At 33.8% G+C, this 49869-nt stretch carries 45 protein-coding genes and 1 riboswitch; of the genes, 8 read left to right on the top strand and 37 right to left on the bottom strand.

Going from position 1 to position 49869, the window contains the following annotated elements; all coding sequences use genetic code 11:
* Window positions 1-143 precede the first annotated feature (143 nt).
* The 16 genes from BCR26_RS07965 to BCR26_RS08040 all read right to left on the bottom strand — a co-directional run bounded on the left by BCR26_RS07965 (window position 144) and on the right by BCR26_RS08040 (window position 16533).
* Complete coding sequence (locus tag BCR26_RS07965; RefSeq protein WP_069698455.1) at window positions 144-1583, bottom strand: APC family permease; 1440 nt, start codon at window positions 1581-1583, stop codon at window positions 144-146.
* Window positions 1584-1981: 398 nt separating this feature from the next.
* Complete coding sequence (locus BCR26_RS07970) at window positions 1982-3637, bottom strand: hypothetical protein (protein WP_084387065.1); 1656 nt, start codon at window positions 3635-3637, stop codon at window positions 1982-1984.
* 3 nt (window positions 3638-3640) lie between these two features.
* The gene (locus BCR26_RS07975; RefSeq protein WP_069698456.1) at window positions 3641-4372 is read right to left on the bottom strand and encodes an ABC transporter ATP-binding protein; all 732 of its coding nucleotides are present in this window, start codon (window positions 4370-4372) and stop codon (window positions 3641-3643) included.
* Between the two features lie 176 nt (window positions 4373-4548).
* Complete coding sequence (locus BCR26_RS07980) at window positions 4549-4965, bottom strand: GFA family protein (protein WP_069698457.1); 417 nt, start codon at window positions 4963-4965, stop codon at window positions 4549-4551.
* On the bottom strand, window positions 4962-5588 hold the full coding sequence (thiE, locus tag BCR26_RS07985; protein WP_069698458.1) for a thiamine phosphate synthase: 627 nt from the start codon (window positions 5586-5588) through the stop codon (window positions 4962-4964). Before thiE ends, BCR26_RS07980 begins: the two co-directional genes overlap by 4 nt.
* A 4-nt stretch (window positions 5589-5592) precedes the next feature.
* Window positions 5593-6414: a bifunctional hydroxymethylpyrimidine kinase/phosphomethylpyrimidine kinase gene (gene thiD / locus BCR26_RS07990; RefSeq protein WP_069698459.1), complete on the bottom strand. Its 822-nt coding sequence runs from the start codon at window positions 6412-6414 to the stop codon at window positions 5593-5595.
* Window positions 6415-7248, bottom strand: a complete 834-nt coding sequence (thiM, locus tag BCR26_RS07995) for a hydroxyethylthiazole kinase (RefSeq protein WP_069698460.1) — start codon at window positions 7246-7248, stop codon at window positions 6415-6417.
* A 163-nt stretch (window positions 7249-7411) separates the two neighbouring features.
* Window positions 7412-7512, bottom strand: a riboswitch (TPP riboswitch).
* Window positions 7513-7675: 163 nt separating this feature from the next.
* The gene (locus tag BCR26_RS08000) at window positions 7676-8728 is read right to left on the bottom strand and encodes a lysylphosphatidylglycerol synthase transmembrane domain-containing protein (RefSeq protein WP_069698461.1); all 1053 of its coding nucleotides are present in this window, start codon (window positions 8726-8728) and stop codon (window positions 7676-7678) included.
* A 38-nt stretch (window positions 8729-8766) separates the two neighbouring features.
* Window positions 8767-9039, bottom strand: a complete 273-nt coding sequence (locus BCR26_RS08005) for a DUF1294 domain-containing protein (RefSeq protein ID WP_069698462.1) — start codon at window positions 9037-9039, stop codon at window positions 8767-8769.
* Between the two features lie 252 nt (window positions 9040-9291).
* A complete protein-coding gene (gene pepT / locus BCR26_RS08010) occupies window positions 9292-10521 on the bottom strand; it encodes a peptidase T (protein WP_069698463.1) in 1230 nt (409 codons plus the stop codon).
* 27 nt (window positions 10522-10548) lie between these two features.
* Complete coding sequence (locus BCR26_RS08015; RefSeq protein WP_069698464.1) at window positions 10549-11667, bottom strand: Nif3-like dinuclear metal center hexameric protein; 1119 nt, start codon at window positions 11665-11667, stop codon at window positions 10549-10551.
* A complete protein-coding gene (locus BCR26_RS08020; protein ID WP_069698465.1) occupies window positions 11664-12368 on the bottom strand; it encodes a tRNA (adenine(22)-N(1))-methyltransferase in 705 nt (234 codons plus the stop codon). Before BCR26_RS08020 ends, BCR26_RS08015 begins: the two co-directional genes overlap by 4 nt.
* Window positions 12369-12729: 361 nt before the next feature.
* Window positions 12730-13641: an aldo/keto reductase gene (locus BCR26_RS08025; RefSeq protein ID WP_069698466.1), complete on the bottom strand. Its 912-nt coding sequence runs from the start codon at window positions 13639-13641 to the stop codon at window positions 12730-12732.
* Between the two features lie 65 nt (window positions 13642-13706).
* The gene (locus BCR26_RS08030) at window positions 13707-15161 is read right to left on the bottom strand and encodes a helix-turn-helix domain-containing protein (RefSeq protein WP_069698467.1); all 1455 of its coding nucleotides are present in this window, start codon (window positions 15159-15161) and stop codon (window positions 13707-13709) included.
* Between the two features lie 185 nt (window positions 15162-15346).
* On the bottom strand, window positions 15347-15913 hold the full coding sequence (locus BCR26_RS08035; RefSeq protein ID WP_245676939.1) for a GrpB family protein: 567 nt from the start codon (window positions 15911-15913) through the stop codon (window positions 15347-15349).
* Window positions 15914-15969: 56 nt separating this feature from the next.
* The gene (locus BCR26_RS08040; RefSeq protein ID WP_069698468.1) at window positions 15970-16533 is read right to left on the bottom strand and encodes a hypothetical protein; all 564 of its coding nucleotides are present in this window, start codon (window positions 16531-16533) and stop codon (window positions 15970-15972) included.
* A 407-nt stretch (window positions 16534-16940) separates the two neighbouring features.
* On the opposite strand from BCR26_RS08040, the gene BCR26_RS08045 reads away from it, so the two are divergent.
* Both BCR26_RS08045 and BCR26_RS08050 read left to right on the top strand, forming a co-directional pair.
* A complete protein-coding gene (locus BCR26_RS08045; RefSeq protein ID WP_069698469.1) occupies window positions 16941-17744 on the top strand; it encodes a helix-turn-helix domain-containing protein in 804 nt (267 codons plus the stop codon).
* Window positions 17745-18028: 284 nt separating this feature from the next.
* The gene (locus BCR26_RS08050; protein ID WP_069698470.1) at window positions 18029-19303 is read left to right on the top strand and encodes a murein hydrolase activator EnvC family protein; all 1275 of its coding nucleotides are present in this window, start codon (window positions 18029-18031) and stop codon (window positions 19301-19303) included.
* 148 nt (window positions 19304-19451) lie between these two features.
* On the opposite strand, the gene BCR26_RS08055 is transcribed toward BCR26_RS08050, so the two are convergent.
* Window positions 19452-19694 (bottom strand): hypothetical protein, encoded by a 243-nt coding sequence (locus BCR26_RS08055; RefSeq protein WP_069698471.1) that lies wholly within the window; start codon window positions 19692-19694, stop codon window positions 19452-19454.
* A 135-nt stretch (window positions 19695-19829) separates the two neighbouring features.
* Window positions 19830-20219, bottom strand: coding sequence for a RidA family protein (locus BCR26_RS08060; protein WP_069698472.1), 390 nt, complete (start codon window positions 20217-20219; stop codon window positions 19830-19832).
* Between the two features lie 442 nt (window positions 20220-20661).
* On the opposite strand from BCR26_RS08060, the gene BCR26_RS08065 reads away from it, so the two are divergent.
* Together BCR26_RS08065 and BCR26_RS08070 are read left to right on the top strand one after the other, a co-directional pair.
* A complete protein-coding gene (locus BCR26_RS08065) occupies window positions 20662-20982 on the top strand; it encodes a DsrE/DsrF/TusD sulfur relay family protein (RefSeq protein ID WP_084387067.1) in 321 nt (106 codons plus the stop codon).
* Between the two features lie 26 nt (window positions 20983-21008).
* The gene (locus tag BCR26_RS08070) at window positions 21009-21572 is read left to right on the top strand and encodes a YdeI/OmpD-associated family protein (RefSeq protein WP_069698473.1); all 564 of its coding nucleotides are present in this window, start codon (window positions 21009-21011) and stop codon (window positions 21570-21572) included.
* 116 nt (window positions 21573-21688) lie between these two features.
* Here BCR26_RS08070 and trxA read toward each other — a convergent pair whose 3' ends face one another.
* Genes trxA through BCR26_RS08095 form a run of 5 tightly spaced genes read right to left on the bottom strand, consistent with a single transcriptional unit; the run spans window position 21689 to window position 24540 of the window.
* Complete coding sequence (trxA, locus tag BCR26_RS08075) at window positions 21689-22000, bottom strand: thioredoxin (protein ID WP_069698474.1); 312 nt, start codon at window positions 21998-22000, stop codon at window positions 21689-21691.
* Window positions 22001-22013: 13 nt separating this feature from the next.
* Window positions 22014-22274, bottom strand: coding sequence for a metal-sensitive transcriptional regulator (locus BCR26_RS08080; protein ID WP_069698475.1), 261 nt, complete (start codon window positions 22272-22274; stop codon window positions 22014-22016).
* Between the two features lie 4 nt (window positions 22275-22278).
* Window positions 22279-22575, bottom strand: coding sequence for a rhodanese-like domain-containing protein (locus BCR26_RS08085; RefSeq protein WP_069698476.1), 297 nt, complete (start codon window positions 22573-22575; stop codon window positions 22279-22281).
* Window positions 22568-24223: an FAD-dependent oxidoreductase gene (locus BCR26_RS08090; RefSeq protein ID WP_069698477.1), complete on the bottom strand. Its 1656-nt coding sequence runs from the start codon at window positions 24221-24223 to the stop codon at window positions 22568-22570. Before BCR26_RS08090 ends, BCR26_RS08085 begins: the two co-directional genes overlap by 8 nt.
* 2 nt (window positions 24224-24225) lie before the next feature.
* Window positions 24226-24540, bottom strand: a complete 315-nt coding sequence (locus tag BCR26_RS08095) for a rhodanese-like domain-containing protein (protein WP_069698478.1) — start codon at window positions 24538-24540, stop codon at window positions 24226-24228.
* A gap of 236 nt (window positions 24541-24776) precedes the next feature.
* Here BCR26_RS08095 and BCR26_RS08100 point away from each other — a divergent pair, with 236 nt between their 5' ends.
* Complete coding sequence (locus BCR26_RS08100) at window positions 24777-27230, top strand: FAD-dependent oxidoreductase (protein ID WP_069698479.1); 2454 nt, start codon at window positions 24777-24779, stop codon at window positions 27228-27230.
* Between the two features lie 173 nt (window positions 27231-27403).
* The gene (locus BCR26_RS08105; RefSeq protein WP_084387068.1) at window positions 27404-28501 is read left to right on the top strand and encodes a hypothetical protein; all 1098 of its coding nucleotides are present in this window, start codon (window positions 27404-27406) and stop codon (window positions 28499-28501) included.
* 65 nt (window positions 28502-28566) lie between these two features.
* On the opposite strand, the gene BCR26_RS08110 is transcribed toward BCR26_RS08105, so the two are convergent.
* Complete coding sequence (locus BCR26_RS08110) at window positions 28567-30330, bottom strand: flavocytochrome c (protein ID WP_069698497.1); 1764 nt, start codon at window positions 30328-30330, stop codon at window positions 28567-28569.
* 228 nt (window positions 30331-30558) lie between these two features.
* Between BCR26_RS08110 and BCR26_RS08115 the strand changes: the two genes are divergently transcribed.
* Together BCR26_RS08115 and BCR26_RS08120 are read left to right on the top strand one after the other, a co-directional pair.
* A complete protein-coding gene (locus tag BCR26_RS08115) occupies window positions 30559-32136 on the top strand; it encodes a cache domain-containing sensor histidine kinase (protein ID WP_069698480.1) in 1578 nt (525 codons plus the stop codon).
* Window positions 32133-32888, top strand: a complete 756-nt coding sequence (locus BCR26_RS08120) for a response regulator transcription factor (RefSeq protein ID WP_069698481.1) — start codon at window positions 32133-32135, stop codon at window positions 32886-32888. The genes BCR26_RS08115 and BCR26_RS08120 overlap by 4 nt, the downstream gene beginning before the upstream one ends.
* A 39-nt stretch (window positions 32889-32927) precedes the next feature.
* Here BCR26_RS08120 and BCR26_RS08125 read toward each other — a convergent pair whose 3' ends face one another.
* From BCR26_RS08125 to BCR26_RS08185, 13 genes are all read right to left on the bottom strand, one after another.
* The gene (locus tag BCR26_RS08125; protein ID WP_069698482.1) at window positions 32928-33716 is read right to left on the bottom strand and encodes an LssY C-terminal domain-containing protein; all 789 of its coding nucleotides are present in this window, start codon (window positions 33714-33716) and stop codon (window positions 32928-32930) included.
* A 32-nt stretch (window positions 33717-33748) separates the two neighbouring features.
* Window positions 33749-33940, bottom strand: coding sequence for a hypothetical protein (locus tag BCR26_RS08130; protein ID WP_211272292.1), 192 nt, complete (start codon window positions 33938-33940; stop codon window positions 33749-33751).
* Between the two features lie 211 nt (window positions 33941-34151).
* A complete protein-coding gene (locus BCR26_RS08135; protein ID WP_069698484.1) occupies window positions 34152-35330 on the bottom strand; it encodes an AI-2E family transporter in 1179 nt (392 codons plus the stop codon).
* Window positions 35331-35547: 217 nt separating this feature from the next.
* Window positions 35548-39792 (bottom strand): pectate lyase-like adhesive domain-containing protein, encoded by a 4245-nt coding sequence (locus BCR26_RS08140; protein ID WP_069698485.1) that lies wholly within the window; start codon window positions 39790-39792, stop codon window positions 35548-35550.
* Between the two features lie 24 nt (window positions 39793-39816).
* Entirely contained in the window at window positions 39817-40479 is a 663-nt protein-coding gene (lepB, locus tag BCR26_RS08145; RefSeq protein ID WP_084387069.1) for a signal peptidase I, read from the bottom strand.
* Between the two features lie 81 nt (window positions 40480-40560).
* Entirely contained in the window at window positions 40561-42900 is a 2340-nt protein-coding gene (locus BCR26_RS08150) for an RICIN domain-containing protein (protein WP_069698486.1), read from the bottom strand.
* Between the two features lie 64 nt (window positions 42901-42964).
* A complete protein-coding gene (locus BCR26_RS08155; protein WP_069698487.1) occupies window positions 42965-43633 on the bottom strand; it encodes a hypothetical protein in 669 nt (222 codons plus the stop codon).
* 36 nt (window positions 43634-43669) lie between these two features.
* Window positions 43670-44806: a WxLIP family cell surface protein gene (locus BCR26_RS08160; protein ID WP_069698488.1), complete on the bottom strand. Its 1137-nt coding sequence runs from the start codon at window positions 44804-44806 to the stop codon at window positions 43670-43672.
* A 121-nt stretch (window positions 44807-44927) separates the two neighbouring features.
* A complete protein-coding gene (locus BCR26_RS08165) occupies window positions 44928-45728 on the bottom strand; it encodes a WxL domain-containing protein (protein WP_069698489.1) in 801 nt (266 codons plus the stop codon).
* 63 nt (window positions 45729-45791) lie between these two features.
* Window positions 45792-46601 carry a WxL domain-containing protein gene (locus BCR26_RS08170; RefSeq protein ID WP_084387070.1) on the bottom strand — a complete coding sequence of 270 codons (810 nt, stop codon included), beginning with the start codon at window positions 46599-46601 and terminating at the stop codon, window positions 45792-45794.
* On the bottom strand, window positions 46598-46939 hold the full coding sequence (locus tag BCR26_RS08175) for an EF2685/EF0750 family sortase-dependent surface protein (RefSeq protein ID WP_169818871.1): 342 nt from the start codon (window positions 46937-46939) through the stop codon (window positions 46598-46600). Before BCR26_RS08175 ends, BCR26_RS08170 begins: the two co-directional genes overlap by 4 nt.
* Before the next feature lie 84 nt (window positions 46940-47023).
* A complete protein-coding gene (locus tag BCR26_RS08180) occupies window positions 47024-47731 on the bottom strand; it encodes a winged helix-turn-helix domain-containing protein (RefSeq protein WP_069698491.1) in 708 nt (235 codons plus the stop codon).
* 400 nt (window positions 47732-48131) lie between these two features.
* Window positions 48132-49568: an AcpB/EbpR/MafR family transcriptional regulator gene (locus BCR26_RS08185; protein ID WP_069698492.1), complete on the bottom strand. Its 1437-nt coding sequence runs from the start codon at window positions 49566-49568 to the stop codon at window positions 48132-48134.
* Window positions 49569-49869: the final 301 nt, after the last annotated feature.

The raw sequence follows: 49869 nt of genomic DNA on the forward strand, positions 1-49869 counted from the left end.
ACCATGGACACCCTTGTTTTCGACTAGGTACTTTCCGTTACTTGGACGTACTCGGGACTTTAACCCGTTAGAGTTTGACCATGCCGGGCAAACAAAAAAGAAACTAAACTCAGTAAGTTCAGTTTCTTTCCATGTTCATTAAATTAAAGTGCTTTATTTTTTTCACGACGAGCAATTGCTGGTAAGATCATTCCCAGTAAAATCAAAACAACTGGTGTAATTATATTAGAAGCTAATTGGAACATCCAACCTTGTGGATCTTCTGCATAAGTAAATTTTGGCACCATTCCCAAAATACAAGCAAATGCAGTAAATAGGAAGCACCATAATCCAAAACCAAATCCAATTTTAGGATTTTTAACGAATTTATATTCTGAATCAAACTTCTTGTGAGCTTTATTCAATAACATGTAAGCAAAGAATACCCACAAATAACGCATCGGCATAACTACTGAATTCAGATTCGTCAACCATTTAACTAATTCGTTCATGTTTTTTAAACCAAGCATCGGTAACGCAATAATGATACTAACTAAAATCCCAGTCAGTACATATCCATTGATTAGCGTTCCTTTTTTATTTTTCTTACGCAACCATGATGGCACATAATCGGAATCTGCATCTGCTAAAAGAATTTTTAATGGAGCGTCAATTGAAAAGGCTAATGCTGCAATCTGTCCAGCACAATTGGTAATTGCATAAATGACCATCAATAAATTCCCAACGCCGTAATACTCTCCTAACATCTGGAACGCGCTATAGGCACCATTTGCCATTAAATCTTTAGGAATGTTGTTACTAGCAAAAAGCATTCCCATTGCAAAAGATCCCAAAACAGCTGAAACTCCAACCATACTAGCTAAAAAGATCATTCCTTTTGGAAATTCTTTCGCTGGATTTTTTGTAGAATTTACGTACGGAGAAATTTTTTCTGCTCCACCAACCGCGAAGACAAGCATTGACACAGTTGTGAAATACCCAAAGTCAAACTTAGGAATATAGGTACTTACCTTGTCTAAATGAGGTGTTGCGAATTCTACAGATGAATTAATCATTGGTGCGCCAACTGCTAGTAATATAAAGAGTATTGACATCACAAACATCGCTGTTCCAGCAATTCCACCGATGACTTTTAAAGTCGTTAAGCCTTTAGTTGATAACATTAAGAAAATTAAAAAGATAACTAATGAAATTAATGAAACGGTAGCAATCGGCATCGTGTTAACTAGATTTCCATTTCCTTGAAACGCCCATCCAAGCGCAATCAAGATCGCTTGTGGCTTTTGTGCTAAGTAAGGAATATGTACAACCCAGTATGTCCAAGCAGCATAATAAGCTAAACGCTTCGTGCTGGTATTTTGAACCCACGAACTTACACCACCATTACTATCTTTGAATGTTGAGCCTAGTTGACCAACAATCAGCGCATAGGGAACGAAATATAATACCAAAATCAAAACCCATGAAGTAACCACAGATATTCCTTGCTGTGCATAATTATTTACGACATTCCCAAGTCCCCAAACCATGTTGAAGGCAATTAGACCGACCGTAAACCATCTTAATTGTTTCTTTTGATCCATAAACACACTCCTTAAAATTTTAGAACGCAAAGTAGGAAAAACGATACAAAAAACAGGAAAAATACAAAGACAATAAACGTTCCTACTGTGCTAAAGTGAAAACTTCCTTTCTTATCATAATCACTTTTCATTTTTAAAACAAGCGTTCTTATCGTAAAATGACTGTTTTTTCAGCATTTTTTTAGATAGCGGATAAATACAACATTTTATTTTAATGATTCTATTATTTATATCCCTAATCATCAGATATAGTCTGATTCTATCATGTTTCCATCAAATGAAATTTACAGATTTCCTCATTTACTTTCTCATTTTCGTCATTTCCATCAATGAATGGATATTCAAAAAATACTGAAATAAACCATGAATCGATTTATTTCAGTTCAAACTATTTTTATTTAAGATCTGATTTTAAAGGTTTTGGAAGCCATTTTATAAACCACAATAAAGCCTATAAATACATAAATCAAACTACCTATCGAAATAATAACAACGTAAAAATAACCTAGAGAACTTAATTGCATACTTATATAAGAAATCCAATAAAGTAGCACTGATACAAATTTGTAGAGTGGACTAACTACTGACATATCTCCCGTGAAAGGTTGTAACAAATAATAAATAAATAGTTCATGAAAGGAAAACAAGAACGCTAAAGCTGTCAAAGCCAATAGTAATACACTAAAAAACTGCCAATCTAACAGAAAATCATTCAGTAAATGAAGCAACAAGTAACAAACAAAAATCCCAGCTGAAATAATGCTATTGTAGTAAAATGTTTGCTTAAATCGATAATTAAATCCCGTAATAATTGTTTTTGGTTCACGATAGAATGGATAATATAACATTGAAACATCACAGTTAACAAAAACCATTTGAACTACTTTTTTACCAAACGTAGCAAAATACATAATAAAAAATAATCCCGGCAGTGAAGTTGTAATCGTCTCAATTTTTACATGTTTAAATGCACCCAACAAACTAGCAACAATAATAATTATCCATGCTGAAGCAATATAATAAAACCTGTAACGTAATGATTTATTCAAAATAGATCGATAGCGACTAAATAATAATGCATTCAAATAATTACTACCCGATAAACTTTGAAACTCCTTTTCAGCATTAAGAACCAGATTTTTTTGCATTCTTAGACCTTCAGAAAGATATTGATTCTGAGATTTTTTTGCTTCCTGTACTTCTTTCACTTGGATGGTTGATCGTTCTAAAAGAAAGTTAATAAATTCATTTTCTTGTTTAAAATGAAGAAATAACCAGAGACTTACTGCAAGTATAACTGCTAAAAATAGGATACCTAACCAAGAAGTAAAAAATGCTATCAACGATTGACTTATCTGAAAATAATATAGCCCAACTCCAATTCCAATAATAAACAAACTAAAGAAACCATTAAAAATTATTCTATTCTTGTTGGATAGCTGCCAAGTATAGATCATTCGTCCAAAATATAAAAATAAATAACTAAAAGCTAAATAACTACATACGATAAATAGTGGTAAAAAAACTCTATTTGCTGTCACTACTCCTAAAATCAACGCTGCCGGAATGTAGGTTAATCCTTGATATAAGCGATCAATGATACTTTCACCCCGAATAACGTCTGCTTTTTTCAAGAGAAAATGATCATAAAAATCAATCAGCTTTTGCTCAACAGAAAAAGAAACGCCAGCATAAAAGTTCCTCAAAATAACAATGAAGAAAAACCAAATAAATAGACCGTTGTTTATAACAGCTAAATCTACACCACCTCTTATATTCTCTGTAAGAGCATTTTCTCCTTCGATAAAAAACATTATTACAATGAATAAACCTAACTTAATGAATTGCATGAGAATACTAAAAAATATACTGATAATAACGCTGACAACTGTCACAATTTGCTTGATTGGATAAATTTTATATACCGTTGAAGGAATTTTCTTTCCAACGACTGGAATTCTTCTAACAAAATAAACGAAACCATTGATCATTTTTACCATTCGAGTTAACTTCAAATACCAGTAATTTCGTAGATACGTTAAAAATATAGTCATTTGCTACACCTCTTCTTCTTGAACAGGCTCAACATCCTTGTCAGAAAGAATTTGAATCACTTCTTCTTCAAAATCTTTGTCGTGAATCCTTGCAGGATCAACACCAATTAACTTATTATGATGTAATAGAACTACTTCATCACAAAGATCTTGCGCCAATTGCAAGATATGTGTAGAAAAAATAACAACAGATTTATTTTTTGCTTTGATAATCATTTCTTTCATTTCATGCGCAGCAACCACATCAAAGGACGTTAATGGTTCATCTAACAGTAAAACAGGTGATTCTACCATTAACGAAACAAGCATTTGTACTTTATTTTGCATTCCATGAGAAAAATCTTTCAGTAAGCGATGATGATCTTCTTCTTCAATGCCCACAGAGAGTAAATATTCTGTTGGTGTCTTTTCATTAGCGATTCGCTTTCTATTGATATCAATAAAAAATTTAACAAATTCATAGGCTGTCATAAATGCAGGTAAATGTGGGGCTGTATAAACAAAGCCAATGTCTGTATCTTCGTAGTCTTGTTCTTTTTCTCCCGACTTTTCCAAAAGAATTGTTCCACTATCAACCATCATATTTCGAGAAATACAATTAAAAAGTGTTGTTTTACCAGAACCATTCCTCCCCAATAAGCCATAGATTTTTCCTTTTTCAAATGTATAACTTGCCTCATTAAAAATAACTTTTTTTTCAAAATTTTTGTTAATTTTTTCTAAAATCAATTTCATTATTTAACCACTCCTTTTTTAAGCACTTTACCCTTAATTCAACACGTGATAATACCCTTTCTTTAAATAATACGACAATTTTATAAACTAAACAATCTTTTTTTCACCAACAAAAGAATAAAAAAGAAAACTGAGAAAAAATTAACTACCTTTTTTCTTAGCTCTCTTTTTTTTATTTATTTTTCTTCATTACCCGCTAATACTTCAGAAGCTGTCTTTTTGGTCGTCGCTTCTAAAAAATGATAATAATTGGGCTTCTTATCATAAAATATTTCCTCTACTAGAATAGCCTCAGAATTGTCATCTAGTAGATCGACAGCTATATAGTATGAGTCATCATACAAGCCATGATAAAACAACGTACTTCCACAGTTTTTACAAAAACCTCGTTCCGCCCACTGGGAAGAAGAGTAGCGAGTAATTTCGTCTTCATTTTCAAATGAAACTGTTGCTCCTTTTCCTGCACTGATAGATAAAAATGGCCCTGCTGTCCATTTGCGACACATTTCGCAATGACAAGCATCTACTCTCATATCTGTATCGTTAATTGTAAAAGTTATCTTTCCGCATAAACATTGACCATTCTTCTTCATTTGCTTCTCACCTTTTTCAGCTTTTCTATTGCAACATCTAAATCCTTAGCTCTTGCAAGTACAGATATAACTGATACCCCGTCTACATCGGCTTGCCAAACTGCTTGAACATTTTCAGTATCAATTCCACCAATTGCAACAACTGGTAGTTTAGCTAGCTTAACAAGTTCTTGCAATTTAGTTATTCCAATTTGTTTTTGAGCATCTTTTTTTGAAATCGTACGATAAACAGGCCCAATTCCATAATAACTAACCCCTTCAAGTTGGTTGGCTTTAGCGACTTCCATTTCATCGTAACAGGATAAACCAACAATTTTATCAGGGAACAAATTCAGGACATCAACAATATTTTGGTCTTCTTGTCCTACATGAATACCGTCTGCACCTATTTCTAAAGCTAATGCAACATCATCGTTAACAATAAAAGGAACGGAATATTTTCGACAAAGTTCTTGACAAACTATTGCCATTTGCTTGATTTCTTCTGATTTTTGCAAGCTTCCGGTGCCTTTTTCACGATATTGAAAACAAGTAATTCCTGCCTTCAAAGCTGCTTCTAATTTTTCTGGAAGCGTTCCTTTCAAAATATCTTGCGTTCCTGCAATAAAATACAATGACAACATCTTATTATATCCTCTCACTTTGCTCAACCTTTCTATACGCCCAATGGTTAGTTGGGCCGTTCCCATGACCTACTTGAATGCCATCTTCAATCGCCGCCTGTATAAAATGTTTCGCTGTTGTTACCGCGGTCAAAACATCCATTCCCTTAGCTAGTTCAGCTGCAATACAGGCGGAAAAAGTACAACCCGTTCCATGAGTATTTTTAGTATTGATCCGTTTACTTGATACCCATTCAATTGCCCCACTTTCTAATAAAATAACATCAGAGGAGTTATCCCCGTCTAAATGATGTCCCCCTTTTACAACGACATTTTTCGCTCCTAAAAGTTGGATTTTCTTTGCTGCTAAAACCATCTCTTCTTTAGTCCCAATGTTCATTTGACTTATGACTTCGGCTTCTGGAATATTTGGTGTAATCACAAATGATTGTGGAATTATTTCTGTAATTAAGGCTTTAACAGCGGAATCTTTTAGCAAAGCATGACCACTTTTCGCAATCATTACAGGATCGACAACTAACGGACCGAAGGCACTATGTGTTAAAAAATCTGCAACTAAATGAGTAATTTCTTCGGTAAAAAGCATCCCTGTTTTTACAGCCGAAATAGTAAAATCTTCCGCGATCACTTCTAACTGTTCTTGAATAGCTTGAATGGGTAAGTCATAAACTTTTTTTACTCCCTGTGTATTTTGGATAGGTAACGCGGTTAAGACTGATGTCCCAAATACTTGTCTTTCTTGAAACGTTTTTAAATCCGCTTGTAGCCCCGCACCTCCACCACTATCGAATCCAGCTATCGTTAGTGCTTGAATTGTCTCATTCATTTAATTTCTCTCCTTTTCAATCATTGCTTTTCTTAATACTTCGATACTAGTTAACTTAGACAATTTATCCAACAACAGAGTTCTAAAAGAGCCGACAGCAAGAGAAGACAATTCATTTGCAACAAGCTCTCCTGCCAGTGCATACATTGTACTACCAACAACAATACTTTCTAAAGAACGTTTTTCATCAACAGCTAAAAAAGCCCCGCAAATGCAAGAATTTAAACAACCAGCTCCAGTCATTTTTGTAAAATAAGATGTCCCATTTTTTATATAATAGCTAGTAGTTCCATCTGTGATCGTGTCAATTTCACCGCTTACGGATACGAAAGTTTGTTGTTGCGTTGCTAATTTTTCTGCCATCAATCGAACATTTCCTGACCCAGTACCAGCATCGACACCCTTGGCATGCCATTTTTCATCTGCCAGTGCAGCTATTTCCCCAGCATTTCCACGAATCAACGTCGGATGAACTTGTTCCAATAAACGTAACACTGCTTTCTTTCGATAAGTTGTTGCCCCTGCTCCTACAGGGTCTAATACAACAGGTTTATTCAATTGATTCGCTTTTGTTCCAGCAATCAGCATTGCATCTAATTGCTCGTCATTTAGAGTTCCCATATTCAATACCACTACATCTGCTATCGCCACAACTTCCTCTAATTCCTCAATTGTGCTAGACATAAATGGAGAAGCTCCTACTGCTAAAAGACCGTTTGCTGAATCATTTGCCACAACAATATTGGTAATATTATGAACTAACGGATTTTTTCTTTTGACTTCTTCAATAAAACTAAACGGGATATTGTCATTTTTTTCTCTTGCTTCTTTCATGATTTTCCTCCTACGTTTTTTTGAGAAGCGATTTCTATCAATAGAAAAAGCGTTTCGAAATAGGTTTGAACCCTTCTCGAAACGCCTAATAGTATTTTATCATACGAAAAACGGTTACAACTTGCTAAAAAATAATTGCAACTATTTCTCCATTTTAATACATGCTATTTTTAGACGACTTCCCTACGCGAGTATCAACTCACAGGTTCAAAGGGTTTATTCAAGCAGAACATCTCAGTCATAACGACTCCCCTAGTACTTATTTAAAGTATAACACAATTATCTTATAAAAAAGAAGAAAAATCTCCCCTAGAATCAATCCATTTACAAAAAAACGAAGAATCCCAGGCTTCCCTCAGCCTCAGATCTTCGTTAATGAACTCTAAAAATTATTAAATTAGCTAATACCTTTAGCCATCTCTAAAGATCATTGCTCCTCTTCTAGCGCTTTTTCCCTCTCTTTACGAACGGCTTGAATCTCAGCTTTAATTTCTTTTCTTTTCCCTACTAACACATAAACCATTCCGATTAGAAAAGGTAGGACAAAGCTACCAAATCGATATAACAGTAAAGAAGACACAGCATCCACAGTACCAACTAAAGGTTTAAAAAGCATCAGATAAATAAATTCAAAAGGTCCTATTCCAGCTGGGGTTGGGAAAACACCAGATAGAATTACTGCAAAGCTAGTAAATGAAAGAACCAATAAAAAATCTATTTCAGGATGGTTTACCACTAATACAATGTATGGAATGACATACCAGAAAAATAGTTTACAAATGTTCCAAATAAAGATTCGACTCAGTGCAGAACGATCCTTTGTAATTGTTTGAACTGTTTCACGAAGAGAATAAATTTGTAAGTTCCATTCGTCCACCAAATTTCTCAATTTTTGACGCTTCAACCATTTATTGGCTAATTTTACTAAAAAGATCTGTAAGTTGATGCTACTTGATAGTATCAGTAATACAAAAATAATCAGAAAAGTTAAAATCATTCCGGTTAAAATAAAGGGAATCATTCCTGGTCTATATTCATAAAATAGTGAGAACTGAATGACTAAGCCAATCGCTGAAAGAAAAATAACTGCTGCTTTGTACATGATCATATGTAATGCCGTCACACCCACACCTTGAGATACAGCTAAACCTTTTTTCTTATAGTAAAAAACTTCTGAAACAAGTGTGCCTGTACCAAAAGAAATCACTCGATAAAAAGCCACATAGCAAGATGCAAAAAAACCATCTTTTGTCGTAAATGATGAAGTAAAATGACTAGAGATTTCCTTGATAGACTGACCTTCAATTATCTGATAAATAGTTCCTAATATTACAACTAATCCTATAACCATCCAACTAGTTTTAGCTAACTCTGAAAAAATGTCGCTAAGAGAGTTGTCCATTACAAAAAAAATAACACCTAATATACTTGCTAATAACAACACATTCAAAACTATTTTTGTCTTTGAATGACTTTTCATATTTTTCTCCTCATCACATTTTCAATTTCAAAAATTTATTATTTATTTACTATAATGAAGTACGTAACGGCTATCGCGAAAATAGCTCCTATGCCAAATATGAGATAGAAACGAAGTTTTTTTGTTTTATGGTGAAATAATTGCTGTCCTAACAATCCACCGATTCCCCCACCAATTAAGCCTAAGAATAGTAGGTTAAATTCAGGAACCCGCCACTTTCTTTTTCTCGCCTGCTTTTTATCATAATACATCATAAAAAATACTGTTAAATTAATGATTATCAAATAGATAAAGACTAAATTTTTAAACAATTAAATCACTCTACTTCCTTCAAAAAGTTCCTTTCATAGGATAACTTGAAACTAGTAGAATTGCAAAAAAGAATTCCATGATAATACAAAAAAGGCTAACAGTTTCAGTATGATTTAGTTTACCACACTTTTGTTTGACATACTTAGTATTTGCAATATCTTCTCAGTTTATCGAGGATGTTTCCTTTTCGGACAAAGCTAAAGGTTAAAACAAAACTAATAACGTTTCATTTCAACCTCTAGCGTTGATTATTATTTTGCGTTTAATTCAGCAATTTTCACAATAACATCTGTCGCTTTTTCCATTGCTTGTAGGGAGACGAACTCATAACGTCCATGCATATTTTCTCCACCAGCAAAAATATTAGGAGTTGGCAATCCCAAATAAGAAATTTTAGATCCATCTGTTCCCCCACGGACAGGCTCAATGATTGGTTTAATCCCTAATTCAATCATTGCTTGCTCAGCAATTTTCACAATACTCATGTCTTTTTCAATCACTTCACGCATATTGTAGTATTGGTCATACATAGCCACTTTGACACGTTCTTGTGCAAATTGTTGATTGATTTTCGTTTGAATTTCAGTTATTTTATCTTTTCTAGCTTTAAATTTTTCAGTATCATGATCGCGAATAATATAGCTCATTTTGGCTTCTTCTGGGCTCCCAGATAAGTGAGCTAAATGGAAGAACCCTTCATATCCATCTGTTTTTTCAGGTACTTCATCTACTGGCAACTCATTTTGAAAATCAATCGCAAGTTGCAATGCATTAATCATCGTATCTTTTGCCGTTCCGGGATGGACATTTTTCCCTTCAATCGTAATATCCGCTTGCGCAGCATTAAAGGTTTCATATTGGAGTTCGCCAACAGGACCACCATCCATCGTATAGGCAAAATCAACGTCAAATTGTTTCACATCGAATTTATTAGCCCCTACACCAATTTCTTCATCTGGACCAAACGCAACCCGGATCTTACCATGTTTAATGTCAGGATTTTTAATTAAGATTTCCATCGCTGTCATGATTTCTGCAATTCCAGATTTATCATCCGCACCTAAAAGAGTTGTCCCATCGGTTGTAATAAGTGTTTGATTTTTATAGTTTTTTAAATTGGGGAAATCGGTGATATTTAGTGTATATTTTCCTTCACCATCTAGTGGGATAGTCGATTCCCCATCGTAGTCTTCAATAATTTGGGGATTTACATTTACAGCATTAAAATCGGCTGTATCCATATGAGCAATAAATCCAATACTTCTAACATTTTTTTCAATATTACTTGGTAAAGTCGCCATCACAAAACCATTTGCTTCATTATAAAGAACATCACTCATTCCAAGCTCTTCTAATTCCTTTTTTAGAACATGCGCAAAAGCAATTTGTGTTTCTGTAGAAGGAGTTGTTTTACTTTCTGGATTTGAGCGGGTTTCTGTTTTTACATAGCTTAGAAAACGGGGTAATAAATTTTCATACATAAAGTGGTGCTCCTTTTAATCTAATTTTTATTTAAACTGAAACGGATTCGTGTTGACTTCCGATTCAATAAAAGTAATATCCCAATTATAGTCTTTTTTCCACTGATTGAATAGTTCAACTAATTTAGGTTTGCATAATTCTTCTATATAGTGACCTGGATCAATGACTGCTAAGCCTTCTGTCAACATATCGTGTCCAGTATGGTAATAAACATCACCAGTGATGTAAACATCCGCTTGGTTTGCTAAAGCATCAGGATAAAATTTTTCTCCGCTGCCTCCACAAATTGCAATGGTTTGCACTTTTTGACTCAAATCATTAGCGACAACGCGCAATCCATCCAATTGAAAGACTTGCTTAATTTTTTTAACAAATTCTTCCAACTCAATCGCTTCATTCAGCTGACCAACACGACCTAATCCATAGTCTTTCACAAGGTTTTCGATAGTGAATATATCATAGGCAGGTTCTTCGTATGGATGAGCTTGCAACATTGCTTTAATGACTGTTTTTTGGATTGTTTCTGGAAAAATAACTTCTATTTTTGCTTCTTGGACACTTTCTTCTCTATCAATCCCACCAATTGTCGGGTTTGCCCCTTCCATTGGAGTAAAACGTCCAGTACCAACTAGAGTGTAACTAGTATTTTTATAATCCCCTTGTGTTCCAGCACCAACTTCTCCTAAAGCCTCTCTCATGGACGCAGCATTCTCTAAAGGAACATAGACCGCTAATTTTTTATATGGAATACTGTGAGTTTTCGTCAAGTAGTTAGTATTTTGTATTTCTAACAATTCACAAAACCAATCATTCAATCCATTTTCAACGATATCCATATTGGTATGAGCTGCGAATACAGCAATATCATGCTTAAGTAAATCAGCGTACATTTTATTTTGAAATGAATCTGTATCTAAGCGTTTTACCGGACGAAAAATGGGTGGATGTTTCGCAATAATTAAATCTACTTTTTTTTCAATCGCTTCAGCGACAACTTCTGGACGAACATCTAAGGTCACCATTACCTTGTTTAACTCTTTATTCAGAGTACCGATGTGTAGTCCAACAGGATCGCCTGGTTCTGCCAACCATTGGGGACAATAGCTTTCAAACTTTGAAATAAATGTTACTCCACTTAAACTCATTCTGCTAAAACCTCCTTGATTTCTGTTACCTGCTGTTCAAATTCTTGAATTTTAGTTTGTTGCTTTTCACCAGATTTTCTAAGTTGTTGCAAAACATATTCTCGCTGTTTTTGTTCTAACTGCCATTTTTTTATAAAAACGGACGATTTTCTTGTTAACAAAACAGGACCAAAAAGAAGCTCCTTATTACTGTATTTTACTGATTTCGCAGTTTTTTCAGCTACAATTATTTCATATATTTTATCATTTTCTTCTAAAATATCCTCTTCAATAATAGTGTACCCATTTTTTGTTAGCCATTCTCTTAGAACTTTTTCTCCAACATTAGGTTGCAAGATCAGACGTTCATTGCCTTTAATACGCTGGTTATTTCTTCCAGCTTCTAAAATATCTCGAATCAATGCGCCACCCATTCCGCATATCGTGATGACATTTATCGCATCTGTTGGTTCTATTGCATCCAACCCATTTGCTAAACGAACGATGATTTTATCTTGCAAACCATTTTTTACTACTTGATTTTCAGCTGATTCATAAGGTCCTTTCACCACTTCCCCAGCTACTGCATAAGCAAGTTTATTTTGCAATAATAGTGCGACAGGCAAGTAGGCATGGTCCGATCCGATATCAGCTAAATGAGCACCAGCAGGGACAAATTCCCCCACTCGTTGTAATCTTTTTGATAGTTGATTTATATTCATTTGTCAATTCCTCCACTGGTCATTATACCACTGAAAATCCGAGAAGAAAACTTGTGTGACGAGCTAATATTTTATCTAAGTAAAAAAGAATTTTTATTAACTTAATCTTAGTTTTTTAAATCCTTTATTACAGTCAAATGAACTATTTAACGTAAATAAAAGTTCTAATTTATGTATCAAAATAAACTTTTATACAAAAAAACCTTATTCTGCGGAAGACAGAATAAGGAAATTAGGATTATACAAAAAATGAAATTTGTTCAACAACACACACTATTGTTTCAACACTTTTATGATACAAAAAAATTGTGACTTTTCTATGTGTAAATTTTTTCTATTTTGTAAATTTCTTATTTATTTTTTACGGTAAAATATTCCCTGCTGAACGATAAATCTCATACCAATCTTCTCTACTTAATACAACATCAGAAGCTTTTGCAATTTCATTAATTCGTTGAAGATTCATAGTGCCAGCAATTACTTGCATATTAGCGGGATGGCGCAAAATCCAAGCGGTGGCTAATCCTGTTGGGGTAGTTCCATATTTTTCAGCAAGTTCTGTTAAGGTCTTATTTAACTCAGGGAATTTTTCATTATTAATGAATACTCCTTCAAAAAAACCATATTGATACGGTGACCAAGCTTGAAGTGTCATTTCGTTTAATCTTGAAAAATCTAATAAACTTCCATCGTGGTCAACGCTTGCCGCATCAGTCATATTTACATGGATTCCTTGATCAATCATCTCTGTGTGCTTAATTCCAAACTGTACTTGGTTAACCAACAAAGGTTGTTTAACTGATTTTTTCAGGAGTTCAATTTGCATTGGTTTTTGATTACTAACACCAAAATACTTGACTTTCCCTTGCGTTTCCAACTGATCAAAAGCAGCAGCAACCTCATCTGGTTCAACTAAGGTGTCAGGTCTATGCAGTAAGAGTGCATCCACTGAATCAACACCAAGACGTTTCAAGCTTCCTTCTACAGAAGAGATAATATGTTCTTTTGAAAAATCAAACATTCCTTGGCGAATGCCGCATTTAGTTTGAATAAAGATCTCTTCTCTTTTAATAGAGCTTTCTTTTAACGCCTTACCAAAAATAGATTCACATTCTCCACCACCATAAATATCTGCATGGTCAAAAAAATCAATGCCATTTTCATAGGCCGTTTCAATTATTTTTACTGGATTTTCTGCCCCATTTATTCTCATACATCCAAGAATAACTGAAGCTACTTGTAGATCACTTGTACCAAATTGAACTTTTTTCAATAGAATTCCCTCCAATTTTTCTCATAGGCTCATTTTACCACACTTTTTTGGAAAGGCTTAACTATTTATTTTAATATCTTCTCAATCTCTAATAATTCTTCCAATTTCAATTGAGTATCCTCTATTAGCAATGCTGGTTGGCTGATTTCTTCAATTATTTTTTGCCCTCTCCTAGAGACTAACAGGACATCTGCATAAAGCAAAGATTGGCTGTTTCTTCCATATACAACTTTTAAGTTAATCTTATTATAAAAAAAATTTTTTAGCTGCTGTTCTAGTTCAACCTCTTTCTCTGGTGGTAGTTCTGTTAATAAACAAATATATTTCTTATTTTCATTACTTAGTGGAGAAATAATCGCTGTAAGAATATGAAAATAGCGGTGAACAAGAATGTTTTTCTCAAGGTTGAAGAAAAAAGTATTTTTCTGCTGAATATCAGCAACAGCTTTTTCTAAATTATTCATAAACTTGGGATAGAGTTCGTATAGCTGATTTGTATTATCGACTGTTTCAAAACCAAAAGATTGAACTAACTCATAATAAAGATGAAAACTTAAATATGACAATAAGATAGGCGTTTCATACTTTATTTTCTCTTCAGAAAAGAAAAAATTGATTCTTCGAACAACAAGTAGCGTATTTTGAAAAGAATTGGTTTTTCTTAAAAAATGATCTTGAATCATTTTAGCTTGTTGAACACGGCTAAATAAAAAAGAAAATTTGCTTTGAACGATCAGAAATATGTAGGCTAAATCTCCATTAGAAACTATTTCACAAGGCATTTCAGCCAAAAAGTCTGTGAACCAAGGACTGTTTATTATATATGTATTCCAGTTTTCTTGAATGTCCATTGGATGTCCTTTCTTCACACGGTCAACTGTTATATTCACTAACTCCAAAAGCAAATTCTTTTGAATGTCATTTGGGTTTAGTTCAAAAAAATTATGAATAGATTCTGCTAATAGAAATGTGTCTTCGTGTAACTTCACTTCTTTTCTTCCTATCCCATTTTGGAAATATTGATTAAATTGAAAAAGAAACTCTCTGATTTGGCTTTCTTCTCCAACCAGTTTGTAACTCTGTCTTTCTAATCTCAGTTCGTAGCTTTGCAACCAATCATTCAGTTTTTGAATTCTATTTCGCAAAAGTGATTCGCTAATTCCAAGTCTTTCTGCCATTTCTTTAAAAGTAATAACTTCTGCTTCAAATGAAAACATCAATAAACGAATTTCTATGGTATTTAGCAAATAGCAAACATTAAATTTCAGCGCATGAATATTATTTTCTCTGTGTAAATACAATTCATTTCTACTTACTTTTATAATTTCTAAATAATCTGAAAAATTATATTTATCGAACAACTTTTGTAACTTTTGAATATATTTCATGAGCGTTTTACGATTAACACCAATTTTGTCAGCCAGTTGTTCGATTGAACATGGAGCATACGCTGATTGAAGCAGAAACAACAACTCCCTGATTTTTATTGTTTCAAAATCCAACAAATTATCAAAATTCAAATAAAAACACCACCGTCCCAATTATAAAAAAATTATATCATCTTTTTTCTATTCGGTATATTATTTTGTTTTAATTTCAGAAAATATATAAAAATAGTTTGTTTTTGATAAAAAAATCTTTTTAGTTTTTCTATATATAACTACGCAAAAAAGCTGCTTTTTCATTTAAAAACAGCTTTTTTAATTCACTTTATAGTAAGCCAGTGCCACTTTAGCGACAAACGCTCAATTTCCTTTACTAATTCGTTCTTTCCTGCACAATATTTTTCAATATCATGAGGGTACTTTTCTGCCATCAAGTTTTTTATAGAAGCGTATCTAGCACAATCTTCTGGATGCGTTCTGAGGTAGTTACGATAGAGGATGTGTCTCTCTATTTCATTTATATTATCATATTGAAACGCATGAATATGATGCGTTCTTTTTTCTCCCCCTTTCTGGAAAAACCTCCTGTTCTCAATGCCGCATTCACCTAAAACCTCGTAACCCAATTTTTCAAATTCATCTGAATAGGCATCTAACTCACTTAAATCCTGAACTACTAGTAATATATCAATAATTGGTTTTGCTTTTAGTCCAGGAACGGAAGTACTTCCTATGTGAAAACTCTGTATAAGTTCCTTTTTTAAAAATAGTTTCAGTCTTTTTTCCTCTTTAAGATAGTCTTTCGGCCAATTCACATCATAGTCAATTACTTCAATTTTTCTGATAGAAAAAACCTCCTTTTTCCTATTAATATTAATTTTGGACACACTAAAAATTTTGTAGAAGGACTCTTCTACAAAACTATCTAACTGATTTTTTCTTTTTAATGCCAGATGTAACTTTTAATCATCCATTTCCGATATTCTAGCTTTGCTTTAAAATGCTGATACTTTATTTGGCATCTGTCTTTAAAATAGTTAAAAGCACTTTTCTTTGATTCATTGCGTATTTCTTTATAGATCTGCTTGATGATCTGATGGTTTTCATAATATTTTTTTCTTTTGCCACCTGTTACCAGATAAAGAATCTCCAAACCTGAATTTTCTTGCTTCATAGGCGACTGGAGCAACAAACGTTTTTTTGTTTTCTTTAATCGCAACACTATGTACTCCTTCACGGATGAATCAAGCGGTTGTTTAATAACAAACTGAGTAAATCTCTTATACTCTATTTTTACAATATGATTGTATAACCTTCCTGCATACTCTAAACCATTATGCAAAATATTAGCACTAAAAGACAAATTTATCGTTGTCTCGTATTGTCCTATCAATTCATCAATAACCTGTTGAGTTGCTAAACCTTGTGTTTGGTTATTTTTCAGCTTCGCCAAAATTTGACAGACTTCTTGATTTATTCTAGCCTCAGTTTGATATAACTTTCTCATTCCATTTCCTTCTTTCTCTCTCTTTTCTTCACTCCCATATCACGTTCCTTCAACCCTATTATTGAATCATTTACAAACAGATGAAGCGCTTTCGGCAATTGCTTCAAAATTGTCCAATAATTAAACAATCCACTATTTAGAATTTCCAGATGACGATTTTCTTTTTTTATTCCTTAGATACATCCTTTAATTAAAGTGTTTTATTATCAAAAATTTAAATGAATTCCCATTATTTCTGCGTATTTAATCAACAGAGACAATAAAGCAATACTAGTAGTGGATGTATTCGTTTCGGTACCAAAATGATACCATTTTGAGAAGAATTTTTCAAGAAAAAACAAAGTTTTAAAAATAAAATTTTTGAAAGTTGATTTACTAAATAAACAAATAACTAGGAGGAAGATAAAATGGAAATCGATTTAAGAACAGCAGGACAACGGATAAAAAAAATAAGGATGCAGCACAACTATACTATGCTTCAATTTGCAAAAATGTTAGGTTTCTCTAGTCCCAGTACAGTAAATAATTGGGAAAAAGGTAATAATCTACCTATTGATTCACGACTAGATAAAATCGCAATCCTCGGAAACACAACTGTTGACTGGATTAAATATGGTAGCTTTAAAGAGTATGTTCAAAAATTATTGACAGAAACTTACTCGGCATCTGAAATTATTCCCTTAAGTCCTTCATTTTTAAACCAATTATTAGATACTCTGGAGAAAAGACAGCTTTCTTATCATGATGATTTACAAATATTAATCGTTGCAAAAAAAATTTACCCAGAACTATTCGCAACAAATGAACTGCTAAATGAACATATTGTTGTGGAAGAATATACAAGTTACAACATCGAAAAAAATAAATTTTACAGAGAAACAGTCCTTCCTAAAATTGAAAAACTATTTTCAGAATCAGAAAAACAAAGTTTAAACATATCCATATTGCTTAGAATATTTGATTTACTTGAATCCACTCTTATTAACGATCGTACCTCGCTAAAATTTATTCATGATTTGACGGATTGTTTCATTTTTCTTATTACTCTTAAAGACCCCAGTTATAGCTTAATAGACGATAAAGATGATGAGTCGATTGCTCCTCAATATGTACATTCTACTGAAGCCAAAAGAGATTATTTAAAATCGAAAAATCATTTAATCAGTTTATTAGACTTATTTCATGTTCAATATCATTTTACACAAGATTAGATATTTTAGGGACAATGAACTCTATCTTTACTAATTAAAACTGTCTATTTATATTAACTAACAGTAACAAATATTACAGTTGTATATCATAGTAAAAAACTCGTTTTAAAGTTGCTTTTTACTTCTCAAAAAATATGTTACAATGTGTTAGACATTGATTTGGAAAGCTCAGACATTCATATCTAATAGTGTCTGAAATTAATAATGGTTGAGGTTTATCTTTTAACCCACCTTTTCAAATTTCTAATTTAGATATATCCATATATAAAGTGAGGAGTACCTATATGAAGAAAAAGATGATTTTGACTGTAGCTTTTGCTGCGTTATTAGCATTTAGCCCCTTAACTGCATTTGCAGAAAATATCGATCAAAAAATCGAGCAACAAAATCAAAAAATTGAAACTATCGTTAAAAATGAACAAGATGCTAAAAATTATTTGGCAAAACTTGAAGAAGAAATAGCTCAAATTGAAAGTGACTATCAAAAAACACTTTCTGAAAAAGTTAAAAACGAAAAAGAACTTGCTGAATTAAACTTAAGAATCGAAGCTTTAAAAACAAAAATTGAAAAAAGAAATGATCAGCTAGAATCTCAAGCAAGAGAAACACAAACAAGCCAAGATCAAAGCTCTATCTTAGCAGTTATGTTAAGCTCTGAATCTATCTCTGATGCTATTTCTAAAGCAATTGCAGTAAATACCCTTGTTTCTGCTAATAATGATATTCTACAAGCGCAAAAAGCTGATAAAGAAGAATTAGATCAAGCAAAAATAAGTCTTACTGAAAAAGTTGAAATTATTACTAAAAAAACGCAAGAACTTGAACAAAAAGAACAAGAACTTGCTGAAGCAAAACTTGATCAAAATGTTAAAATCAATGAAATTTCAGCAGCTTTAGCAACTGAAACTGCTGAAAAAGATAAATTTGTTAAACAAAAAGAAGATGCTGAGAAGAAAAAACAGGCTGAATTAAAAGCTATTGCTGAAGCGAAGAAAAAACAAGAAGCTCTTGAAGCCCAAGCACTAAAAGAGCAACAAGAGTTAGATCAAATAGTTAAAGATGCTGAAACAGCCTATAATCAAAATCCTACACCAGCACCTTCTGGTGGTTCTGGTTCAAATTCAGGGAATAATTCTGGAACAACACCAACAGTTCCATCAAATGGTTGGCTATCACCATTGTCTATCGGTTTAGTCGTTACTAGCCCGTTTGGACCGCGTCAAGATCCTACTGGAATGTCTGGCTCTTATCACGATGGAATTGATTTCGCTGGACCAAGCGGATCACCGATTATGGCTTCTAAATCTGGTCAAGTTGTAGCTGCAGAATTCCAAAGTTCAGCAGGAAACCATGTAATTATTAAACATGATAATGGTTATTACTCTTACTACCTACATTTAAGTAGCACTTATGTCTCTGTTGGACAAAATGTTGCTGCAGGTGAAGTACTTGGTGGTATGGGAACTACTGGTAATTCAACTGGGGTTCACTTACACTTTGGTATCGCAACTGGACTTTGGTCAGGATTTGTTAATCCTGCTCCATTCTTAGGTATCTAATATTAAAGATTGGGACGAAAGTTCCAATCTTTTTTTATTACAATTTGATAACATTTTTTGTAATAATGAGTCGCTTTTTTCAACATAGATGAATAAAAAAAGAATGATGAAAAAGAAAAATTTCGTTTTCTCCTTCACCATCCTAATATTATTCACTAGTTATTTTTTCAGTCATTTTTGCTTCAACTTCTTTACCAATTTTTTCTATCTCATTATCCAACGACTCAGTATCCTTTTGTCCCAAATATGTAGCTACAAAAATAGCATCTATATTTTCTGCTTCATCGCTAGACACAGTGTATTTTGATCCTTTTTTCGTTAAGTTCAATTTAGCTTTTACAGGTTTATCGCTAACTTTAATTTCTGAAATAGCTTGTATTGTTTCATCCATTATTATATGATTATTTATTGCGTATATTTTATCAGATAATCTTGAATATATCTATTTTTTTGAGTAAAGCTAGATTATATAAACAAAAAAAGAGACCTCGGAAGATCTCTCTCAGAAACTTTAAGGAATGTCATTTCATATCTGTTGACAAGCCCAAACATCTACCTCTACTTTTATTTCAGGTGTCGCAAGTCCTTTTACATATATAAGAGTCATACAAATCTCTTGATCGCCAAAAAAATCTTTAAGTATCTTTGTTCTTGTTTCCAAATCAATAGAATCAACAAAATAGAAAACAGCCGTCGTCAAATCCTTGATGCTCATTCCTGCTTCCGTTAAATTTAAAGAGATGTTTTTTAAAGCTAGTTCTAGTTGTGACTCTACTCCGGTAGCTAGTTGTTTGTCTTTTGTCATCCCTATTTGTCCAGATAAATTCAGCCACCTAAGATTCCCACTTACCTCTATTTGATGAACATAAGCATCAACTGGTGGATGTACAGTTTCAGGATTTCTACTTTTTCTCATAAATTCATTCCCTCTATTCTTTAGAGAATCATATCAAAACTCTTCTATTTAAGCTACTTTTCCATTTGTTAGTCTGTCTTAAATTGAAGGTAGTATATATTTCTTGATTAATCTTCAATTACTGTGAGATTTCCTCATTGTTTATGAAGGGACTACAACAAACAAATCTTTTTCGGAAATACAGTACATTTTATTACCATCATCTGCTAAAGCATTATTGATTGTTATGCCTCTCTTGATAAACAACAATGAATTGCCCGACATATTCTTTAGAAATAATTTTCTGATTTTCAACAAAAGGAAAATGACTTAATAACCGCAAACTTAAGCTCAAAAGAGATAGAGCCAAATTAATGAGTTTCAGCATAAACGAATAAAATTTTATGGTATACTTTTAGCAAGAAAGTGTTTTCAAACAAATATCTAAAAGGAGATAAATAATATGAAATTGGCAATTATTCTTGAAACAAAAGAACCTGAAAAAGCGTGGAATGCGTTTCGTTTTGGTGTCGCATCACTAAAGAAGAAGCATGAGGTAAAATTCTTTTTAATGGGAGAAGCAGTGGAATGTGAAACTCTTGAAGATACGCAATACAATGTTGCTCAAGAGATGAAAAAACTTGAAGAAGCTGGTGGAGAACTGCTTGCTTGTGGTACCTGCCTTAAATCTAGACAACTAGATGAACATACGGCTTGTCCTATTTCAACGATGTTTGATTGTGTTGAAATGGTCGAATGGGCAGATAAAACTGTAACGTTTTAAAAAGAATGAAAATAAGGAGAAAAACAGTGATTGAATCTTTGCATTTTAAAACGCGTGATGAATTTCGTCGTTGGTTAATGGATAACTGCTTGTCCAGCGAAGGTGTTTGGCTGATTTTCGGGAAAACAAAGAAAATAGAAACATTGAAAGCCCATGAAGCGCTGGAAGAAGCACTTTGCTTTGGCTGGATTGACGGATTAATGAAGCGAGTGGATGAGCACTCCTATATTAAATACTTTTCAGCTCGCAGGAAAGGTAGTAAATGGTCTATTAAAAACAAAGCATTGGTCAAAGAGTTAGAACAACGTGGTTTGATGACTGAGTTTGGTCAAACAAAAATTGAAGAAGCTAAGAAAAATGGTCAGTGGGATAATGCTACTTCTCCTTCTGGTATTGCCAATGAACAAATTGAAATGCTTGCCACATTACTAAAAACCAATGATTTAGCCTATACAAATTTTCAAAAAATGTCTTTATCTGTAAGAAAAACGTATACAAGAGCCTATTTAGATGCTAAAACTGAGGCTGGTCGAACCAAACGTTTGGCTTGGATGATTGGTCGTTTAGAAAAAAACTTAAAACCGATGTAGCTTATCTAATTTACTACCATTTAAAAATACTTGAAATATATAGGCCTAATCAAAAAAACGCCCGAAATTCTCATTTTCAAAAATGGATTTCGGGCGTTTGGGATTGTCTTATATCTTTAAATATATGCAGCCAATTCTTGCTGCAATTGCGGTTTCATGTGAACACCAACGATTTGTTTTACCAATTGTCCATCTTTTAGAATTAGCATTGTTGGAATGCTTTGAATACCATAACGTCCAGCAATTTCTGGGTAATCGTCTACATTCACTTTACTAACTTTTAATTCGTCTTCTGTATAATCTTTTTCTAGCTCTTCCAAAATCGGTGTTTGCATTTTGCACGGACCACACCAAGCAGCCCAAAAATCAACTAGATGCAAGCCTTTTTCAATGGTTTGATCGTACGTTTTATTGGTTAATTCTTTCATATTTTTTTGCTCCTTATTTTTTGATTATCATGTTAATTGCTTGTTCCATTTTTTGCGTTTGCTCAACTGGGTCTAATTCCGGATTCTCCAGACATGACTTTAAATTTTCCGCAACAATCATCCCCATAATCCGGTCAACACTTGACCTGACAGCGCTCAGTTGCGTAATAACATCAATACACTCTTTTTCTTCTTCAATCATCTTTTGAATACCGCGCATTTGACCTTCAGCACGTTTTAAACGATTCAGAATATTTTTATTACAAGTTCCCATAAGCCTACTCTAGCTCTCCTTTCCAAACTGACATGCCCCCCATTACGTTCACTACATGATACCCCTGACTGCTTAAAAAGTCACAAGCCATTGCTGAACGACCGCCTGATTGGCAAATAATGTAATACTCTTCATTTTTATCTAATTTACTGACGTATGGCTCTAAACTGCTTAAAGGAATTGTTTTGGCAGTTGGAATATGGCCTCTTTTAAACTCATCGTCTTCTCGAACATCAATAATCGTTAATTTTTCTTCTTTTGATTTTTGATAAAACTCATCTGCACCAATTGAACTAAACATATTTTAATTCCTCCGGTTTTACTGTTTTATAGAGAGAAAAGGCACCATCTAAATTTTCCGCTTTAAATCCTGCTTGTTTCAAAATTCGCTCACCAATATAGCTTCTTAAACCACTATGACAACTTACAATATACTCTTTGGTTGGATCTAATTCAGAAACACGACAACGTAAGTCATTTAATGGAATATTTATGGCTGCTTTAAATTGTCCGTTAGCTAATTCCGTTTTTTCACGAACATCAAGCAATACTTTACCTTTAGCTAATTCCTCTTCTAACTGATACCATTGAATAGTGTCTGTCAAACCTTCAATCTTATTCAAGGCTGCATAGCCAACCATGTTGACTGGATCTTTCGCTGCGCCAAATGGTGGGGCATACGCAAATTCTAGTTCAGGTAAATCAAATACAGTCAGCCCACCTTTAATCGCTGTAGCTAAAATGTCGATTCGTTTGTCAATCCCTTTTTCTCCAACTCCTTGTGCGCCATAAATTTCACCTGTTTTAGGGTTAAACACCAGTTTCAAAACAACCTCGGTTGCTCCTGGGTAATAACCAGCATGATCTTTTCCAGAAGTATGAACCACCGCCACATCAAAACCAGCTTGCTTTGCTACGCGTTCACTTAATCCAGTTGAAGCAGCACTCAAATCAAATACTCGAACAATCGCAGTGCCAATACTCCCTTTATTTTTACGATTCAATCCGGCAATCACATCCGCTACTTGTCTTCCTTGACGATTAGCTGGTGATGCTAAAGAAATCAGAGCATCTTCGCCCGTAATTTGCTGTTTTACTAAAATAGCATCTCCAACAGCGTAAATATCTGAAAGATTAGTCTGGTAGCTTTCATCAACCAAAATTCCACCACGTAAACCTAATTCAATTCCCGCTTCTTTTGCTAATGAATTTTCAGGTTGCACTCCTACAGATAGAATTGTTAAATCGGCTTGCAATTCAGTGCCATCTTCTAAAACAACCAATTTTCCTTGATTTTTAAATTCTGTCGCTGATTGCGAAGTAATCACTTCTACTCCTTTATTAACCAATTCATTTTTGACAAAAGCAGCCATTTCTTCATCTAAAGGTGGCAAGACATGAGGTGCCTTTTCAATAAGAACTACATCTAGTCCACGTTTCTTTAAGTTTTCTGCCATTTCTAATCCAATAAATCCAGCACCAATCACAATTGCTTTTTTTGGCTGCTCATTATGAATATTTGCCATAATTTTATCTAGATCTGGTACATTTCTTAAGCTATAAACATTGGTTGCTTCTGATAGTCCAGTAATTGGTGGGATGAACGGTTTTGCACCTGGCGATAAAATCAATTTATCATAAGATTCTGTCATCATTTGATCTTCATGCTTAATAGTTACCTTTTTTTCTGTAGAATTGATAGCAATTACTTCATGATAAGGTCTAACGTCTAAATTGAATCGTGCACGTAAAGCTGCTGGTGTTTGAACAAGTAGACTTTCACGCTCTTCAATTTCACCTGAAACGTAATAAGGTAATCCGCAATTGGCAAATGAAACAAACGGTCCCTTTTCTAAAACAACAATCTCAGCGTCTTCCATAAGACGGCGCAATCTAGTTGCCGCTGACATGCCTCCAGCAACTCCACCGATAATAATAATTTTTGTCATATCTATTTTCCTCCTTGAATTTGGCCTGTCCATTGACTCATTCCACCACGAACATTCACTACTTTAAAACCATTTTTTTGCAGTACTTTTGCAGCTTTCTTACTACGCATACCTGATTGGCAGATGACATAAATTAAATCATTTGAATTCCCTTTATAGCTATTCACTTTATTTAATGGGATGTTTTTCGCCTTTTTTATATGCCCCGACCGGTATTCATTAGGCGTCCGAACATCAAGCAAAGTTAACGGCTCATTTATTTTTTCTTGTAACTCTTTTACTGAAATACTTGCTACTTTATTAAAAAATCCAAACATGCTATTTCTCCTTTACTAAAAGGTTTTCTATACCCTGATAGGTATATTAAACTATTTATCCTATAAAATGTCAACACCTTTGCTTACAGTTTGCAACAAAATACTTACTAGTAATAACAGACTTGACATACATACCCGTTAAGGGTATATTTTCATTTGTGTATGAGGATACATCATGCGATTAACATCTTTTTCAACTAGTAAACAATCAATTATAAAGAAGGAGACATCAAACTATGCCTAAAAAAATCGTCATTATTGGAGGCGTTGCAGGTGGTGCTACTGCCGCAACTAGACTTAGAAGATTAAATGAAGAAGATGAAATTGTTCTTTTTGAAAAAGGAGAGTATATTTCATTTGCTAATTGTGGATTGCCTTATCATGTAGGAGGTACAATCAAAAATCGTGAGGATCTATTATTACAAACAGTCGAAGGAATGAGTGAACAATATAATTTAGATATTCGTAACTTTTCTGAAGTTACAGCTATTAATCCTCTAAATAAAACAGTTTCCGTTTTGAATCACCAGACCAAGGAAATTTATACAGAGTCATTTGATAAACTAATTATTTCAACAGGCGCAAAAGCAATTGTCCCTCCAATTGAAGGACTTGAAACTGCTAAAAACGTCTTCAGTTTACGAAATATTCCCGATATGGATCAGATTAAAGCTTATATTGAAAAAGAAAAAGTCAAGGAAGCAACTATTGTTGGTGGTGGTTTCATCGGATTAGAGATGATGGAAAACCTTGTTGACCTAGGGATTCAAGTCAACCTTGTAGAAATGTCCTCTCAAGTTATGCCAAATATTGACTTTGAACTTGCTCAAATTTTACATGCTCAAATAAATTTTCATAGTGTAAATCTAATTCTAAATGACGGTTTAAAAGCTTTCTCAAAACAAGGAGGCGAACTAGTTCTAACAAGCGGCAAAACGTTAGCATCTGATTTAACGATTCTTTCGATTGGCGTTTCTCCAGAGAGTTCATTAGCGAAAGAAGCTGAGATAGCACTTGGTCTTCGTGGCGCAATCCAAGTAAATAAACAATTGGAAACAAATTATCCTGATATTTACGCTATTGGAGACGTAATCGAAGTAATCGATTTTGTTAATCAACAACCGACTATTATTCCACTAGCTTGGCCAGCAAATCGTCAAGGAAGACTAGTTGCTGATATTATTAATGGAATTGAAGCAAATTACCCTGGAACTCAAGGAACATCCGTAGCCAAAGTATTTGAATTAACTGCCGCTTCAACTGGAAATTCGGAAAAAACGCTACAAAGATTGGGAATTGATTATGAGGGCATCCATATCCACCCTAATTCACATGCTAGTTACTACCCAGACGCAAGCCCAATCGCACTAAAATTATTGTTTGCCCCAGATGGAAAAATCTTAGGCGCTCAGGGTGTAGGAACTGAGGGGGTTGAAAAACGAATTGATGTTATTTCAACAGCAATGAAGTTTGGCGCAAAAGCAAATGAGTTAGCTTCTATCGAACTAGCATATGCCCCTCCTTATTCGAGTGCAAAAGATCCAGTAAATATGCTAGGTTATACAGCAGATAACCTTTTAAATCACAAGGTAGAAACGTTCTCTTGGCAAGAAATTCCAACGCTTATCGAAAAGGACGCTTACTTATTAGACGTTCGTGACGAATTCGAATTGGCAACGGGGGAATTACCAAACAGTCATGTGATTCCTTTGGCGAAACTTCGTGACAGACTTGATGACTTACCAAAAGATCAAACAATATACGTTTATTGCCAAGTTGGTTTACGAGGGTATAATGCAGCCAGAATCTTAATGCAACATGGTTTCTCTGTAAAAAATCTGGATGGCGGTTTTAAAACTTACAAACAAGCGAACTATCGTTTAAGTGCTCCAAAAACTATTTTAGGAAAGAATAAGAATCACAACGCTGCTTCTGTTGAAGCAGGTCAAATGATTTCTATTGATGCCTGTGGTCTTCAATGTCCCGGCCCAATCTTAAAAGTAAAAGAAGCCATCGATCAAATGAATGATGGTGAACTGTTAGAGATTCAAGCCAGTGATTTTGGCTTCGTTGCAGATATAGAAGCATGGTGTAAAAATACTGGTAACACACTTGTTGAAAACCAGTTAAACGGATCTAAAGTAGTTGCTAAAATTATCAAAGGCATTCCCTCTTCAAATCAAATGCCAATTCATTCTTTGCCTGCCGAAGGAGTGCTTCATGAGACTAAAAATGGAGCGACTATGGTTGTTTTTAGTGGCGATTTAGATAAAGCCCTTGCTTCAATGATTATTGCCAGTGGTGCGGCAGCTATGGGAAAAGAAGTCACTATTTTCTTTACCTTCTGGGGCTTAAGTATCTTGAAAAAACAAAAAATCAAGAAACGTGGACTTGCAAAAATGTTTGATATTATGCTTCCAAATGGAGCAACTAGTCTACCAATATCACAAATGAACATGATGGGGTTGGGTTCTAAAATGATTCAAACTGTCATGAAACAAAAAAATGTCGACTCCCTACCAGTAATGATTGAAAAGGCAAGCAAGCTTGGGGTCAAATTCGTTGCTTGTACAATGAGTATGGATATTATGGGAATTGATCGTTCTGAACTATTTGACTTTGTGGAATATGGTGGTGTCGCAACTTATCTTGGTGATAGCGAACAATCAAATCTGAACTTGTTTATTTAAAACAGAAAAAGAGGATGGAACAAAACTAAAAATCAGTTTCGTTTCATCCTCTAAATCCGAATAACCAATGGTCAAAATAAACTATTAAAATAACGTCTTCTTCCTCCAGTAAAAACAGCTATCTTATTTCTGAGAAATCAGATAAAATATAAGTAAGTTAAAGGAGGTTTAACATGAAGAAAAAAATAAAAAAGATTTTTCCCATGATGGTAATGACTATTTTTGGATTAATCGGAGGGTACTGGGCTGGGTATATCATTGCATCAAAAAACGTAAATGTTTTAGAAACAGTATTCCTGTTTATGTCTTTCCCTATGTTTTATATTATTCATATTGTGATTCACGAAGCTGGACACGGATTACTCGGTAAAATATCTGGCTATAAAATGGTCAGTTATCGTATTTTTTCATTTATGTGGGTTTGGCGGGAAGATGGTACCATTCACGTTCGGCGCTACAAAGTTCCCGGGACACTAGGACAATGTTTAATGGCACCACCAACCTATGAAGCCGGTAAATTTCCCTTTCGTTTATATTTACTAGGAGGTGTAATCGCCAATATAGTCACTAGTCTTATTGTTGGCGCTTTTTTTGTGCCCCAATCATTTTTAGCTACATCTTTTGCTATTGTAGGCATTTTGACTGCTCTTACAAACTCTATCCCAATCGGGTTTAACGACGGTATGAGTCTCAAAATCGCTTCTTCAAATGAAAAACAACAATACTTGCTTTACTTACAATTTGAAATAAATAATCAGATGAATGAAGGAAAAACCTATGCTGAACTGCCAGAGCAATATTTCCAACTAGTGTCAGCAACTTCAGCCCACACTTATTTTAACGATTGGCAACAATTTTTGATTATAGCTAGGTTGGCAGAAAAACATAACTGGCCACTTTATCAAGAACAATTGGAAATTTTGTGGCAACGAAAAAAAGAAATGATATCGATTTACTTACTAGAACTAAAAAAAGAAATGCTTTTTGGTTTATGTTTAACAGCAGCAACTGATGAACGGATTCCTCAAATCTGGACAGATAAAAAAATCCAAGCTGCTTTGAAACAGCCTCTTATGGGAAATAAACGAGTTAAAGCTGCCTATGTTTATTGTATTGAAAAAGATGCACAAGCTGCTTTAGAGCTGATAACAGCAGGAAAAAATTTGACTCATCGCGCACCGAATCTAGGTGATGCGAAAACAGAAGGGCAATTACTAGTTTGGCTCGAAACAAAAATTCTTAACGAGGAAAGTACCCCTCATAATCAATAAAGAAACTATCTAAACACTTTTTTCGCTGTTTAGATAGTTTTCTACTTTTTTATTATATTGTTTAGCTATTTTCCGGCCTCTTGCCCAGCAATTCGACCGAATGTCACGATATCAGAGATAGCATTTCCACCTAAACGGTTTTTTCCATGAACAACACCAGTAATTTCACCAGCTGCGTATAACCCTTCAATTGGTTTCTTCTCTTTATTTATCACTTGCGTTTTTCCATTAATTACCAATCCCCCCATTGTATGATGAACAGAAGGCACGGCTTTTTGAATATAGTAAGGACCTTTTTCCAACGATACTAAACCACCTCGGTGATTGAAATCAGCGTCTTTTCCTGCTTTTGCATATTTGTTTACTTTTTCCACAGTTGCTTTTAACGCTTCTGGATCAATGTTGAAAGCTTTTGCTGCTTCTTCGATAGTATCGGCTTTGTATAACATTTTTTCTTTTAGTAATTGTTCGTATTCGTCTTTATGAATCTCAATTGTATGGCTAATTTTTTCTATATCTTCATTCCATAGTTGATACGTATAACCGCCTTCTTGCTTTAAAATGGCTTGCGAAATGACATCACGACGCTCTAATTCTTCTACAAAACGATTGCCTTGTTGATTAATTAAAATCCCCCCATCAAAACGAGAATCTGCTAATAATGAAATCACACCAGTAACTGGATCACAAATCGGATAGGTTTGAATACTTTCCATATTCGTTATTTCTCCACCTACAGCTTGTGCCATAACAATGCCATCCCCTGTTGTCCCAGGCGTATCCGTAGACATATAGCTTTCATCCATTTTAGGGTTGTATTTCTTTCTCATTTCAACATTTGAACCAAATCCACCAGTAGTTAAAACAACCCCTTTTGAAGCGTTGAAAGTAATCGCTGTTCCTTCACTTGATTTTGCTTTGACTCCTGTAACTTTACCGTTTTCGTCAGTTATTAACTCTTCGGCTTTAATATTCGTTTTGATTGGAATTTTCTTTTTGTCAGTTACCTTTTTAAATTTTGTAATCATTTCCGCACCAGTATGTCCTACTGGAATCAATGCTCTTTTATAGGAATGTCCACCAAATTGGAATAATTGGTCGTCAATAAATTCTACTTTGATTTCATCTTTTAACCATTCAGCAGAACTTAATGCATTATCGGACAAGATACGAACCATCTCTGGATCACCAGCATTGTCGCCACCTTTCATAGCATCTTCATAGAAAATGTCAGCATTGTCACCTTCAATTTTCAGATTTTTTTGTACCCAACTATTCGGAACGTTCATTTCTCCACCAGAAATTAGCGTATTTCCTCCAATTGTCGGCATTTTTTCTAAAATAACTACATCTGCGCCTGCTTTTTGAGCTTCAACTGCAGCAGAAAGTCCAGCTCCACCAGCACCTACAACCACGACATCATAAGTTTGTTCTACGTCTTCTTTCGTTTCTTTTTTTGCAGTTGCTTTCTTACTTTCCAACTTAACACCAGATTTCTTAACCGCGTCCTTTACTGCTTCGATGTAGCCATTGCTTGTTGCAGATGATCCACTAACTGCATCTACCTCAGTATTATTTAATGAAATCATCGTCTCTTTTAATTCCTTATAGACTGGCTCAGCCAACACTTCATTTTCTTTGTCTTCTAAGACCTCAATATCAGTGATTTCATTATTTTTAAAAGTGACCTCTACTTTAATCTCATTGTGTTTTCCTGAACCTGTTCCAACTTGCTTGATTTCCTTGTTGTCTCCCCCACAAGCCGTTACTGTTAGACTTAAACAAAGTGCAATAATAAACAAAATCCCTATCTTCCCCAGTTTTTTCATTTCATTTTCCATCCTTTCAAAATCATATCCCTCTTTCGGTATGTGAATAAAATCACATAAATAGATAAGCTTAAAAATTATCTATCCTTTTTTATTATAGAGAGTTTCCCGATATTTGTATTTGCATAATTCAGTCTTTTTTTATCTATTTCGGACAATTCTTTTTTGGATGGCGGCTACTTTTCAAGTACTATTGCAATTTACAAAAAAAAGTGCTGTAATACCATTATGAACTCATTACAGAAAAAACTTACCTTATATGCAAGCGGCTTCTTTATTATTTTATTTTTATCTATCGCTCTGATTATTAAAATCGAGATGGAACGGACAGTTTTATCATTTAATCGATCCATGACTCAGCAATTAGTAGATGCAAAAAGTGAACAAATCTCCTATTGGTTCGAGCAGCGAATCAATGAGATACAGTCTTTATCTCAAAAAGCTGTGACACAAAATTGGTCTAAGCAAGAATTAATAAAAGAAGCCGAAAATTTAGCTCAACTAAATAAAAATAGCTATGAATCTATTCGTGCAGTAAGTAACTCCGGCGAATCTTTTTCAGCAAACTCGCCTTCATTTTCCATTGTTGATAGAGATTATTTCAAAAAAATAATCACCAACAATTCTGAGTATGTTATTAGTAAAGTCCTTTATTCTCATAGTAACCAAGCAGAAGTTGTCATTATTTTATATCGAATACCTTCCATCGTTGATTCAACCATTTCCTATCTTGCTGCTGCCGTTCCTATTGAACAAATGAATAAAATTGCAAAAGATATATTTGTTTACGACGGAACAGGGACTTTAACGCTAAATCACAATCAACCAAAATCGAAAGACAAGATGGTTCGTTTTGAACGTTCGATTCAAGCAATGCCAGATTGGAAGGTACAATTCCAAGTACCTGAGAAAAAACTCTACCAGAGTTTACGTAATACGCAAAATGCTGTTTTGATTGTTGGAACGATTTTAGGTATCTTCTTTTTAGTCTGGCTTTATTTATTAGCTACCTCTATATTGAAACCTGTAAAACAGTTGCAAGGAGTTATGGGAAAAGTAGCTGCTGGAGATGAATCTTTGCGCGTTACGATGAAGAGAACAGATGAATTTGGCCAGTTAGGGGAACATTTTAATCAAATGTTGGATAAGGTTTATGAAACCGAGCAGGAAAAAAAAGAAATAGAACTGAGGATGATTCAAGAGCAAGTGAAACCACATTTCCTTTACAATACCTTGGATACCATTCAGTGGTTAGCTGCTTCTCATGATGCCGATGATGTTGTTGAGCTGATTGAAGCTCTTAGTCTCTATTTCCGTTTAGGTCTTAATGAAGGAAAAGAATTTGTCCCACTTTCTCAAGAATTTAAACATTTGGAAAGCTACTTAAAAATACAACAGGTTCGCTATGAAAAAATACTAAATTACGAATTTTCTTTAGCACCAGATGTCGCAAATACCAAAGTCATTCGTTTCTTACTACAGCCTCTAGTAGAAAATGCCATTTATCACGGGATTAAACCTTTGCCAAAACAATTTTCTACCATTTGGATAAACGCAACCAACGAAAACAATCAATTGAAAATAGCAGTGATAAACGATGGCTTACCGATCTCTAAAGAAGCATTGACTACTATTCGCGACAACCTTTTCTATCACCAAGAGCAAAATCGAATCATTGGTTTTGGGCTCTATAGTGTCTACCATCGCTTAAAATTAACCTATGGAAAACAGAGTGACTTTACCATTGAGAGCAATCAAGAGCAAACAAAGATAACTATTACGATTCCTTTGGAGGATGAAACATGACTTGGCAAGTGTTAATCATTGATGATGAAAAAATTATTCGCAATGGCCTCAAATTATTTATCAATAAAAGCTCTTTGCCCTTTATTTGTGAAAATACAGCAGAAGATGCTCAAGAAGCTTTTCTAATTGCAGAAAAGATAAAACCAGATGTTTTCTTCGTAGATATAAATATGACAGGTATGAATGGCTTAGATTTAATTCAACTGTTAAAAAAGCAATTTCCTCAAGCAATTATGGTTGTCATTAGCGGTTATGATGATTTTGAATACGCCCGACAAGCGATTCAATTACAAGTTTTTGATTACTTATTAAAACCTGTTCCCAAAAGTGATTTTTATCTTCTTTTACAAAAAATAGATACGTGTTTAAAGAAGCAACAGCAACAAACTACGACAAGTCAAAAAAAGCAAACAGCACACCTTTCTCCTATAATCGCAGATGTCACTACCTATTTGGAAAACCATTATCAAGATGCTTCTTTATCAGGAGTAAAGGTTGCCACAATTTTCCATATTAATCATACGTATTTAAGTAAACGAATGAAACAGGAGCTCGGTCTTTCCTTCATTGATTATTTAACTCAATTGAGAATTGAAAAAGCGATTGAACTCCTTGATGACACGATGCTAAATATCAAAATAAATGATTTATCAAAAAAAGTAGGGTATCAAAACCCTTATTATTTCAGCCGTCTTTTTAAACAACGTATCGGTGTAAGTCCTTTATATTATAAACAGGAAAAAGAGCTGTAGCACCACCCCTTAAATGGCAGTACAACTCTTTTTTCATCGTCACTCTATTTTAATAAAAGGCAACGCCCCATCTGTATATATCTCATCTCCACCACCATTACGTCCATAATAACTAGTTGTAAAATGTTCTACTCTTTCAATGGAAATATTGATGTTTGATTTTTCAAAGGAGTTTAAAACAAATTCACGTTCCTCGTCAACATCCGAATTTATTTTGTGTGTCACCTGTCCGGTAAAATTTGAGAGACCGACCTTCTTATCATAAGTAGCAGCCCCCAACCAATCAGCTTGACGACCTCCCGGCAAATACCAATCATCAGGTGTTTTCCAGAGTCTAATATGGTGCCGTCGCCTTGGATTATTCTTAATCTCCTTTTCAAAAGCTAAATCCTGCTTATTCCCAAAAAGAAACAACGAACTAACGGGTGCTTTGGGATAAGACTTTCCTAGAACACTTGCAATGATCATATGAAGAGCTGACCGAATAGACAAGCTCTCTGCTTTTTCCCATCCAGAAGCTAAAAATAAATTTTCTATTGATTGCTGATCTCCCAGAAATGCCAAATTAATAGGATCGCCCAATAATCCATCACTGGTTCGAGAACGACCAATAAAATAATCCGGCAAATATCTTTTGGTGACTTTTTTATTAAGATAAGGAAGGATCAAATAAGAAGTAAATAGCCAAACAATCACATAACCTAGTATATGAATTTTTCGAGTCAAAATATTGACCAGTAATGTTTCATAAACTAAAAAACCTAAAAAAATAATCACGAGAAAACGAATCGTTCGAAAGAAACTATTGATTAATGATTGTTTGTTCATTCTATTACCTCCACTTTACTTCTCAGTAATAGCTACTCCTCTTCAGCTTCTGGATCATAAGGAACATATTCACTGTAGTTATCGACTTCGCCTTCAAATACGCTGTTTACAAAATTGCTGTATGAACCCATTCCCATGGTTCCCATATCAGAACTGACTTCTGTCATATCCACCATAATCTTTTCTTTGTACTCCGCTTCTGTAATGACTGCTCCCGTTTTCATGTTTTTATAAAATTTTGGCATATTTATCATCCTTTCTTTTCAAACCTATAGAATCAAGTGACAAAAATAATTAGTAGAAAAATTTATACTCTCTACTTTAAATTATACTCGTTTAGAGAAAAAAATCTCCCAATATGATTCTTGATCATTTATTCAGCGGAATACAAAAGAAAAAGCTACCAATGCAGCCTATGCATCAATAGCTTTTAGCTTATTTTCCTATTGTAGGATCAATTTTCTCTTCTAATACAGAATTCAGGCTTGTTCCGGCTGACTTCTTTTCTTTATTAGCAAGATACATATTGGTTAGTTTGTAAATACTAGCAACTGTGGGAATCCCAAAAAACATTCCCGGAATCCCTGCCAAAGCACCAAAAACCATAACTGAGCCTAGAACGTAAATTCCTGGTAAACCAACAGAACTCCCAACAACTTTTGGATAAATTACGTTACTTTCAAACTGCTGTAGTAAAACCAAATAGATTAAAAAGCCAATCGCTAAAGGAGGATTTACAGTAAACACTAAGACCGCTCCGATAGCTCCTCCAATATACGCACCAATAATCGGAATAATATTGATTGCTCCTACTAGCGTGCCAATCATCACAGGATATGGCATCCGTAAAATGAACATTCCTGTCGCACAAAGGGTTCCTAAAATCACTGCCTCTATACATTGTCCTCTAATAAAAGAGCTAAAGGTTTGATGAATGACTTTTAATACCATATCCAATTTTCTTTTTTTCTCTGATTTCATGTACAACGTAGTCAAACGCTCATACATTCGTATAAATCGTTCTTTATCTAGCAGAATATAAATTGAGAAAACTAAAATTAATACCCAATTAAAGAGACTCCCTACAACTGTTCCTAAAACATTTAAAAAGGTATCTAAGGTACTAGAAACGCCTCCACCTAATATCGAAATGATGTTTTGAAGCAACAATTTCCAATCAATTTCTAAAAGATCAATCGCTTTAGTCACACTAGCATTATTTTCAAAAATTGCTAATAAGAAAACTTGTATTTTCTGGAAATATTTTGGCATTTCTGCCATTAGCATATTCAATGAATCTAGAGTAGCAGGAACTACCAACATAATTAGTAGGCAAATAATAATAATCACTACAAATAATGAAAGCAACAAACTAACGGGTCTTTTTACCTTAGTCATTATTTTTGTCTCTCTACGCGAGAGATATTCTTCGATTTTCACCATAATGATGTTTACAACATACGCTACCAACATAGCTAAAAATATGTTTGAAAAAGCACCTAACACAATGGCAATAACCTTCAAAATAGAGGATGCATTTAGAACTGATAGAACCAATACTGTCACGATAATTAAATATTTCATGATCATTTTTTCTATATTTTTATTCCCCATAAACTACTCCTAATCTGATAATTTCTATTCTATTTTTCACTAAAAAATAGTTATCTTTACAAAAAGACTGATTCACTCACTTTATATTACCATTTCAATTCCTTTTCAACTAATAAAATAGTACCAAACTACTAGCTAAACATCAATGTTATTAATTTCTTCAAATGTTGTAAATAAAAAAAGCAGAAGAAAATTTCTGCTTTTTTTTACTGAACTATTATGGTTGTCCTGCCATTAGCTTCCAAGTAATAACACCTTGATACGATCCAGTTCCGACGTTTTGCGTTCCTTCTAGTTGAAGCTTCACTCCATCAGATCCCTTACTATTGCCCCAACTGTCGCTAATAACATATTCGCCTCTCTTCACGTCAAGGTTTGTATAAACAACCTGGGCATTGTCATTCAAAATATTTTCTTTCCCTTTGTATACATAGCGCATTGCATTGACAAGTTCTTGTTTCTTATCATTTATCATTGCTTGCGATAACGTTGCCGTCACATACCAACCAGCTTTTACATTTTCTCGAATATCATTTATCGCTAGCTTTTCTGCAAATTTTGCAGCTTCTACTCTTTTTGTTGTTGCTGAATAGTGTAATTCTCCAAAATCTAAGCTTTCAGGAGCAGAAACAAAGGATAAATCTCCGTATACTGCATTTCCTGGAACCCCCATTTCATTTGATGTTGCTGATAAGACTTTGTGACTGTTCCCAGGCATGATCTCACCTACAACAAATGGATCTTCTTGTGGAGAATCGCCGCTAGCTTTTCCTGTGTTAAGAATATTCTTTCCCAATACTGCTTTTTGAGAAACTTTCACTTTAAAAACGACTATAACGTTCTGCTTACTTTGGATTTCTCCTACTTTAATCGTTAATTTTCTTGTGGATTCTTCATAACTAAATTGATTGTCACTCGCTAGCTCGCCATCAATAGTAATTCCATGATCGAGACTATCAAAAGCTAATCCTTCAGCTAACACATCTGTTAAAATGACATTTTTCCAGCTTTCTGCTTTTTCATGGGTATTGGTTGCTTTAAAAGTATACGTTAATGTATCTCCATAACTTGTCGTCTCACCACCACTGGACGTTATTGATTGTTCCAATTTAGGCACTGGAATAACATCTTCTGTAATCGAACGCAATGCAGAAGCAAAACGTCCATCTATATCACCTGTTTTCTTTGCATCGTGATATCCTTGATAGCTTGAATAATCATCTATCGCACAATTCAAATTCCCCACAATTCCATCAGGTTCAGTAGTATAAGTTTTAGGTAAAGTATACTCTGGAAGCACTTGAATATTGGTTTCATCCTTCAAATAAACATCGACTTTATCTTCTTTTGTTAAATAGTAAGGTAAATTGATGGACCAATTATTTTCGCCTACAACCGCACTAACTAGTTTTCCCTCGCTATCTTTCAACCATTGATTATTGACCTTAAGAAAAACTTTTGCACCATTTTCACTACTAGTTCCGGTTAATTGTTTTATCGCATTCGTCACAGGTAAAATATTGGCCTTTTGTGGAGGTGTAACGTCAAGAGTAGTTACAGCTGTAGCTTTTAAGTCTGCTTCTTCACTTGGCAATTTTTCGCCATTCCCTAAATCAATCCAAGCTTCCACTAAATGAACGCTTTGTCCTGCTTCAATAAACTTTCCTTCTGGTATTGGAATTTTCACTAAGCCAGTTTTCTTTGCCTCTTCGTAAATAGAAACTCCTTTACCATCTGCGCCATTTCCAATTGAAACGCCTTGCGTTGTATATGCCACTGTATCATCTGGATTTCTGACTTCTACTTTCACAAATACTTCATCTTCATAGGCCGGGCGATCTGCTGCTCCTTTTCCTTCTTTGACTAAGGCACGAGCCCAAATATATTTATCTGCATTCGTCGGCACTCGAAAACTTTCGATCTTTGCCCGTTGATTATTCCCTGTTAAACGACTGATTTTAGTTGTCCCACCAATTTTTTCTAGATAATTCTTGATCCCGTCACTTCCAGATTCAAAAGTAGCTAAATTGATCCCTTTCAAATTAAAGTTTTGACGAGATAAATATTCGCTAGGATCATTAACCATAACATTTTGGTCTTTTTCCACTGCCCATAAAGATAAATTCGTCTTTTTCGCATTCAGCTTAGAGGTTTCATCTTTTGTACTAAAAAGAGCACCACCGTCAATACGTGAATTAGCAAAATCAAAGTAATTCATTGTATCAAAATCAATATTCATCATATACGCATTAAATATACCTACACTTTCACTCGCACTCTGTCCGCGAGCAACAAAATAAGAATCTTTGCTAGTAATAATGTCTAGTTGATTAATACTTCCATCAATAGCTAGTCCACTATCTGACACTAACTCTATATTTGCATTTTCTCCTGAAATAATAAATTGGTCTTTAGCCACTGTGGTTCCAGTATTAGATATAAATTGAATAGCCGCATTTCCCAAAACTCCACCGTCAGAAGCGACTCCATCGCCTTTATTATGCACTTTAAAGTCAGAATCGTATCCAACCAGAATCTTATTATTGCCACCAAACATTCGAATCCCAGAACTGGAACCTTGTTTATAAATATCAATTTTCGAATGATTGTTTACTTCAAAAGTCATCGATCCAGCAACTCTAAAACGAATAGCTGCTTCATGACTTCTGTCTGAGTGCAAAGTAGGAGGATTAGCAGAAAAATTTTTCACTTCTAGCTGAGAACCATTATTTAAGTAAAAACCACCATTCAAGGTTTGCAAGAGTATAGCAGGAGTAGCAACTCCAAAGTTGTCCTTTTCAGTTACATTCTTTTTATCATTTAAACTATGAACAGACAGCTTCGCTCCATCATCCATAAGTAATTTTGAATCAGGTCCAACAATCGCAAGAATTCCTGCAGCGATATCTTCAGCTTTTGAATCGCCGCTTAATTTGACATCCGTCCCTTGACCCTCAATCGTTAAAAGAAAGTTTTTCGATCCCAATTTTGCTTTGTCTGTATTTGTTAAATCCTTCTCAGTATCAGCTGTCACATCTGATCCTGTTCTAATAACATTAGTTGCTTTACTATACGCATCCCATTTAGAGCCGTTTTTAATTGTTAACTTACTATCATCTGCGTCCTTAAGAATAGAAAATAAGCGCCCATAGGTTTTAGAATCAACAGAGGTATTATCAAATGTCATTTCGGTATTTTTATCTATTATACAAAACATAGCAGCCGTTTTGGGATCCGGCTGTCTCAAATAGATTTCTGAATCAATAAAACTTAGTTTACTTCCACCAACACCTAAAACAGAATAAATAAAATTACTATCAATTCCTTCCATTTTTATCGAACTTTTAGTCATTGTCGATTCTATGGTTTTTCCATAAAGAAAATTGGCGGTCATCTGCTTTGTAATAAAATGAGAGCTATCGCTCGTCACAGTTAACTTACTACCATTACTATGAAAAAAGCCACCTTTTTCTACATCTACTGTGCTATTTTGCGCATTCACTGTTAGCGGAGCATCGGCTCCTTCTGTTTTTGCAATATACCCCGTATCTTTTGTTCCTTTAAATGTAGCGTTATTCATTGTCAACGTTACTGGTGCAACTTTACTGTTAAAAAGGCCTGTACTACTTTTCGCTTTTCCTACAACTTCCACTTCATTTTCTATTTTGGCTTCCACAGCAGCTTTTGCAGAAATAAACTCATTTGCATTTTCCAAACTTAATTTCGACTTATTAATTGTAAAGCTAGTTGGTTTATTTAAATCGAATATAGCCACATTGGAACTAACATTAAAATTACTATTTTTTATCGTAATAGAAGGATTGGCAGCAGTGGAATTAAAAAGTGTTGCGACAACTTCACCTTCAGTTGTAGTAGGCACTCTTTTATTTGTAAACGAGAAATCATCTTCAATGATTAACTCTCTACAATTGATCAAATTTGTTAAATATTTTACTTCTTCATTCATTTCAAAAATAGTTTTTCCTGAAAAATAGACAGTGGAGCCTGGAGCGTTTACTACTCCACGATTTTGTAGCGTTACATTTTTTAAGTGAAGTATATTTCCTAATGGATAAAAAATTGGATAAGTACCATTCGTTAGCCCGCTCACAGTAAGATCTTTTACTGTAAAAAGACTTTTGTCCGTTGCAGAAGCTTCCGACATGTTTAGCCAATAAAGTCCCATGTCTAATGTATATTTTCCTTGTCCATCAATTGTTAAATTTCTTTTAGGAAACTTACCTGTAACAATACTCTTTTCCGCTCTAAAATTGGCTGTTATCTTAATCTCATCAACACTCACATCACCAATATATTGTTCAAACTGTACCCAATTTGCTGCATTTTTTGAATTAACTGCTACTGGAATTTCTGGTGAAGCTTCCACTCGTTGACCATTTAACAATCCCATTCCTACACAACTAAACAATAAAAATAACCAACACATTTTTTTATTTAACAAACCAATCCCTCCTAATTAACTAAACTAAAAACTCTTCCACTCGTTGATCGGTGATAACTGAATGTAAACAACACCAATGATATTTTTCTTGGAAATAAATCCGTAAAACCGGCTGTCTGCTGCATAAGGACGATTATCTCCTAATAAAAAATAGTAATCATCTGGAACGCCACAAGTTCTATTATTTGAAAGTTGAAAATCTTCGGTAAACTCTCGATCATTTTTTTGGTTTTCATTTATTTCAGGAATAATAAATTTCTCGTCTATTGACTCGTCATTAATAAACAAGGTATCCTTTTCATAACGAATTTTTTCCCCTGGCAAACCAATCACTCGACGAATCTGAAGCTTATTTCCCTGTTTAAAAGCAACTAAATCAAATCTTTGCAGCCTTTCTATTTTTTTTACTAACACAATATCCCTGTCTCTCAGCGCAGGAACCATTCCGTAACCATTTACTTCAACAATTTGAAAGAAAAACTGACCCACTACTAAAATAGCTAAAATACCAAGAAAAATAGAAGCAACAATTTCTAGAATTACGCGCTTTAGTCTATGTGTCTTGGTATTTTGTAATTCTCTCTTGTGATTTCTTATTTTTCCACTTGATTTCTTATGTCTAGATTTTTTTTTAAAATTGCTATTATTGCCTGCTAAAGCTTTACTTTTACCTTTATTTTGTTTCATTTTTTCTCTTTCTGTTTGATATCAAAGCTATCGTAAAAAATAGCTAACTAATCTTCTAATATTAAGTGGGAGAAACTATTACTATTGCGGCTCATCTGCCATTAATTTCCAGGTAATAATTCCTTGGTAACTACCAGGATATAGCATAGTTGTTCCTTTAATTTCAAGCTTCAAGCCATCATCCGCTTGATTACTTCCCCAAGAATCTGTTATTGCAAAGCTTCCAGCTACCCCTTTAGTATTAACGTAAACAATCTGTTCTTGCTCTCCTATAAGTTTTTCTTTACCTTGGTAACTGTAGGTCAAAGCATCAACTAACTGATTGCCTTTTTCATCGGTAAGCGCCTTGGTTAATACAGCTGACATTCTAAAGCCCTTACTAGCATCAGCTCTTGTATCAGTTACAATCAATTCTTTATCAAAAGAAGGACGTTCAATTCGTTTATTTTTTGCCTCATACGTCAACGTTCCAAAATCAAGTTTCGTAGGGGTTGAGCTTAAGCTAATTAGTCCCTGTAGCTTATATCTAACAGTAACTGTCGGAGAACCAATAGCAACATTCGCTTCATTTTCTGGTTTACTAGCAATCTCGTAGCCAGCCGTTCTTATATTTTCTAACTGTTCAATGACTTTCTTTTCTTTCGTTAAATCAATAGGGTCTCCTACAAATCCGTCGATTGTTAGACTATAACCAGGTAGTAATTCTTCTATTTCATTTACAAAATTCACTTGTAGCTTTGCTGGTTCCTTAATTATTTCCACGGGAACATTTATTAAGGTTTCTTTATATTGATTTTTTAAAGAAATAACCGCAACTTTGTTTCCAATTGTTGATGTGTCGATACTAACAATCTTCGCTTCAATAGGATTTCCCATTTCATCATGAGGGCCTTTAACAAAATCAGTGGCTTTTAAATCCTTAATTTCTCTATATCTAAATACTTTTTGGGAAACTGGTTCTGCTGTTGGTGTTGGATAAGCAATTTTTACTTTTGCTGCTAAAGCATTTGAAATGAATAATCCATCCCCTTTAGCTAGTACTTCAATAAAATGCTCTCCTTCAGTCATTTCTAACGTACTAACTTTCTTAGTAATTAGCACTTTGTTATCAACAACTGGCATATTTTCACCAATTACATCATAAGTACCTGAATCTGTCCGGACAAAAGCTGCTACATTTTTAAAATCCGATGTTTCAACCCTTGCAGAAAAATCAATTGTTTCCCCTACATAATACAAGGGAGTCTCTTCTTGTTTATTTAATTTAAAATCAAGCAAGTTTGGTGGGAGAATGGCTCCTTGACTGATTAAATTCCAACGTCCCATGTAATTTCTGCTGCTTTCACTATATGTAAGTTGATTAGTATCACTGGCTGCTGCAATATGAAATTTCCCTGCAAAAATAGAATAACTACCTTCCTCACCCACAATAGCAGAAAAAACATGCCTAAATTTTGATGCAACCTTTTCTAAAGGGTTAAAATATTTAGAAATAGGAGATTTCCCTTCCCCTTGTTCAGAACTAATTAGAATCGTTTTATCTTTAGCATTGCCAATCACATAGCCATCAATATCCGTTGAATATAAAATAAACCATTTTTGATTAAGAGAGCCATAATCTTGGTAGGCAATAATATCCTTATCTACACCTACACCACCTTGAATATCAAAAACCGAGCTTTTAGTAGTTGTCGATCGCCCCACAGATTTAATGGAGTAATAGCCATTAAGCTGCTCAAGCTTAATCTGTTGGTTTGTCTCATTTGTTTGCTTTTGTAAAGTTAGCTCTGCACCAGAACTTGCGTCTAAGACCGTTAAAGCTAACTTATTTTTCTTATTCAAAAAAACATAATTTTCTCCAATAGCCACGATATCCCATAAATAATCTTCTGAAAAACGAGACAAATTATTAACTGGAGTCACTTGCGTTTCAATAGTAATTTTACTTCCAGCAGAATTTCCTTCTGGTTTTAAAAGATTTTGTTTGTTTTTTGATAAAAAAAGAATATAGCCTTCTGACTCTGGTCGCCATTCCACTCCAAATAGCTGATTTCCTAGTCCATGCTGTCCATAAAGAATCAATTTTTTCGTATTCATATTAACATCTGCTACTAAATGATTCGCTTTTGTCAGCACAGGTTTTAAAATATAAAAATTGTTATTTATTTCATTCGCCTTAGTAGTTTTCAGATTTATTTTTTTCGAGGAATTCTCTTCATTTATTGGATCTGATTCTACTAATCGCCCTTCTTGTGTTGTCGAGGTGGTTTCTAGATTGTTTTTCCCCTCAGTATTAGTGATTTCTTCATTACTCATTTTCGCCTCATTTTGAGTATACTGATTCATTTCGGAGTGGTTTGCTAAAACAACAGGTGTAGCTTGACAAATATAGATGCTGAAGCCTAATAAATTTACTAACAAAAGCCTTAACAATACTTTTTTATCAACTCACTCACCTCTTAACTATAGTATTATCCTTTAAACTTTATTTTTCCTCTGAAAAAGCATTCGCATTTACTTTATAATAATCAAATGCTTTTTGTTCATAGGCTTGGGCTTTCTCAATATCTACTAAAAATTCTTCTTTTAATTTTTCATTGCCGAAAAAATTATTTGTTTGCGTACTGGCATTCATACCTAACTCTTTTAATGCATTGTAGTATCTATTTAACGCTAACTGTCCTTCTTGTGTATTCAACGCACTTGCGCTTTTAGTGCCATAGCTAGCTAAGCTAGTTGCCAAGTAACGAATATTTTGTTGAACTTTCTCTTCTTCATCCTGCTTACTTGCACCCATTTGCACTTGCTTTTCAAAATCTCTTAACAGATAATAGCCTTTAACTACAGCATCAGAATCATCGGTTGTTAAGTTCATTGACTGATAATAGGACAGATAAGCTGAGCTTCCTCCTAGAATTAGACTAAATAATAAAAAGATAATCGTAAATCTAAAACTACGTTTCTTTCTTTTCATTAAGTACCGACGTTTCCGTGCAATTTTTCTGTTTTTCTTTTTATTCTTTGATTTTCTCTTTGGTAAAAATTTATACTGACGGTTATAGCGAACAAATTGAATCCCATTATAGCTTGCACCAAGAAGTGAAAGGATAGTTATTACAATTCCACCAATAAACAGCATTTCTACTATAGACATTTTTCCTCTCCTATCTTTGTGCAGCTTTCACTTTACTTAATTCTTCTTGGATGCTTTCTTTTTAGCCTGCATTTTAGCTTTTCTTCTTGCTAATTCTTTTTTTTCTTTCTTTTTACGCATGAATGTAAGAATAGTAAAAAACAATCCAATCATTAATAGACTTGCGCCTACTAACATAGCAATTAATTGCCAGTCTAATCCTTTTTCTTGTACTAAACCAACATCCCGTTCATTAAATTTGTCTGCTTCTTTTTTTGAAATGTTAAAATCCTCTGTCCATTCCCATTTTTGATCTGCTGACGTAACGAGAACTTTAGCTACATAATCCCCACTTACCATTTCTTCCCCGTTCATATTAACAGGAAAGGCCATGAAGGAATTTGGCGCCATTCTCATTGCACTTTGTTTCCGTTCATATAGGACAGTATCACTACCCTTTTTCATCACTTGCGCTTCTACTGTGACATTATTTAAATACGTAGCCATTATATTAGAAAAATCGATAAAAACAGCATTTCGATAATTTATTTGATCAGCATAGACTTTGTTTAATTTCAAATCTGGTTCTAACTTTACGTTTGATTCTTGTAACAAAACAGCTATTACGTAGGCATATTGATTAAGAATTTGAGACCCACTTGAGTTAGTTACATTACTATTTTGATTTTCTTTCATAAGTTGAATTCCACCAGCGATTACTCCATCATAAGCAGTGGTAGGCATTTCTATTTCTGTTTCTAATTCTTTGCTTTCGCCAGGAGCTAAGTCCACAGATTTCGGTGCTTTGACAATATCTTTGAAATCAAATTTTAGCGACGCATCATTTTTTATTGTAGAATCGCCATATTCAATCACACCATTTTGATTTGTTTTTGCGCTATTGATGCCGATTCCTACTGTTACTTTTTCACTTCCCGGATTGCTCAAGGTAATTTTAATGGTTTGTTTTTGTCCTGGAGCCATTTTTAATTTGTAATAGCCAACATTTTCTTCTAATTGATTGTCAGGAAAAGAAAGACTATATGTAAAACCAGTAATAGATTCTGTCTCGCTATTCTGCTTGTCTTCCTCATTTGCATAAGCAACTATCGATGAATTTCCTCTGATAAGAGAAAAAAGTATGACAATTAAGAGAAAAAGTAAGCGATTATTCTTGGTAATTATTTTATTCATGATTGAGCCTCACATTATTTTGTTTTATGTACGGGAAATTCTATTTAATAAAGAATAAGCTGACTTAAATTCATCAGCTTATTCTTATAGGACACTAAACAGTCAGAAGCGTTTCTTAAATTTAACCTTCTGGTGCTTCTTCTGGAGCAGCAACTATTTTCCAAGTAACTTTAGCTGTGTATGTGTCAACTGCCATATTGGAAGCTGTTACTGCTGGAATGGTCAACTTAATGGATTTATCTGTTGTATCTTTTGCTAAGTCTGCATTTGATTTACCAAAAGACATAATATAACGACCTTTTCCTTCTTTTTTGACTTTGTCAGCGGTAACTACCGTTTTAGCATCGTTTTCTGCTTCTGTTAATTGGAAGCCAGTAGCAATATTTGAAGGAATAACATTTTTATTATCTCCTTGAGATACTATAGAACCATTACTAAAGTCAATGGTAGAAGCAGTTAGTTTGTTATTGCCTGTCCCTGTAAATTGTTGTGTCAATTGTGCTGTAATCGTATAGCCATATTTTCCACCTGCACGAACATCTGCCCATTGAACATAGTTCCCACGTCTAATTTTTGTTTCTGCATTATCTGGGTCAGTAAATACCAATGGTTTAGCAAACGCTGTAACTGCATCTGCTGAGGTTTTAACTGTTCCAAATTCTAAATTAGTTGTTTTTTCTACAATTAATGAACCTTTATCTGTATTTTCATTTTCACCTGGTGATTCTGGGTCTGGATCTGGCAAAGGTTTTTCTGGATTTTCTGGGTCAACTGTTGGTGTGTCGCCTCCCCCTGCTACTCCTTCCTCAACCTTAACAGTACCTGTAGAATCTAGTGCTGTCGGTGCTGCTAAAACTGTTGCTGGTGCTCCCAAAGCTAAAAAAGCTGCTAGAGCGAGTGATGAAAGTGTTGTGTTTTTCATTTTGTATCCTCCTATTAAATGTATGTATTTGATAACTTGAGTTGCCTCAAACGTATCACGAAATTAAGGTAAATCTCCTAATATCCAAGTTAATGTTGTTTCATAAGTAACTGGATGTATTTTAGTATTTTCTGGAATCCTAATACTAATTGCTTCATTTGTGTAGACAGGCTTCCCATCCTTATCGTCAATAATGGGATTTCCTTGTTCATCTAGTTCTGGCTTAAGGGTGTTTTCTTGATTAGCTTTATTCTTTGGAGAAGCCCCAAAAATAATTAGCCAGGTCCCATTTTGACCTTTTTCTTTTTCTAGATTTGCTATATTATAAGCTTGATTAAAATTCTGAAAAGCTATGGTATCCCGAGCAACTGTTGGTAATTCTCTATCACCAAGACTGTTCACCCAGATTTTATCGAGAGAAAAGATAGCGCCATTTAATTCTTGTTCTTCTTTTTCTTGAATCACATTATTTTTAAATTGGCCACTCTGTTTGACTTGTAAAGACCAACTACTCGCTTGCTCTCGCTGATCTGTAATCTGTATGTAACTCCCTCGAACTTCGTCACTATTTACGAAACGTTGAGAACGAAGATAGTAAATTGAATCCTTTTTTTCTGGCTCTAAAGTCACCTTGCCAAAAGCCCAATCAGATGCAAAATCAATCCGTAAGTTCCCCTCCGTTGAATGAATTTTTTCCGGTATAAGTTTCTCTTCTGGATTCTCTGGATCAAGTATTACTGTTTTTTCACTATTTTCAACGTGAACTGTTCCAGTACTTTTTGGTTTATTTTCTGCTGCATCTGCCTCAATACCTACAAAAAACATTACTGCTAAGCAACTAATAAATTTTTTTTTCTTACAGTTTATTTTCACTCCTGCTTCCCCCTTATGCTTTTAAAGATCACAACACTCAGAGATAGCAAGAGTAAAGCAATACCTAAAAATAGATAGTTATTGCCGTTTTCTCCTGCTTTTGGAAGTTTTCCACGGGGCTTATCCTGAGAATGAGTTGCAGAACTTGCCTCACTTGTTACCGATTCAGTTGAAGATATAGATGAACTACTGGAATCCTTTGATTGGGATGATTCCTCAAAAGTAATCCCTACCCGGATATTTACTTGTCCTCCATCTACTGCTTCAACAACTGAAACAGCCTCAAATGAAAAATAAACCAGAAGGAAAATAAAAAAAATACGACAAAACCTTTTCATTAACATATTCTCTCCTCTTCTTATTTGACTGCTACTCATTTCTCAAATTAAGCCCGACACATGATTATTTCTTCCCAAAATTGTCTATTCTATGATAGAATCATTTAACATGTATCCAATAGAACGAATTGTTTTAAAAATTTGAGGGGATTTCCCATGATCTTTTAACTTATTTCTTAGATGGAACAACACATTACTAACCTTGTACTGTTTTAATTTCCCTTCACAAGAACCATTCCAAATGTATGAATAGATTTCTTCATAAGTACATGTTTGATTCACATTTTGATATAAATAATCGACCAAAGCATATTCTATCTTAGTTAAGCCAATTTTTTCTCCCTGTACAACAACTTCAAGATTTAATGGATTCAAATCAATTTTTTTCGAAGTTGCTAACGGCTGACTATTTCCTTTTCTTTTATCTTGAATCGTGTAAACAATGTTCATTGTGTTTTTGACCATAATTGCCATTTCATCCATGGGTGTTTTCTCACTAAAATTGTCTAAAACACCTAAATGTAAAATATTTTTTTTCGTTAGCGGTTGATAATTTTTCAAAAAAGTCCACATCGGGATAGAGGAATCTTTTTTTATTGAAAGAATTAAATTAAAAAGCTCTGCTGATTCTGCTTCATGGTTACTACAAAAAATAATCCCGTTCATCCCATTTATTTTATTTAGATTTACCTTTTTATTCTCAAAAAAAAATAAATCTATATCCGTATGTTTTTCAAATTCTTGTCGATTAAACATATACTCTGTCAGCTCAATGATCGCTATAGCACACAAAGAAATTCCTCCTTAAAATATCTTAATTTAAACTATAAATCAGATTTCTTCTTTTTGAAAATCTAAAAAATCTCTTAATTAGAAACATCTATAAACCAGCAACAAATAATTTACATGTAAAAAAAATTATAAAAAACACACTTATAAATAGATATATACATAATTTTTTAATGATATAAAAGATATTTTTTAACCTAAATTTAATAAAAAGGTTGTTTTTTTCTTGTTTAAAGAAATATCCCAAGGAGAAATGCAACTATATATTTTTTATATTTATTTTTCCGAACACAAAATCAAATAAAGACAAAATTGAATATCAATTTTGTCTTTCAAGATTTATTTATTTTTGTTTTCTTTTTACTTTATGACTAGTCATTTAATTTAAAAAAATAGTTCTATTTTATGACAATCTTTTTTCATCTAAATATAATCTAAAATTAGACCATTCTACATCAGAAAGAATATTTGAGAAAAAATACATTTCACAATTCTTTAAGGGTTCAACTACTGTGAAATTACACACTATTAAATCAATATTCATCTTTTCTATCAACTCAGGTTTAAAAGGCTGATTTAATAAAAATACAGCCTCTGTCTTTTGAGGCAAATTTTTTAAAGCTAAATATTTAGAATACGAAATAACTGCCGGAGGCCCCATAATTAAAAAAAGCACTTTTTTTACTGTATTCATTTTAGATACTGTAAAAACTGTCAATTTAATGGCCATATCATAGGTATGAATAAAATTAGCATTGTTTTTTAGAATTTTATACCAAATTGCTAATATATGTGGATATTTTTTTTCTATATTATCTTTAAGGTATGAATTGGTCGTTTGAAATATATCAGAAGCATCCGATAAAGCATTCAAGTTTACTAAGAAACCTGTTAATAGAATTTTTAAATCCATATGAACGGAATAGTTCAAGTTAACTGTATCAAAAAACATATCTACTAGAGACTCAAATTTCCTAAATTCTTTTACTAACTCATTCGTAAAAGACATCGAGTTACCATCATAAATTACATTATTAATCATCACTAAGTAAAGAAAAACATATTCTGATTCAGGAATATCTTGCTCCTCGATGATTACTTCTTTTGCTAAATTTTTTTTCAATAACAAAAAACCACTGTGGCTACTATATTTATTAATTGTTTCTTCCTTTAATTGGATAAATTTTTTCATAGAGGTTCTTTTTTTTATAATAAATAGCCATTTTTCAAGCGCTTGATAATTGATATTTAAAAGCCTACTATAACTTTTTCCAAAATCTTCGAAAGGATTATGATTATTATTACTTGTAAATTCCGAGTGATTTATTTCTTCATAATCAAAGTACTTATAATCAAAAAAATGAAAGTAAAAGTATCGAATGTTTACTTCATTACCAATTAGATATAGTGGATTTGTGTTCATCTCGATTTCATATTCATTCAGTATATCTTTAAGATAGGCAAGATATTTCCTTAACGTCGATTCAGAAACATACCATTCCTCCAATAGTCCACTAGTTGTAATATACTTTCCATCAAAAATAGCTTCTAGAATCGAAAATAATGGACTATTTCTAACAATTGATCGAATATGTTTTGTAAGTAAAAGCATATCCGTATTTTTTTTTAAGGAAAGATAATTATTTTCATAAAACAGTTGATCTGGAAACATTTCTACAAGCACTTGTGCATCTTTTTGGATCGTTTTTAGCGTCACTTGACACTTTTGGGATAAATGAATAAGGGAAACAGGAACCTCAGAATCCATTAAAATAGATAAAATATCAATCTGTCTTTTTTTACCAGAATCTATTAACAGCCTATGCCCTAAGTCGTTCATATGTATACTCATGCTCCCTTATAAAGAATTAAAAAAACCTATTAATAGGCAAAACTATTATCACTGTTTCTTTCTTAATTGTCAACAAATGCCTTTCCTAAGTACAGAACCCTTTCTAACCTTTATTTTTTCTTAATATGAATAATGTTATTTCATTTAGCCTGTTTTTCTTTCTATTTAATTAGATTAAAAAATAGCGATAAAAGAGAGTGGGACAATAGTCAGAAATACATCTGATTGTTGCCTCACTTTTTTGATTTCTAAAAAAAGAGAATGTTCCGTTTAAAAAACAAGAGGGATC

The sequence above is a fragment of the Enterococcus rivorum genome (assembly GCF_001742285.1).
In the GTDB taxonomy this organism is placed as follows: domain Bacteria; phylum Bacillota; class Bacilli; order Lactobacillales; family Enterococcaceae; genus Enterococcus_L; species Enterococcus_L rivorum.

Coding starts and splice junctions, on each gene's coding strand:
- BCR26_RS08155 (WP_069698487.1), bottom strand. CDS start 43,633: ATGTCTATAGTAGAAATGCTGTTTATTGGTGGAATTGTAATAACTATC.
- BCR26_RS07980 (WP_069698457.1), bottom strand. CDS start 4,965: ATGAAGAAGAATGGTCAATGTTTATGCGGAAAGATAACTTTTACAATT.
- BCR26_RS08085 (WP_069698476.1), bottom strand. CDS start 22,575: ATGTTTAGTTCAATTGGTGCAGATGAGTTTTATCAAAAATCAAAAGAA.
- BCR26_RS08135 (WP_069698484.1), bottom strand. CDS start 35,330: ATGGGGAATAAAAATATAGAAAAAATGATCATGAAATATTTAATTATC.
- BCR26_RS08080 (WP_069698475.1), bottom strand. CDS start 22,274: ATGGGAACTTGTAATAAAAATATTCTGAATCGTTTAAAACGTGCTGAA.
- BCR26_RS08055 (WP_069698471.1), bottom strand. CDS start 19,694: ATGGATGAAACAATACAAGCTATTTCAGAAATTAAAGTTAGCGATAAA.
- thiD (WP_069698459.1), bottom strand. CDS start 6,414: ATGAATGAGACAATTCAAGCACTAACGATAGCTGGATTCGATAGTGGT.
- BCR26_RS08105 (WP_084387068.1), top strand. CDS start 27,404: ATGAAGAAAAAAATAAAAAAGATTTTTCCCATGATGGTAATGACTATT.
- BCR26_RS08040 (WP_069698468.1), bottom strand. CDS start 16,533: ATGAGAAAGTTATATCAAACTGAGGCTAGAATAAATCAAGAAGTCTGT.
- BCR26_RS08175 (WP_169818871.1), bottom strand. CDS start 46,939: ATGAAAAGGTTTTGTCGTATTTTTTTTATTTTCCTTCTGGTTTATTTT.
- thiE (WP_069698458.1), bottom strand. CDS start 5,588: ATGTTGTCATTGTATTTTATTGCAGGAACGCAAGATATTTTGAAAGGA.
- BCR26_RS08060 (WP_069698472.1), bottom strand. CDS start 20,219: ATGAGAAAAAGTAGAAATCCTGAAACTGTACATCCACCAGTTGATGCT.
- BCR26_RS08120 (WP_069698481.1), top strand. CDS start 32,133: ATGACTTGGCAAGTGTTAATCATTGATGATGAAAAAATTATTCGCAAT.
- BCR26_RS08125 (WP_069698482.1), bottom strand. CDS start 33,716: ATGAACAAACAATCATTAATCAATAGTTTCTTTCGAACGATTCGTTTT.
- BCR26_RS08165 (WP_069698489.1), bottom strand. CDS start 45,728: ATGAAAAACACAACACTTTCATCACTCGCTCTAGCAGCTTTTTTAGCT.
- BCR26_RS08115 (WP_069698480.1), top strand. CDS start 30,559: ATGAACTCATTACAGAAAAAACTTACCTTATATGCAAGCGGCTTCTTT.
- BCR26_RS08045 (WP_069698469.1), top strand. CDS start 16,941: ATGGAAATCGATTTAAGAACAGCAGGACAACGGATAAAAAAAATAAGG.
- BCR26_RS07975 (WP_069698456.1), bottom strand. CDS start 4,372: ATGAAATTGATTTTAGAAAAAATTAACAAAAATTTTGAAAAAAAAGTT.
- BCR26_RS08110 (WP_069698497.1), bottom strand. CDS start 30,330: ATGAAAAAACTGGGGAAGATAGGGATTTTGTTTATTATTGCACTTTGT.
- BCR26_RS08090 (WP_069698477.1), bottom strand. CDS start 24,223: ATGACAAAAATTATTATTATCGGTGGAGTTGCTGGAGGCATGTCAGCG.
- BCR26_RS08095 (WP_069698478.1), bottom strand. CDS start 24,540: ATGTTTGGATTTTTTAATAAAGTAGCAAGTATTTCAGTAAAAGAGTTA.
- BCR26_RS08050 (WP_069698470.1), top strand. CDS start 18,029: ATGAAGAAAAAGATGATTTTGACTGTAGCTTTTGCTGCGTTATTAGCA.
- BCR26_RS08160 (WP_069698488.1), bottom strand. CDS start 44,806: ATGAATAAAATAATTACCAAGAATAATCGCTTACTTTTTCTCTTAATT.
- BCR26_RS08020 (WP_069698465.1), bottom strand. CDS start 12,368: ATGAATATAAATCAACTATCAAAAAGATTACAACGAGTGGGGGAATTT.
- BCR26_RS07965 (WP_069698455.1), bottom strand. CDS start 1,583: ATGGATCAAAAGAAACAATTAAGATGGTTTACGGTCGGTCTAATTGCC.
- BCR26_RS08100 (WP_069698479.1), top strand. CDS start 24,777: ATGCCTAAAAAAATCGTCATTATTGGAGGCGTTGCAGGTGGTGCTACT.
- BCR26_RS07970 (WP_084387065.1), bottom strand. CDS start 3,637: ATGACTATATTTTTAACGTATCTACGAAATTACTGGTATTTGAAGTTA.
- thiM (WP_069698460.1), bottom strand. CDS start 7,248: ATGAAAGAAGCAAGAGAAAAAAATGACAATATCCCGTTTAGTTTTATT.
- BCR26_RS08000 (WP_069698461.1), bottom strand. CDS start 8,728: ATGAAAAGTCATTCAAAGACAAAAATAGTTTTGAATGTGTTGTTATTA.
- trxA (WP_069698474.1), bottom strand. CDS start 22,000: ATGAAAGAATTAACCAATAAAACGTACGATCAAACCATTGAAAAAGGC.
- BCR26_RS08130 (WP_211272292.1), bottom strand. CDS start 33,940: ATGAAAACGGGAGCAGTCATTACAGAAGCGGAGTACAAAGAAAAGATT.
- pepT (WP_069698463.1), bottom strand. CDS start 10,521: ATGTATGAAAATTTATTACCCCGTTTTCTAAGCTATGTAAAAACAGAA.
- BCR26_RS08065 (WP_084387067.1), top strand. CDS start 20,662: ATGAAATTGGCAATTATTCTTGAAACAAAAGAACCTGAAAAAGCGTGG.
- BCR26_RS08015 (WP_069698464.1), bottom strand. CDS start 11,667: ATGAGTTTAAGTGGAGTAACATTTATTTCAAAGTTTGAAAGCTATTGT.
- BCR26_RS08185 (WP_069698492.1), bottom strand. CDS start 49,568: ATGAACGACTTAGGGCATAGGCTGTTAATAGATTCTGGTAAAAAAAGA.
- lepB (WP_084387069.1), bottom strand. CDS start 40,479: ATGAAACAAAATAAAGGTAAAAGTAAAGCTTTAGCAGGCAATAATAGC.